This window comes from Streptomyces sp. NPDC096079 (genome assembly GCF_040303145.1).
GTDB lineage: Bacteria > Actinomycetota > Actinomycetes > Streptomycetales > Streptomycetaceae > Streptomyces.
In genome coordinates, this window is record NZ_JBEOST010000009.1 from 230,687 (window position 1) to 288,357 (window position 57,671).

Here is a 57,671-nt window from a genome sequence, read left to right on the forward strand (position 1 = left end):
ATCACCGGCGAGGAGAACATGCTCCTCATGGCGGACCTGCACCACCTGTCCAAGAGCGAGGGGCGGCGCGTCGCCGCCGAATTCCTGGAGCGCTTCGACCTGGTGGAGGCCGCGAAGAAGCCCGCCTCGACCTACTCCGGCGGCATGAAACGCCGCCTCGACCTCGCGATGACGCTGGTCGGCAGCCCGCGGATCATCTTTCTCGACGAGCCTACGACCGGGCTCGACCCGCGCTCCCGCCACAACATGTGGGGCATCATCCGCGGTCTCGTCTCCGACGGCGTGACCGTCTTCCTCACCACCCAGTACCTGGAGGAGGCCGACGAACTCGCCGACCGCATCGCGGTGCTGAACGACGGGAAGATCGTCGCCGAGGGCACTGCCGAGGAACTGAAGCGGCTTGTTCCGGGCGGGCACGTCCGGCTCCGCTTCACCGATCCGGCCACGTTCCAGTCCGCGGCCGACGCCCTGTGCGAGGTCACCCGGGACGACGAGGCGCTGTCGCTTTCCATCCCCAGCGACGGCAGTCAGCGCGAGCTGCGCTCCATTCTCGACTGGCTCGACGCCGCCGGCATCGAGGCGGACGAACTGACCGTCCACACCCCCGACCTCGACGACGTGTTCTTCGCCCTGACCGGTCCGGCCAGCGCCCCCAACCAGCCCAAGGAGACCCTCCGATGAGCTCCTTCTCTCTCGCCGTTCGCGACTCGAACACGATGCTGCGCCGCAACCTGCTGCACGCGTGGCGCTACCCGTCAGGGACCCTGAACCTGCTGCTCACGCCGATCATGATGCTGCTGCTCTTCGTGTACATCTTCGGCGACGTGATGAGCGCGGGCATCGGTGGCGGCGGCGCCGACCGCTCCGCATACATCGCCTACATCGTCCCGGGCCTGCTGCTGATGACCGTAGGCAGCACCGTGATCGGGGCCGCGGTGTACGTCTCCATGGACATGACCGAGGGCCTCATCGCCCGCTTCCGCACGATGGCCGTCTACCGCTCTTCGGTACTCGTCGGTCACGTCGTCGGCAGCGTGCTGCAATCCGTCATGAGCGTGGTCCTCGTCGGCGCCGTCGGCGTGGCCATCGGCTTCCGCTCCACGGACGCGACGGTCGTGGAGTGGCTGGCGGCATTCGGGCTCGTCGTGCTCTTCGCTCTGGCGCTGACCTGGATCGCGGTCGGCATGGGTCTGGCCAGCCCGAACCCGGAGGCGGCCAGCAACATGGCCATGCCGCTGATCCTCCTGCCCCTCATCTCCAGCGCCTTCATCCCGGCCGCCACGATGCCCGGTTGGTTCCAGCCGATCGCCGAGTACCAGCCCTTCACCCCCGCCATCGAAACCCTCCGCGGCCTCCTCCTCGGCACCGAGATCGGCAACAACGGCTGGATCGCGATCGCCTGGTGCGTCGGCCTGAGCGCGCTCGGCTACCGTTGGTCGACGGCGCAGTTCAACCGCGACCCGAAGTAGACGCGACGACCGCGCCGGCCGCTTCCCGCCATGCGAACCAGGGTGCCCTGCAGTCCCCTCAGGCGATCCGTGCCGCGTGGTGACCTGCGTCGAAGCGGCCCCGGAGGGCTTCTGTGGAATGCAGCCCCGCGGAGCAGTTCGACTCCCGAGTCGTCAAGAACGTGTACGGATCCCAGAGCGCGGCGTCAAGGCTACGTGAAGACGTCTCGGCAACGGCCTGATCTCCCCTGAGCCTGAGCGGAGATCAGACTGAAAGGGAAGAGCAGATGGCTGTCCTGACCACCGGGAACGGTGCCGCTCCGAGTGCCGAGGAGCCTCCTGATACCGGGGCCCGGCATCAGCTGACCGCCGTCACGGGGCTTGCCGCGCTGTCGTTGGACGCGATGGCGTCGGTGGCGTACGGCCCCGAGGCGATCGTCCTGGTCCTGGCGGCGGCCGGTGGGTACGGGCTCGGGTTCACACTGCCGGTCACGCTGGCCATCGCCGGGCTGCTCGGGGTGCTCGTCGCCTCGTACCGGCAGGTCATCGCGGCCTTTCCGGACGGCGGCGGCTCCTACGCCGTCGCGAAGGCTCACCTCGGCCGCCGCACCAGCCTGGTGGCGGCGGGCTCGCTCGTCCTTGACTACGTGCTCAATGTGGCGGTGGCTGTCACCGCGGGCGTCGCCGCCCTCACGTCGGCCTTCCCGGGCCTCTACGGCGACCGGCTGTGGATCTGTCTCGGCGTCCTCGCCCTGATCACGGCAGTGAACCTGCGCGGCATCGTCGACTCGGCCCGCGCTTTCATCGTCCCCACCGCCGTGTTCGTCGGCGCGATCCTGGTCCTGATCGTCGTCGGGCTGTTCCGCGACGCGCCGGTTTCCACCGAGGCCTCCGCCGGGCATGCCTCGGTCCTGGCGGACAACGCCACCACCGTCGGCGCGCTGCTCCTGCTGAAGGCCTTCGCCTCCGGCTGCTCGGCGCTGACCGGCGTCGAGGCCATCGCCAACGCCGTGCCGTCCTTCCGCGCCCCGGCGGCCCGCCGGGCCATGCGCGCGGAGGTCGCCCTCGGGGCTCTCCTCGGTGTGATGCTGATCGGCCTGTCGGTGCTGATCTCCCGCTTCGGACTGCAGCCGGTCGAGGGCGTCACCGTCCTCGCTCAGCTCGCCGACGCCTCGCTCGGCCACAACGCGGCCTTCTACGTCGTCCAGTTCGCCACCATGGTGCTCCTGGCCCTGTCGGCGAACACCTCGTTCGGCGGTCTGCCCGTCCTGCTGAAGCTGCTGGCCCGCGACAACTACGTGCCGCACGTGTTCGGTCTCAAGGCCGACCGGCAGGTGCACCGGCATGGTGTCGTCTGGCTCGCGGCCGTCTCCGCCGTGCTGCTGGTGTTCTCCGGCGGCGACACCAACACCCTCGTGCCGCTCTTCGCGATCGGCGTGTTCGTCGGCTTCACGATCGCCCAGACCGGGATGGTGCTGCACTGGAAGGCCACGAGGCAGTGGGACAAGGTCCTGCTGAACGGCCTGGGCGCGCTGCTCACGGGTGTGTCCGCGGTCGTCGTCACCGCCGCCAAGTTCCACGACGGCGCCTGGCTGATAGTCATCGCCCTGCCGCTGCTGGTCGCCCTCTTCGAGGCCGTCCACCGCGCCTACGGGAGGATCGGCGACCGCCTCGGCGTCGGCCGCGTCCCCGAGCCCCCGCACCGTGAGCACTCGCTGGTCCTAGTGCCGGTGTCGTCGCTGACCCGGCTCACCAGCGAGGCCCTGACCGCCGCCGTCTCGCTCGGCGACGAAGTCCGCGCGGTCACCGTCGCCCACCCGGACCCGGAGGACCGGGCGGCGACAGAGGCCCTGGAACGCGACTGGGCCCTGTGGAACCCGGGCGTGCCGCTCGTACGGCTGCCATCTGAGCGACGCTCCCTCGGCCGCCCGATCACCGCCTACGTACGGGAGCTCGCCGCCGCCTGCCCGGACACCCGGGTCACCGTGCTCATCCCGGAAGCGGAGCCGGAGCGGCTGTTGCAGCGGCTCCTGCAGAACCAGCGGGGCGCGGTCGTCGCCCACGCGGTCCGCCGGGACACGGACGCGGCGATCTGCCGGCTCCGGTTCCGCCTGGGGAAGTGAACCGCGTCAGCCGACGTGGACGCGCGGGCGCCGGTCCCGGTCGGACTCGGCCTCGCGCAGGATCTCGCGAGTGACCGGGGCGATCTCGCCCTGGCCGAAGAGGAAGAAGCGGAGGAAGTTGGCGAAGGGGTTGCCCTCGGTCCACTCGAAGTAGATGTGCGGGCGGACGCCGGTGAGGTCGCGGGAGTGGAGCAGGAGGGCGGCGAGGGCGTTGGGGACGGAGGAGGACTCGACGGTGAGGACCCGGAAGCGGTCGTGCAGGACCTCGCCTCGAACTGTCAGTCCGGCCTCGAACTCGGACGGGTCGGTGATGGTCACTTCGACGAAGACGAAGTCCTCGGTACCGGGCAGGTCGTTGTCGGCGCGGATCTGGTCCTTCTTGGCCCGGTACTCCTCGGCGTCGCGGTTGTCGGGCTCGTTCGCGATGAAGCGGGGGGTGCGGCGGGAGATGTCCTGGATGAAGCGCTCGGCCATCTCGTCGAGCTCGATGTGGGTGACGCGCAGCTCGAAGGCGCGGCCGAGGCGGGAGAGCAGCGAGATGAGGATGATGCCGGCGATGAAACAGGCACCGATCTTCACGCCGTCGGGGCGCTCGATGACGTTGACGACGGTGGTGTAGAGGAAGACCACGGAGATCACGCCGAAGCCGATCGTCCAGCCCTTCTGTCCGGCCTTGCGGGCCGCGATGGTCACGGCGATGGCCGCCGACGAGATCAGGACGAGGACACCCGTGGCGTACGCGCCGCCCTGGGCGTCCACGTCGGCGTCGAAGATCCAGGTCACGAGGAACGCCACGAGGGTGAAGACGATGACCATCGGGCGCACGGCGCGGGCCCAGTGCGGGGCCATGCCGTACTTCGGCAGGTAGCGGGGCATCAGGTTGAGCAGACCGGCCATGGCCGAGGCACCGGCGAACCACAGGATGAGGATCGTCGAGACGTCATAGATCGTGCCGAAGGTGTTGCCCAGGTACTCGTGGGCGAGGTAGGCGAGCGCGCGGCCGTTGGCGCTGCCGCCGGGCTCGAACTCCTTCTCCGGGATGAGGACCGTGGTGATGAAGCTCGTGCAGATCAGGAAGACGCTCATGATCAGAGCGGCGGTGGTGAGCAGCTTCTTGGTGCCCCGGATCCGCCCGGTCGGCTTCGCCTCGGTTTCGCCGGCCTCTCCCTGCACGTGCGGCATGACCGCCACACCGGTCTCGAAGCCGGACAGGCCGAGCGCGAGCTTCGGGAAGACGATCAGCGCGACACCGATCATGACGAAGATGTTGCCGTGCTCCTGGGTCAGGGCGGCGGTCCAGTCGGTGACGACATGGCCCTCGGTGGCGACGTGCCACAGGCCGTTGACCACGACGACGGCGTTCAGCGCGAGGTAGACGCCGACGAGGGCGACGGCGACGCCGATGGCCTCCAGGAAGCCCTTGAGGAAGACCGCGCCGAGCAGCGCGATGAGGATCATGGTGATCAGCACCTGCTTGTCGTGCAGCGCCGATTCCAGGTGCGGGTTCTCCACCAGGTGGGTGGAGGCGTCGGCGGCCGACAGGGTGATGGTGATGAGGAAGTCGGTCGCGGCGAAGCCGAGCAGGGTCAGGACGAAGAGCTTGCCCTTCCAGAAGGACAGCAGGCGCGCCAGCATCGCGATCGAGCCCTCGCCGTGCGGGCTCTCCTCGGCCACCCGCCGGTAGACGGGCAGTGCGCCGGCCAGGGTCACGATGACCAGCACGATCGTCGCGATGGGGGAGAGCAGCCCGGCCGCGAGGGCGGCGATGCCCGGCTGGTAGCCGAGGGTCGAGAAGTAGTCGACGCCCGTCAGGCACATCACCCGCCACCAGGGCTGTCCCTTGTGTCCCGCGTCCGCGGCGGGTTCTTTGGGGCGGGAGGGTTTGCCCCTCCCCATGTCGGAGAGGCCCTCCAGCATCCACGCTCGCAATCGAGTGGAGCGAGCGTTGTTCGTGGTGGCCATCGGATGTCCCCGGGTGTTCGTAGGCGATCGGTTTCGGCCGTCGCGTGGACGGCCGGGCAAGCCTAAGCAGAACACCTGTCGCAGACTCTGGGTCGCGCGTCAGGAACGCGTCAAGATGGCCCGATCGGGCGTCGGATCCGTCACACCAGGGGCAGCCTTGAGTCGTACACGGAGGAGGCCGTAGATGCGGACGTCACTCCGGGGCGCGGTCGCGATGACGGCCGCGGTCCTCGCACCGTTTCTGATGGCGGTGGCGCTGCTGCCGCTGCGTACGAGTCTCACGCACACCAATCTGGCGCTGCTGTTCGTGGTCGTGGTCGTGGCCGTGTCGGCCCTGGGGAAGCCGCTCGCCGGGGCGCTGGCTGCCCTGTCGGCTGCCGCCTGGTTCGACTTCTTCCACACCGAGCCCTACCAGAGCTTCCACATCCACGACCGCGCCGACGCCGAGACGGCGGTTCTGCTGCTGCTCGTCGGCCTGGCGGTGTCCCAGCTTGCGGCGCGTGCCCGCGTGCTGCGGAGGGTCGCGGTCTCGGACGCGGAGCATCTGGAGCGGCTGCACGCCACGTCGAGGCTGGTCCGGTCGGGCGACTGCTCGGCCGACGAGCTCGTCGAGCGGATCAGGGAGGACCTCGTCGAGGTCCTGGACCTGCGCGGCTGCCGCTTCGTGCACGGTTCGACGCCCGCCGGCGGTCCGCTGCCCAGGCTCGAACCCGACGGCTCGCTGCGGGTCGAAGGCTGGATCTGGGACCTGGACCGGCAGGGGTGGCCGGACGGGGAGACCGAGCTGTGGGCCGTCGCCCACGGGCACTGCCAAGGGGTCTTCATGATGACGCCGGTGCCCGGCGTCGGACCGGCGTCCCCGGAGGCCCGGCTGGTCGCGGTCGACCTGGCGGGGCTGGCCGCACTCGCGCTCGACGGCCGGAAGGACCTAGTCCAGCCCTGACACCTTGAGGACCGACCGCGCCGTCTCGCAGTGGATGTACAGGGAGAGCCGGGCCAGATCGCCGGTCTCGCGGCTCAGCGTGCCGCGCTGCAGGGAGGCTTGCGCGCCGGCCTCGAGCCGGAGCCAGATCGCCGGATTGGCGGACAGCACCCGCAGTTCGAGCTCGGCTCGGCCGTCCTCCGCATCCGTCAGGATCACCCGATGCGAGGTGCCTCCGGCCGGCCAGGCGACCGCCGAGAGCCGGTCGATGCGGACCGTCCTGGTCGTCCACAGACCCTTGACGATCAGCAGGTCCGGTGCGGCGCTGACCCGCGCGGGCAGGAGGACCACCAGCAGCACCGACGCGAGAGCGATAAAGCCTGCGGTGCGGAGCACGGTCAGGCCGTGTGTACCGGCTTCGACGATCAGCGACACCGCCAGCAGCCCGACGGCGCATCCGATGGCGGCCCGGGCCTCTCCCGGCCATCCCGCGTTGGAGAGGACGTCACCGGGGACGTCCTCTCCGTGGCGGGGATATCGACGGGGAGGCTTCATGGCGCTGACGCTAGACCCGTCGCCCGGCCCACTCACCGCGCCCCTACGCCGTGTTTACGCCGCCGCCCGCAGAATTGACGGAGCGCTGACGGCCGCGGGCCCGGTCGTGTGGTGGACATACTCGCGGACGAGGCGGAAGCCGGCGGTCCAGGCCAGGAGGCGACTTGCGCGATGTGCGCGGGAGCAGCTCCAGGTGGCGGTTCTGCCCCGGGCGGTGATGTCGTACGTCAGGCCCTGGGCGCAGGCGAGGGCGAGGTGTTGTCGTTGCGCGGAGGGGGCGGTGGCGCAGGCCACGTCCTCGTACCGGCTCCCGGTGAAGCGTGTGCAGGCCAGCGCCAGCACACGGCCCTTGCGGAAGGCGGCCCAGCCCTGCCCGGACGCGGCGAGGCCCTCGGGACCGCCCCACGTGGCGTGGATCCAGCTCATGGAGGGGCCGAGCGCCGCGAGCGCCGGGCCGTCCTCGGGAGTGATCCGCCGTACCTTCACCGTGCGCGGCACGCGCGGCGGAGCCCCGACGCCCTGGTGCACGTACAGCATGCGGTCCCAGGGGTGCAGCCGGTCGAACGCGGCGGCGAGGACCGGAAGGAAGCGGTCGGAGGCCTCGACACAGCGACCCTCCAGCGGGGCGAGGTCGGCCGGGGTGAGGGCGGTGGGGTCGCCGGCGAGAAGGGCGTGGTCGCCGCAGGTGACGGCGATGACGCGGGGGTGTTCCGGGCGGTCGGTCCACCAGGTGCCGTGGCCGGTGGCGAGGACGTGCTCGGCGAGGGTGGCGGTGCCCGGTCCGCCGACGGGGAACACGCGGGCGCAGGCCGGTGGCTGGTGGGCGGGGTGGGGGATCACGGGAGAACCTCCGTTACGGACAAGGGGCGGCCCGCCATGGGACGGGCCGCCCCGGTCGGGGTCAGCTTCCGCAGGCCTTGCGGCCGTGGTCGGCCTTCTTCTTCCGGCGGTCCTTCTTCTTGCGGGCGCGCTTGGAAATGCCTCGGGCTCCCTTCAGGCGGTGTGGCCGACGAGGACGTCGGCGAGCTTGTTGAGGCGCTTGATCGTGCGTTCCTCGGTGGCGGCGGGCGCGGGGGCGACCCGCTGGTCGCGGTCGTAGTAGGCGCCGTTGACGATCTCGACGGCCGGATCGCAGAGCCGTACGACGTGGGCGGCGCCCTCGGCGGGGGAGACGCCCTCGTGCGCGTACAGGGGCAGAAGGCTGGTGGTGCAGATGCCGGGGTGGACCGAGACGGCGGTGACGCGCGGGTCGGCGGCGAAGACGGTCAGGGCGAGCTGCGACTGAGCATAGGCGGCGAGCCGGGAGTAGCGGCGGGCGCGGTTGGGGTCGGACCACTGGATGGAGCCGGTCCGGTGCAGGGAGGAGGACACGTTGACGACGCGGCCGCCCGGCTCGGAGGTCAGGGCCGGCTCCAGGAGGTTGGTCAGGAGGTAGTGGGCGAGGAAGTTGACCTGGAAGGCGATCTCGTTGCCGTCGACGGTGACGGTGTGCCGCTCGGGCGCCGCCATGCCGGCGTTGTTGACCAGGACGTCCAGGTGCGGGTGCTCGGCGAGGACCCGGTCGGCGAGCTGCTCGACCTCCTCCAGGCGGGTGAAGTCGGCGCCGAAGGGGCACAGCCGCTCGGCGGAGACGTCGGACAGTGTGACGAGCCGGTCGACCGCGGCGTGCGCCTCCTCGGTGGTCCGGCCGTGGACGAGGACGGTGGCGCCGCGTTCGGCCAGCTGCCGCGCGGTCTGGTGGCCGATGCCGGAGGTGGCGCCGCTGACGAGCACGGTGCGTCCGGACAGGGAGGAGGAAGGCATGGTTCGTCCAGGGGTAGTCGATGAGGTACGAGAAGAGGGCGCCGCGACCGCTTACGACGGTCACGGCGCCCCGTATGGCGTGGCTTGGGCGGGCGTCAGCGCAGGGCGGACGCGCCCGCCCGGCAGCGGGGCGTGCGACTCGGCGACGCCAGATGAGGCGGCCGGTCGAGAAGGAGCCACGCGCTGTTCACGCTTCTCATCCCATACCTGGCCGCGTCCCCGAGCAAGGCCGAAGCCCTTTCCCTGATGCTGTCCTGACGGGGATTCACCCGAGGCCCGGAATCACCGACACGAGAAGGTCGATGGCCTTGATGCCGACGAACGGCAGGACCAGGCCGCCCAGCCCGTACAGCAGCAGATTCCGGCGCAGCAACTCGTGCGCGGACGCCGGCGTGTAGCGGACGCCGCGCAGGGCGAGCGGGATGAGCGCCACGATGATCAGGGCGTTGAAGATGATGGCTGAGGTGATCGCCGACGTAGGGCTGTGCAGGCCCATGATGTTGAGCGCCTCGAGGCCTGGGTAGGCGCCTGCGAACATCGCGGGGATGATCGCGAAGTACTTCGCCACGTCGTTCGTGATCGAGAAGGTAGTCAACGCGCCTCGGGTGATGAGGAGTTGCTTGCCGATCTGGACGATCTCGATGAGCTTGGTCGGGTTGGAGTCGAGGTCGACCATGTTGCCGGCCTCCTTCGCGGCCGACGTACCGGTGTTCATCGCCACGCCGACATCGGCCTGGGCGAGGGCGGGGGCGTCGTTGGTGCCGTCGCCGGTCATCGCGACCAGCTTCCCGCCTTCCTGCTCCTTCTTGATGAGGGCGAGCTTGTCCTCGGGGGTGGCCTCGGCGAGGAAGTCGTCCACGCCCGCCTCGTGGGCGATGGCGCGCGCCGTCAGCGGGTTGTCGCCGGTGATCATGACCGTGCGGATGCCCATGCGGCGCAGCTCCGCGAACCGCTCCTTGATGCCGTCCTTCACCACGTCCTTGAGGTGGACGATGCCGAGCACGCGGGGGCCGTCCCAGTCGTTGACGGCGACCAGGAGCGGGGTGCCTCCGGCTGCCGAGATCTGGTCGCTCCACGCCCGCGCCTCGCCGGGCACCTTCCCGCCGTACATCTCCACCCAGGCGATGACCTGTGCCGTCGCCCCCTTGCGGATGTGGCAGACGCCGCCGTTGTCCCAGCGCAGGTCGATGCCGCTCATCCGGGTCTGCGCGCTGAACTCGACGAACCGGGCGTTCGCCAACTCGCCCTCGGCCGGGGCCCGCAGCCCGTAGCGCTCCTTCGCCAGGACCACCACGGAGCGGCCTTCGGGGGTCTCGTCGGCGAGCGAGGAGAGCTGCGCGGCGTTCGCGAGCATGGCCTCCTCGACGCCGGGCAGCGGGACGAAGTCCGCGGCCTCCCGGTTGCCCAGGGTGATGGTCCCCGTCTTGTCGAGGAGGAGGGTGTTGATGTCACCGGCGGCCTCGACCGCCCGGCCCGACATGGCGAGGACGTTGCGCTGGACGAGCCGGTCCATGCCGGCGATGCCGATCGCCGAGAGGAGCGCGCCGATCGTCGTCGGGATCAGCGTCACGAGCAGGGCGACGAGGACGGTGGTGGAGGGAGCGGCGCCCGCGTACGCGGCCATGGGCTGGATCGCGACGACGACCAGGACGAAGACGACGGTGAGCGCGGCGAGCAGGATGTTCAGCGCGATCTCGTTCGGTGTCTTCTGCCGGGAGGCGCCCTCGACCAGGGCGATCATCCGGTCCATGAAGGAATGGCCGGGACGCGAGGTGACCCGTACGACGATCCGGTCCGACAGCACCGTCGTACCTCCCGTCACTCCTGTCCGGTCGCCGCCTGCCTCGCGGATGACCGGGGCCGATTCGCCGGTGACGGCGGACTCGTCGACTGCCGCGACCCCGTCGACCACATCGCCGTCGGCCGGGACCAGCTCGCCCGCCTCGACGAGCACGAAGTCGAACATCCTCAGATCCGTGGCGGCCACGGCCTCCGTCGCCGCCCGGTCGAGATTCGTCCCGTACCGCCAGTGCGTCAGCCTCAGCGCCACCGTGTCCGTACGCGCCTTCCGCAGCGACTCGGCCTGTGCCCGGCCTCGTCCTTCGGCGACGGCCTCGGCCAGGTTGGCGAAGACGACCGTCAGCCACAGCCAGATGCTGATCACCCAGGTGAACACGGACGGGTTGACGACCGCCGACAGGGTGGTGAGGACCGATCCGACCCCGACGACGAACAGCACCGGGTTGCGGACCAGGTGCCGTGGATGAAGTTTCCGGAGGGCTTCGGGGAACGAGCTGAGCATCTGGGCGGGGTCGAGCAGCCCACCCTCCACAGTGCGTCTGCGCCGTGGAGGACGGGCGGTGGGCGGGAAGGAAGGCGCCTGCTGGACTGGAGCGGCGGGATTCATGGGGTCAGGACCTTCATGAAGGAGCCGCCGCCCGGGACGGCGGGCGGCGGCTGGACCGGAAGGACGCACCAGGAGTTCCGGGTGCGCCGGACGGACGATCGGACGGAGGAAGGGAAGGGGAGGGTCGGCACCCTGCCGATCCCGAGGATGTACGGCGATCGGCAGGGCGCCGGCTCGGCTCGGCGCATGCGGATGGGATGCATGCGCCGAGCGGCCTCGTCGAGGATGGTCGAGCCACTGACGTCCTCGGCGGTGAGCGGCGGTTGATGAATCTAGTCGCCGACTTGGTTCGTCCTGAGGGTCGTTGACGCGCCTCTGACGAGTCGGGCCCCTGCTCTGACGGTTTCTTTGCACGAGCGTCGCCGGCTGTCAGGACGGTGTCAGGACCCATGGGCGGCACGTCAGGGCTGCGTCAACAGCGATCGATCTCGGCTGCCGTCTGGTCAAGACTGTTCGGTACGGGGGGACGGACGAACGTCACCTTGGCGGGCGCGATCATCAGCGCCGGTACGAGGGCAACAGTCAGGGGGCGGGGGTCCCGACTGCAGCCCAACGCCATGCGACGGCCGTCCGGCCAGGGGCCCCGCCCGGCCCGTGACCCTGAGGGGGGTTGCGGCCGGGCAGGCCGCGGGCCGGGGTGTCCCAGGAGTTCTCACACGCGCTCCTGGAACGGCACCCCGGCCCGTTCTCCGCCGCTCCGTGAACGTTCTGTATGCCTGCGGGCAGACGCCCGTACGGATCGCGTCAAGAGCCCGTCGCCATCGCCGTCCGGCGCGCCAGAGAGCCGTCAAAGTGGCTGCGCAGGAACCGGCGGGAGGCGTTTCCTCCGAGAGTGCGCGCGACACGCCCACAACTCCCGGGAAACATAGGGCAGGCGAAGGGGAAGTACGGAACATGAGCGTCGAGAACATCGTCGGCCTGATCGTCGCGGCCGCCCTGGTCGGCTACCTGGTGGCCGCCTTCATCAAACCCGAGAAGTTTTGAACGCCCACCACCCCGCCGAGCCGGCCCGTGGCCGCCCCGGCCGGCTCAAGGTCTACCTCGGCGCCGCCCGCGGCGCGGGCAAGACCTGTCGGATGCTCGACGAGGGACGCCGCAGGGCGGCACGGGGTACGGACGTGGTCGCCGGGCTCGTGGACTGCCACGGACGGCCCTACACCCGGACGCTGCTCGAAGGGCTCGAACGGCTCCCGCCCCGGGGCCGGGAGCTCGACCTGGACGCGGTGCTGCGCCGTCGCCCCGAGGTGGTCCTCGTCGACGACCTCGCCCACACCAACGCCCCCGGCTGCCGCAACGAACAGCGCTGGCAGGACGTGGCCGAACTCCTCGCCGCCGGTGTGGACGTCGTCACCACACTGGACATCCAGCACCTGGAATCGCTCAGCGACGTCGTCGAGCGGATCACGGAACTGCCCGGCGGCGACACCGTCCCCGACAAGGTCGTGCGCGGCGCGGACCAGATCGAGCTCGTCGACATGGCGCCCGAGGCGCTGCGCCGCCGGATGGCCCACGGGGACATACTCCCGCCCGGCGAGATCGACGCCGCCCTCGCCCGCTACTACCGCATCGGCAATCTCACCGCTCTGCGTGAACTCGCCCTGCTGTGGCTGGCCGACCGCGTGGACGACGCCTTGCGCGCCTACCGGTCGGAACACCGTATCGGCGGCGTCTGGGAGACGCGCGAGCGGGTCGTCGTGGCGCTCACCGGCGGGCCCGAGGGGGAGACCCTGATCCGCCGGGCCGCGCGCATCTCCGCCCGCGCCGCCCACGGCGAACTCCTCGCCGTCTACGTGGCACGCAGCGATGCACTCGCGGCGGGCGCCTCGGCCGCCGCCCTCGGCCGCCAACGCAGGCTCGTCGAAGACCTGGGCGGCAGCTACCACACGGTCGTCGGCGAGGACGTGCCCACGGCCCTGACCGACTTCGCCCGAGCCGAGAACGCCACCCAGCTTGTCGTCGGCACCAGCCGGCGCGGGCGGCTGGAACGCTTCCTCACGGGGCGGGGCATCGGAGAGACGATCGTCGCGCTCTCCGGTGACATCGACGTCCACATGGTCACGCATGAGAGGGCCGGGCGGGGCCGCCTGCTGCCCTCTCGGCGCCGCACCCTGTCGGCCTCCAGACTCGTCGCAGGACCCGTCGCCGGCCTGGTCCTGCCTGTCCTTCTGACCCTGATGCTCGACCGCGCCCGCGGCACGCTCAACCTCACCAGCGAGGCGCTGCTCTTCCTCCTCACCGTGGTCGGCGTCGCGTGCATCGGCGGTGTCGCCTCCGCGCTCGTCGCCGCGCTCACCGCCTCCCTGCTGCTCAACTACTGGTTCATACCGCCCGTCGGGCAGTTCAGCTTCCAGGACCCCGACAACGTCCTGGCCCTCGTCGTCTTCGCCGTCGTCGCGGGGATCGTCGCCGCGGCCGTCGACCGGTCCCTACGGCTCTCCCGCAGGGCAGCGCGCGCCACCGCCGAGGCCGAGACCCTGTCCTCTCTCGCGGGCTCCATCGTCCGCGGTGAGGAGGCCATCTCCGCCCTGCTCGGCCGGGCGAAGGAGGCCTTCGGAATGGCGTCGGCCGAGCTCATGGACTCGGCCGAACTCGCCGCCGCCCGGGACGCGGGACCGGACGACGGCCTGGACACCACCGGGGTCGCCGTCGACGTCGACCTGCACCTCGTCCTGCGCGGCCGGCCCCTGTCCTCCTCCGACCGCCGCGTCCTCGCGGCCTTCGCGGCACACGTCTCCGCCGCCGCCGAGCGCGACCGGCTCGCCGAGGCCGCCGCCGAGGTGGAACCCGTACGCGCCGCGGACCGCATGCGCACCGCGCTCCTCGCCGCCGTCAGCCACGACCTGCGCACGCCGCTCGCCAGCGGCTGGGCCGCCGTCGCCTCGCTGCGCAGCCCCGACGTCGATTTCACCGAGGAGGAACGGCGCGAGCTCCTCGAAACCGCCGACACCTCCATGGCCCGGCTCGGCCACCTCATCGACAACCTCCTCGACATGAGCCGGCTCCAGGCGGGCGCCCTCTCCCTGTCACTGCGTCCCACAGCCCTGGAGGAGGTCATCCCCTCGGCCCTAGGCACCCTGCCGCCCGGCCCCCGGTCGCCGACGGTCGGCAGCTTGGAGGACACCCCCGAAGTCCTCACCGACCCGCCGCTTCTCGAACGGGTCGTCGCCAACCTGGTCGCCAACGCCACCCGCTTCGCCCCGCCCGAGCACCCGGTCCTGATCACCGCCAGCACCTTGGCCGGCCGGGTCGAACTGAGGATCGTCGACCGCGGCCCCGGGCTTCCCGCGGACGCACATGAACGGGCCTTCGAGCCCTTCCAGCGCCTGGGCGATACCGACAACACCACGGGCGTCGGCCTCGGCCTCGCACTCTCCCGAGGCCTCACCGAGGCCATGGGCGGGACACTGACCCCCGAGGACACCCCGGGCGGCGGACTGACCATGGTCCTCAGCCTGCCCTGCGCGACGCTGGAGACCAGCGACACCGAAGGAGCCACGAACGCGGCCTGGTGAGCGACCCGGACAGGGTGTCTCCGTCATGCCGAGTCATGCGTTCAGGCGGGTGCGGATGAGCGTGTCGAGGCGCAGCCACGCCGGGGACTCGGCGTTGACCGTTCCCTGGATGAGGGCGGGGATCTCGGAGTGCGATTCCAGCCCGGGCAGCGCGTCGGGCCCGTAGCGCGCTCGGGTCTCCTCGGCGATCCGGCGGGCGAGGTCCTCGATGCGGGGGTCGTCGGCGTCGAGGTCGTGGGCGCGGTCGTAGTCGAGGAAGAGCTGCCGCCGCGCGGGGTCGGACAGGATCTCGTCCTGGTCCGCGAAGAGTGTCGTCGCCTGGTCCGGGTGGGTGGCGAACACGAGGATCCACAGGTCGCGTTGGAGCTCCACCCAGCGGGGCGTGAATCCCCAGCGGGCCAGCCGCTCCAGAAAGGCGGCGACCTCGGTGGGCAGCGATGACAGTTCCCCGGCGGCGAGCCGGCGCAAGCGTCCTTGTGTCGCCCGCAGGCGACGGATGCGGGCGGTGAGCTCGTCGTCGATCTCGCGCAGTGCCTGCTGGAGGTCGTCGTCGCTCGCCGTTCTCAGGTCCCGGATACGGGTCAGGGGGACCCCGGCCTCCGCGAGGGTGCGGATCTTGATCAGCGCGATGGCGTCAGCAGCGCCGTACCGGCGGTAACCAGACGCGTCGCGGTCGGGCTCGGGGAGCAGCCCCTTGTCGTGATAGACGCGGATGGTCTTGGTCGACACTCCGACGTACCTGGCCAGCTGCCCGATGGTGATCACCGGGTCATCGTCCCATTTGACCTTTCCCCTGGGGCAGGGGTGCACCCTGGCGTCATGGTGAACACGAACATCGATCGGGAAACCCTGCGTGCGCTGGCCGACGAGGGGAACGAGACGGCGCTGGACCGGCTGGCCGACCTCGCCGACGCTGCCGGCGACCTGGAGGAGCTGAGCGAGCTGCTTGACGAGGGGTCCATGAGGGCCGGGCTCCTGCTCACGCGACGCGCCGTGACGACCGGCGACCTGCGCGAGCTGCAAAGGATCTCCGACGCCGGATACGACGCCGCCGGGAACGAGCTGAACCGACTGCTGAAGGGACCGGTGGGCGAGGAAGTCGACTGATCCGGGACGGAGCCGCGTACGGGATGTGTAAAGACGGCCGCAGTACACGTTAGGAGGACGTCAACGGCGGCGGTGTGGTGGCTGAAATGCGCTTTCCTCAAACAGGTCCGACGGACCGCTCGTCTCATCCACTCACATCCAGGAGCTCACGATGGCCGACATGGCCTTCGTCGTCACCACGATCGCGATCTTCGCGCTGGTGGCCTTCGTCGCCAAGGGGGTGGCGAAGCTGTGACTGTCGAGAACATCGTCGGTCTGGCGGTCGCCGCTGGCCTGCTGGCATATCTCGTCCTCGCCCTCGTCAAGCCGGAGAGGTTCTGAGTACGGATATGAGTCCCGTTCTGGCTGGAGTCCTCCAGCTCCTCGCCCTGGTCGTCGCGCTCGGTCTCTCGTACCGGCCGCTCGGCGACTACATGGCCAAGGTGTACTCCTCGGAGAAGCACTACAAGCCCGAGAAGTGGATCTACAAGGCGATCGGTGCGAACCCGAACGTCGAGATGCGCTGGCCCGCGTACCTGCGCGGAGTGCTCGCCTTCTCCGCGGTGAGTGTCCTCTTCCTCTACCTGCTCCAACGGGTGCAGGGCTCCCTGCCCGGCTCGCTGGGCTTCGTCTCCATCGATCCGGACCAGGCGTTCAACACGGCGGCTTCGTTCGTGGCGAACACGAACTGGCAGTCGTACTACGGCGAGCAGGCCATGGGCCACGTCGTGCAGACCGGCGGCCTGGCGGTGCAGAACTTCGTCTCGGCGGCGGTGGGGATCGCCGTGGCGGTGGCGCTCGTCCGTGGCTTCGCCCGCTCCCGTACCGGCGAACTCGGCAACTTCTGGGCCGACCTGGTGCGCGGCACCGTCCGCATCCTCCTGCCGATCTCGGTGATCGGCGCTCTCGTCCTGGTCGCCTGCGGCGCGATCCAGAACTTCTCCGGCATCCACGAGGTCGGCCAGTTCACGGGCGGCACGCAGCAGTGGAACGGCGGGGCGGTGGCCTCGCAGGAGGTCATCAAGGAGCTGGGCACCAACGGCGGCGGCTACTTCAACGCCAACTCCGCCCACCCCTTCGAGAACCCCAACGGGCTCTCCAACCTCTTCGAGATCTACCTGATCCTCGTCATCCCCTTCGCGCTGACCCGCACCTTCGGACGCATGGTCGGCTCGATCAGGCAGGGCTACGCGATCCTGGCGACGATGGCCACGATCTGGCTCGGCTTCACCGCGCTGATGATGTGGACCGAGTTCGCGCACCACGGCCCGGCCTTCGACATCGCCGGTGGTGCGATGGAGGGCAAGGAGACCCGCTTCGGCATCGGCGGCTCGTCGATCTTCGCGGTCGCCACCACGCTGACCTCGACCGGCGCGGTGAACTCCTTCCACTCCTCGTACACCGGTTTCGGCGGCGGCATCACGATGCTCGGCATGCAGCTCGGCGAGATTGCGCCCGGTGGTGTCGGCTCCGGCCTCTACGGCATGCTGATCATGGCGATCATCGCCGTGTTCATCGCCGGCCTGATGGTCGGCCGCACGCCGGAGTACCTGGGCAAGAAGATCGGCACGCGGGAGATCAAGTTCGCCGCGCTCTACATCCTCGTCACGCCCGCGCTGGTGCTGTGCTTCACCGCCCTGGCGATGGCGCTGCCGACGCCGGCGAACTCGATGACGAACTCGGGCGCGCACGGCTTCTCCGAGATCCTCTACGCCTACACCTCGGGTGCGAACAACAACGGTTCCGCCTTCGCGGGGCTGAACGCGGACACGCAGTGGTTCAACACCACGATCGGTATCGCGATGCTGCTCGGCCGGTTCCTGCCGATGGTCTTCGTCCTCGCGCTCGCCGGCTCGCTCGCCGAGCAGACACCCGTCCCCGAGACCGCCGGCACGCTCCGTACCGAGAAGCCGCTGTTCACCGGCCTCCTGGTCGGCACGATCATGATCATCACCGGTCTCACCTACTTCCCGGCCCTGGCCCTTGGCCCGCTCGCCGAAGGGCTCGCGGCATGAACAACGATGTGAAGAAGCAAGAGGGCGCTGTGAATCAGCCGTCTACCGCCGCGCCGGCCAAGGTGCCGCACGACGACCTGTCCTCGGGACACCAGGCCCCCGGCCGTGTCGGCGGCGGGCTGTTCGACCCGAAGCAGCTGGTCACGTCCCTCCCGGACGCGATCAGGAAGCTCGACCCGCGGGTCATGGTCAAGTCGCCGGTCATGTTCGTGGTCCTCGTCGGCTCGGTGGTCACCACCGTCCTCGCGGTCAGGAACCCGGGGGACTGGTTCGGCTGGGCGATCACCGCCTGGCTGTGGCTGACCACGGTCTTCGCCAACCTGGCGGAGGCGGTCGCGGAGGGCCGGGGCAAGGCGCAGGCGGACACCCTGCGCAAGGCCAAGACCGACACCGTCGCCCGCCGCCTCGCCGAGGACGGCAAGGGTGAGGAGCGGGTCCCCGGCACCGAGCTGAGGATCGGTGACCTGGTGGTCTGCGAGGCCGGCGACGTCATCCCCGGCGACGGTGACGTCGTCGAGGGCGTCGCGAGTGTCGACGAGTCCGCGATCACCGGCGAGTCAGCCCCCGTGATCCGCGAGTCCGGCGGCGACCGGTGCGCGGTCACGGGCGGCACGAAGGTCCTCTCGGACCGGGTCGTCATCAAGATCACGACGAAGCCCGGCGAGACGTTCATCGACCGGATGATCAACCTGGTCGAGGGCGCGGCCCGGCAGAAGACCCCGAACGAGATCGCCCTCAACATCCTCCTGGCGTCCCTCACCATCGTCTTCCTGCTCGCCGTCGTCACCCTGAAGCCCTTCGCGATCTACGCGGGCGCCGACAAGCAGACCTCGATGATCGTCCTCACGGCGCTCCTGGTCTGCCTGATCCCCACCACGATCGGCGCCCTGCTCTCCGCGATCGGCATTGCCGGCATGGACCGGCTCGTGCAGCGCAACGTCCTGGCGATGTCGGGGCGTGCGGTCGAGGCCGCCGGCGACGTCTCCACCCTGCTCCTGGACAAGACGGGCACGATCACGCTCGGCAACCGCCAGGCCTCCGAGTTCGTCCCGGTCAAGGGCACGACCGAGGCGGAACTGGCTGACGCGGCACAGCTGTCCTCGCTCGCCGACGAGACACCCGAGGGCCGTTCCATCGTGGTCCTGGCCAAGGAGAAGTACGGGCTTCGCGAGCGTCACCAGGGCGAGCTCGCGCACGCCACGTGGATCGAGTTCACCGCCCAGACCCGCATGTCGGGCGTGGACGTGGACGGGCGCAAGGTCCGCAAGGGAGCGACCGGTTCGGTCGTGGCATGGGTGAAGGAACGCGGTGGCGAGGTCGCCAAGGATGCCCAGGACGTCACCGACGCCATTTCCCAGGCTGGTGGCACGCCGCTCCTTGTGGCTCTGGAGGACGACAAGGGCGCGCGTGTCCTGGGCGTCATCCACCTGAAGGACGTCGTCAAGGAGGGCATGCGGGAGCGGTTCGACGAGCTGCGCCGCATGGGCATCAAGACGATCATGATCACGGGTGACAACCCGCTGACCGCGAAGGCCATCGCGGAGGAGGCGGGTGTCGACGACTTCCTCGCCGAGGCGACGCCCGAGGACAAGATGGCCCTCATCAAGCGGGAGCAGGCCGGCGGGAAGCTGGTCGCGATGACCGGCGACGGCACCAACGACGCCCCCGCCCTGGCGCAGGCCGACGTCGGCGTCGCGATGAACACGGGCACGTCGGCCGCGAAGGAGGCCGGCAACATGGTCGACCTCGACTCCAACCCGACCAAGCTCATCGAGATCGTCGAGATCGGCAAGCAACTCCTCATCACCCGAGGCGCGTTGACGACCTTCTCCATCGCCAACGACGTCGCCAAGTACTTCGCGATCATCCCGGCCATGTTCGCCGTGGCGTACCCGTCGCTGGACAAGCTCAACATCATGGGACTGGCCTCGCCCGAGTCCGCGATCCTGTCCGCCGTCATCTTCAACGCGCTGATCATCATCGCGCTCGTGCCGCTCGCCCTCAAGGGCGTCCGCTACCGGCCGTCGAGCGCCGACTCGATGCTCCGCCGCAACCTCGGTCTCTACGGACTCGGCGGACTGATCGCCCCGTTCATCGGCATCAAGATCATCGACCTGCTCCTCACCCTCATCCCCGGAATCGGCTGACGGATATGAACAACTCCGTAGGAAACACCGGACGCGTGCTCTGGGCCGGACTCCGGGCCCTCCTCGTCCTGACCGTGATCACCGGCGTCCTCTACCCGCTCGCCGTCACCGGGATCGCCCAGCTCGCCTTCCCCGGCAAGGCCAACGGCTCCGAGATCGAGGACGCGAGCGGCAAGGTCGTCGGCTCCGAACTCATCGGCCAGACCTACAACCTGCCGAAGAAGAACGCGGACGACGCGGAGGAGGCGGTGGTCCCGGACCTGAAGTGGTTCCAGCCGCGCCCCTCCAACGGCCTGGGCAGCAACAGCGTCAACACCCAGTACTCGATCATCCTGTCCGGCGCGACCAACCGGTCCGGTGACAACGAGGATCTGATCAAGTGGGTGACGGACGCCAAGGCGGCCGTCGTCAAGGACAACTCCACCGCCGACTACAAGGTGAAGCCGTCCGACGTGCCGGCCGACGCCGTCACGTCCTCCGGCTCCGGCCTGGACCCGCACATCTCCCCGGAGTACGCGAAGCTCCAGGTGCACCGCGTCGCGGAGAAGAACGGCCTCGACGTCAAGCAGGTCGAGAAGCTCGTCGCCGATCACACCGACGACCGGATCCTCGGCTTCATCGGCGAACCCCGCGTCAACGTCCTCCAGCTCAACATCGCGCTGAAGGAACTCGTGGCGGCCAAGGGCTGATGGCCTTACGCCCGACGCATGGGAGCCGGCAGTCCGGGAACGCCCCGGCTGCCGGCTCCCGACGCGCATCCGACGCCACGCTCACGACGAAAGGCAGTACGCCGATGACCCGGGTCCTGGTCGTCGAGGACGACGCGCAGCTCTCGCGCGCCCTGGCGATCAACCTCAAGGCACGCAGGTACGACGTGGACGCGGCCTACGACGCCGCCACCGCGCTCCGATTCGCCGCCACCGAGCAACCGGACGTGATCCTCCTGGATCTCGGGCTGCCCGACATGGACGGCATCGACCTCATCAGGGCGCTGCGCGGCTGGAACCGCGCACCGGTGCTCGTGCTCTCCGCCCGCAGCGGCTCCGAGGACAAGATCCGTGCGCTGGACGCGGGCGCGGACGACTACATGACCAAACCGTTCAGCATGGACGAACTCCTCGCCCGGCTGAGGGCGGCCACCCGCCGCATCGAGGAGTCGCCCGCGCAGGCGCGGCCCAGTGCCGGAGTGGCGTCCGCCGTGGTCACGACGGACGAGTTCACGGTCGATCTCGTGGGAAAGAAGGTCCGGCGCGGGGGCCGCGACGTCCGGCTCACGCCGACCGAGTGGCACCTGCTGGAGATCCTCATCTGCAACCCCGGCGTCCTCGTCAGTCAGCAGCGCCTCCTCAAGGAGGTGTGGGGACCGAGCTACAGCACCAAGACCAACTACCTGAGGGTCTACATGGCGCAGCTGCGCCGGAAACTGGAAGCGGACCCGTCACACCCCCGCTATCTGATCACCGAGCCCGGCATGGGATACCGCTTCGAGGCGTGACGCCCCGCCCGCACACGTATAAGCACTGACCGACCTCGACGAGAAACGACACCATGGGACGCGGAAAGCTTCGTATCTACCTCGGCGCGGCGCCGGGCGTCGGCAAGACGTACTCGATGCTCTCGGAGGCACACCGGAGGGTGGAGCGCGGCACCGACTGTGTCGTGGCCTTCGTCGAGCACCACAGCCGGCCGCGGACAGAGGTGATGCTGCACGGCCTCGAGATGATGCCGCGTGCGGAGATCGAGTACCGGGACACGGTCTTCACCGAGATGGACGTCGACGGGGTCCTCGCCCGCCGCCCCGCCGTCGTCCTCGTGGACGAGCTGGCCCACACCAACATCCCCGGCTCACGGAACGCCAAGCGATGGCAGGACGTCGAGGAACTCCTCGCCGCCGGCATCGACGTCATCTCCACGGTCAACATCCAGCACCTGGAGTCACTCGGGGACGTCGTCGAGTCGATCACCGGCGTACGGCAGCGGGAGACCGTCCCGGACGAGGTGGTACGCCGCGCCGACCAGATAGAACTGGTCGACATGTCGCCGCAGGCGCTGCGCCGCCGCATGGCCCACGGCAACGTCTACAAGCCGGACAAGGTCGACGCGGCCCTCTCCAACTACTTCCGCCCCGGCAACCTCACCGCCCTGCGCGAGCTGGCGCTGCTGTGGACCGCCGACCGGGTCGACGAATACCTCCAGGAGTACCGCACCGAGCACCGCGTCTCGAAGATCTGGGGCTCCCGGGAACGGATCGTGGTGGGCCTCACCGGCGGCCCCGAGGGGCGCACCCTCATCCGCCGCGCCGTCCGGCTGGCCGAGAAGGGCGCCGGCGGAGAGGTACTCGCCGTCTACATCTCCCGCAGTGACGGACTCACCGCCGCCTCCCCGAAGGAACTGGCGGTCCAGCGGACCCTGGTCGAGGACCTGGGCGGCACGTTCCACCACGTCGTCGGCGACGACATCCCGGCCGGGCTCCTCGACTTCTCCCGAGGGGTCAACGCCACCCAGATCGTCCTCGGTGTGAGCCGCCGCAGGTCCTGGCAGTACGCCTTCAGCCCCGGCGTCAGCGCCACCGTCGCCCGCGAGTCGGGGCCCGACCTCGACGTCCACATCGTCACCCACGACGAGGCGGCGAAGGGCCGCAACCTGCCCGTCGCGCGCCGCGCGAAACTGGGCCGGTCCCGCACCATCTGGGGCTGGCTCGTCGGCCTCGCCGGACCCGTGCTGCTCAGTCTGCTGCTCGGGGTCATCCCTGAGATCGGGCTCGCCAACGACGTCCTGCTCTTCCTCGCCCTCACCGTGGCCGCCGCACTCCTCGGCGGCCTGCGCCCGGCACTGGCCTCGGCGGCCGCCGGATCGCTGCTGCTCAACTACTACTTCACTCCGCCGATCCACGAACTGACGATCGCCGACCCGGAGAACATGGTCGCCCTGCTCGTCTTCGTGGGCGTGGCCATCTCCGTCGCCTCCGTGGTCGACCTGGCCGCCCGCCGCACCCACCAGGCGGCCCGGCTGCGGGCGGAGGCGGAGACGCTCTCCTTCCTCGCGGGCAGTGTGCTGCGCGGCGAGACGGGTCTGGACGCGCTCCTCGAACGGCTCCGGGAGACCTTCGCCATGGAGTCGGTCGCCCTGCTCGAACGCCACGACGACACCGACCCCTGGTCGTGCGTCGCCTTCGTCGGCACCCGTCCCGTCGGCCGCCCCGAGGACGCGGACGTCGACATGCCCGTCGGCGACCACCTGGCGCTCGCCCTGACCGGACGCGTCCTGCCGGGCGAGGACCGGCGCGTGCTCGGGGCGTTCGCCGCCCAGGCCGCTGTCGTCCTCGACCGGCAGCGTCTCGTCGACGAGGCGGAGGAGGCCCGCAGGATCGCCGAGGGCAACAAGATCCGCACCTCCCTCCTTGCAGCCGTCAGCCACGACTTGCGGACGCCGCTCGCCGGCATCAAGGCGTCCGTCTCCTCGCTGCGGGCGGAGGACGTCGAGTGGTCCGAGGAGGACCGTGCCGACCTGCTCGCGAACGTCGAGGAGGGCGCCGACCGGCTCGACCACCTCGTTGGCAACCTCCTGGACGTCTCGCGCCTGGAGACCGGCACCGTCACCGCCGTACTCCGGCAGACCGACCTCGACGAGGTCGTGCCGATGGCACTCGTAGGCGTGCCCGACGACAGCGTCGAACTCGACATCCCCGAGACACTGCCGATGGTCGTCGTCGACCGGGGCCTGCTGGAGCGGGCCGTCGCCAACATCGTCGAGAACGCCGTGAAGTACAGCCCCGCCGGCATGCCGGTCCTCGTCGCCGCCAGCGCGATCGCCGACCGCGTCGAGCTCCGTGTCGTCGACCGCGGCCCAGGCGTCCCCGAGGAGGCCAAGGACCGCATCTTCGGCGCCTTCCAGCGCCACGGCGACGCCCCTCGCGGCGCGGGCGTCGGCCTCGGCCTCGCGGTCGCCCGCGGATTCGTCGAGGCCATGGGCGGCACGGTCACGGCGGAGGACACCCCGGGCGGCGGCCTGACCATGACCATCAGCCTCCGCATGGACGCGGACGCCCCGCCGTTTCGCCCGGAGGGGCGCGCGGAGACGACCTGACCAGCCCGGATCGGGTCGTCCGCCGGGCCATGCCGGCTCTCGGTACGGCCCGGCCATCGCTGCCGCCGGCTGTTCAGGCGACCCGAGTGGCGGTGTCCCGCGGAAGTGCGGCGGGTGACGCGGAGCTCTCCCCAGGGCGACCGCCCAAGACCTCCGCGACCGCGGGAGCGGTGAGCGTCGGGTCGACGGTCAGCAGGGTCGTACCCAAGGGCTCGATCAGCGACCGCAGTGCCGTTTCGGACAGCCGGATCCACGGCTGCTCGGGGCCGAGCGTCGAGGCCAGTCGGCCCGGGTCGGTGAAACCGACCGCGGTGCGCGTGCCCAGCGGGGTGCGGAACATACGTACGGCCACCTGCGCCGACCCTGCCCGGACCGGGACGTACAGCGGGGCGGCGGCGTTCATCCGTTCCTCGGGCTCGGGGTCTTCCTCGTACCGGAACAAGCACATGGGGCCCTCCTGGGGATGCGATGACGGCGGCTCGCGCCCCGTGGATGCGGGGAGGCGGTCCCGGAGCGGAACATCGAAGCTATCCCCGTGCCCACCTCCCTCTGGCCAGGCCTTGACACGGTCTTGACGACGACCGGCCGAGTTCATACGGGCCGCTGACTCCTCTCCGTCCCACAGACTGTTCGGCCTTCCTCGCGGTACGTATCCGGGACCCGGACCGCCGCCGGGCGAGCCCGACGGAGGCCCGGCGGGTCGGCTTCGGTCGAGTCCGTCAGGGTCGCGTTATCGCTGCCGGGTTCCCCGTCAAGGGGTCGTCAGCGTGGTCGCCGGGTACCGGGCCGACGGACATACCTTCACCGGAGTGCGCGCGGCCGGCCGGCCGGCGCAAGGTCGTCTTCTCCGAGAGGCACTGACGTGACCGACATCGAGCGCTCCGAGGACCCCGAGCCTTCCGAACGGGGCCCGGCCGGACCACTGCACGTCCCCGTCCGGTCGGGACCCGCGGGCTGCCGTGCCCGCTTCTTCCGTACGCCCCTCGGTGGACGGACGGCCGTCGGCTTCACCTCGCAAGCCCGCCTGGCCGCCGTTCTCGGTCCGGACCACCCCTCCGTCCGGCTCTCCGAGGGGGCCCTGCGCTCCCTCGCCGAGCCCCTCGGTGTCACCGCGCTCACCGTGGATCCGCGCTACTGCGCCCCTGCTCCGGCCGCCCCGAAGACCCGCGAGGGGGAGGGCTCCTGGCGGGACTGGGACCCGCAGCACGTCGGTGCCCTCCGAGTGGTGGGCGCTGCCGCCGCTGTCTCGTTGCTCCACCTCTTGATCGGCTGAGGAGGCGTCATGTCCACACTCGTAACGACCCCTGTCCCGTCACCCCAGGTCCCCGCACCGGACCGGCCGGACACCGACGACGACCTGTCGATCTGGCCGCAGTCCGCCCGCCCCGAGCGGGACGGTGACCTCCGTGTCGGCGGGGTGTCGCTGGCCGAGACCGCGGAGCGCTTCGGCACGCCTGTCTACGTCCTGGACGAAGAGGAGGTCAGGCAGCGGTGCCGTACGTACCGCACCGCGTTTCCCGACGCCGACGTCGTCTACGCCGCCAAGGCGTTCCTGTGCCGGGCCATGGCCCACTGGGTACGGGAGGAGGGACTGGGCCTGGACGTCTGCTCCGCGGGCGAGCTCGCCCTCGCCGTGACCACGGGCTTCCCACCGGAGAGGATCGTGCTGCACGGCAACGCGAAGAGCCCCCAGGATCTGGAGAGCGCGGTGCGCCTCGGTGTCGGGCGGATCGTCGTCGACAGCACCTCGGAGATAGCGCGCCTCGCCGCGATCGTTCCGCACGGGTCCCGCCAGGCCGTCATGCTGCGGGTCGTGCCGGGCGTGGCCGCCGGCGGGCACGTGAAGGTGCGGACCGGGACGGAGGACCAGAAGTTCGGTCTGTCCGTCACCGACGGCTCCGCCCTGCACGCCGTCGCCCGGGTCCTGGGCCAGCCGCGGCTCGAACTCGTCGGACTGCACTGCCACATCGGGTCGCAGATCACCAGTGTCAAGCCCTACGCGGCCGCGGTGCGGCGCATGGTCGGCCTCATGGCGCGGATCAAGGAGCAGCACGGGTTGGCATTCCGGCAGCTGAACATCGGCGGCGGGCACGGCATCGCCTACCGCCCCGGCGAGGACAGTCTGAGCGTGCCGGTGCTCGCGGGGCGCGTCCGGGCCGAGCTGGAGGAGGGCTGCGCCCGGGCGGGCCTGACCGTGCCCCGGCTCACCATCGAGCCCGGACGGGCGGTCGTCGGCCCCGCCGGGATCTGCCTCTACCGGGTCCTCGCGGTCAAGCGCACCGGGTCACGCACCTTCGTCGCCGTCGACGGCGGCATGAGCGACAACCCGCGTCCCGCGCTGTACGGAGTGCGGTACGCACCCCGGCTGATCGGACGGCGCTCGACGGCCGCGCCCCGCCTGGTCACGGTCGTCGGACGGCACTGCGAGGCCGGGGACGTGCTGGCCGAAGACGTGGCTCTGCCCGGCGACGTCCACCCCGGGGACCTCCTCGCCGTGCCCGTGGCCGGGGCGTACCACCTGTCCATGGCGTCCGGCTACAACCTGGTGGGACGCCCGCCCGTCGTCGCCGTGGCGGACGGCCTCGCCCGCACGCTCGTGCGCCGCGAGTCCCAGGACGACATGAGCCGCCGCGACATCGGCCTCTGACGCTCGCGTACGAGTGGTAGCGCGGTGTTCCACCGAGGCCTCTTGGGTGGAACACCGCTCGGGCGGCGGTACGCCCGTCTCGTCATACCTGACTCGTCACGCCTGTGAGGTGCCGGGCTCGACGGCCGGGTCGGCCGCGGTCTCCTGAACTGTCGCGCTCGGGCTCGTGTCGAAGGAGCGGGCGGCCCGGTCGAAGTAGCGGAGCAGCTCCACCGGGAAGGGCATCACGAGCGTGGAGTTCTTCTCCGCGGCCACCTCGACGACGGTCTGCAGAAGCCGCAGCTGCATCGCCTCCGGGGTGTCGGACATGATCCGCGAGGCGTTGGCGAGCTGCTGCGCCGCCTGGAACTCGCCGTCCGCGGTGATCACCCGGGCCCGCCGTTCGCGCTCGGCCTCGGCCTGCCGGGACATCGAGCGCTTCAGCGACTCCGGCAGCTGTACGTCCTTGATCTCGACCCGGTCGATGTGGACGCCCCAGCCGGCCGCCGGGCTGTCGATCATCAACGCGAGCCCCTCGTGCAGCCGTTCCCGGTCGGACAGAAGGTCGTCCAGATCGCTCTTGCCGATGATCGACCGCAGGGACGACTGCGCCACCTGGCCGACCGCGAAGGCGTAGTCCTGTACTTCGATCGTCGCGCGAGCGGGATCGGTCACGCGGTAGTAGACGACCGCGTCGACCTTCACAGAGACGTTGTCCCGGGTGATGCCCTCCTGCGTCGGGATCGGCAGGGTCGCGACCTGGACGTTCACCTTGCGCATGCGGTCAGCGACGGGGATCAGGAAGGTGATGCCGGGCTGTCGATGGCCGGGCAGCGCCTTTCCGAAGCGGAAGACGACCCCCCGCTTGACCTCATTGATCACACGCATCCCGCTGCGCAACAGCAGCAGGAAGACCACCACGACGACGACTGCGACAACCGCGCTCTCCATGCGAACGCCTCCTTCGTGAAACCGGTACGGCACTGATCAGGACGGCCGAGCGAGACCCGTGGATGCGCTTCTCGCGTCAGGAACACGTCAAATAGTTGCCGTCCCCGCACCGGTGCCGGAGCGGGAAGGGGGGCCTGGCGCGCATGATGGAGGGAGAGCCCGTGGGCGTGGCTTATCGGTAGGAGCCCCCGATGGCGCGAGGACGATTGCGGATCTACCTCGGGGCCGCCCCAGGGGTGGGAAAGACGTACGCCATGCTCGAGGAAGGTCAGCGGCTGCGTGCCGGGGGCGCGGACGTCGTCGCCGGATTCGTCGAACCGCACGGGCGACGGCCGACCGCCGCACTGGCCGAGGGGCTGGAGACCATCCCCCGACGCACCATGATCCACCGCGGGGCGGCCTTCACGGAGATGGATCTGGACGCGATGCTCGCCCGCCGCCCGCGGGTCGCCCTGGTCGACGAACTGGCCCACACGAACGTACCGGGCTCACGCAACACCAAACGGTGGCAGGACGTCGAGGAACTGCTGGACGCGGGGACGGACGTCGTCACCACCCTCAACGTCCAGCACCTGGAATCCCTGGGCGACGTGGTCCGCCAGATCACCGGCGTCCCGCAGCGCGAGACCCTGCCCGACGAGGTCGCGCGCCGCGCGGACCAGATCGAGCTGATCGACCTCCCCCCGGAACTCCTGCGCCGCCGCATGCTGCACGGAGAGATCTATCCCACCGACCGCATCGAGGCCGCCCTCACCCACTACTTCCGGGTCGGCAACCTCACCGCCCTGCGGGAACTCGCTCTGCTGTGGCTCGCCGACCGCGTGGAGGAAGGACTGCAGCGCTACCGTGCCGAGCACGGCATCACCGCCCCCTGGGAGACCCGCGAGCGCATCATGGTCGCCCTGTCCGGCGGGCCGGAGGGCGAGACCCTGATCCGCCGCGCGGCCCGGGTCACCGCCCGTACGCCGGGCAGCGAGCTTCTGGCACTGCACGTCGTGCCGAGCGACGGACTGGTCCATGCCGATCCGGCCGCCCTGGCCGCCCTGCGTGCCCTGGTGGAGTCGCTGGGCGCCGGCTACCACCAGACGACCGGCGACGACCTCCCCGAGACCCTGCTGCGGTTCGCGGAGGCCGAGAACGTCACCCAGATCGTGCTGGGCGCCAGCCGGCGCGGACGGCTCTCCACCTTCCTGTACGGAAGCGTGGGGCACAGGACGATCCGGCGCTCGGGCCCGATCGACGTGCTCGTCGTGACCCACGAGGAGGCCTCCGGGTCGTCCTCGCCCCTGCGGCTGCCGCACCCGACGCGCGCCACCGGACCACGGCGCTTCTGGGTCGCGATGCTGCTGGCCGCGATCGCGCTGCCGGCGCTCACGTCGTTGCTGGTCGCCCTGGGCGAGCACGTCGACCTCGCCTTCGTCCTCGTGCTGTATCTCCTGACCGTCGTCGTGGTCGCCCTCGTCGGCGGGCTGATACCCGCCCTGGTCTCCGCGCTGGCCGCGGGGCTGCTCGCCGACTACTACTTCACCGCGCCCCCGCACTCGCTGGACGTGCAGCACACCTCGGACGTCCTCGCGCTGCTGGTCTTCGTCGTCACGGCCGTCGTGGTCGGCTCCGCCTCCGGAACGGCCGCGCACCGCACGTACGAGGCGGTTCGCGCGAGATCCGAGGCACGCGCACTGAGCAGACTGGCCACCGCCCTCATGCGCGGCCAGGACCTGCCCGCTCTTCTCGAACAGGTCAGGGAGGACTTCGGCCTGGACGCGGTCAGTCTGCTGAAGGAGGACACCGAGCACCCGGCCGCGCCGCGCTGGTCCGTCGTCGCCGCCGCCGGGGAGAACCCGCCGGAACGTCCGTACGACGCCGATGTCGAAGCGCCCGTCGACAGTCCCGCCCCGGACGGACTGACGCTGGCGGCGCGCGGTCGCACCCTGAGTGACGACGACCAGCTCGTACTCCGCGCGTGCGCCGCGCAGTTGGTCATGGCGTACGCGCACGGCCGGCTCGCCGCCACGGCGGCCGAGACCGGACTTCGCGCCGAGGCCGAACACACCCGGGCCTCCCTGCTTCTTGCCGCGAGCCGTGATCTGCGGGCCCCGTTGCGTACCGCGGAGGAGGCGCTGCGGCGTCTTTCCGCTCGTCCCGCCCCGCCGAACGCCCGTCCGTCGGCCGAGGAGGACGGCCGGTTGCTCGAAACGGCCCGGTCATCGGTGCGTCGTGCCGTCCAGCTTGTCACGGACCTCGACGACCTCAGCCGCCTGCGTGCCGAGTCCCTCGACCTCTATCTGCGCCCGGTCGACCTCGACGAGGTGCTGACCGCGGTCCTGGACACCCTCGGCCCCGGCAGCGAGAGGATTCGTTGCACCCTGCCGGAACACATGCCGGACGCCCTCGCCGACGCGGCGGTTCTCACCCGCGTACTCTCAGCGCTGACAGCGGAAGCCCTGCGCCGCACCCCGCCCGAAGAGCCCGCGCACCTGACGGCCGAGGTGCGGCCCGGTCGGCTGGCGATCCGCGTGGGGGACGGGATCGTCGGCGGGGCCGGCAGCGCGGCGCCGGGGACGACCGCGGCCCTCCCCATGGACAGCGTGATCCTCCGCCTGTCCCGCGACCTGACCGAGGCCATGGGCGGCACCCTGGATTCCGTGATGCCCGGGCCCGGATTCGCGATGCTGCTCACGCTTCCGACCGCGGCTCCCCACAAGGCTCGGCCGCCGGCGTAGCTGCTCGGCGGGGCGGAACGCCGTGACGCCTCCGGGGAAGTACCCGTGGACGCGCGGCACGGCCGATGCCATGAGTGTGCCGCCCGCAGGGGGTCACGGCGGCGCGTCACCCGTGTTCGACGTATCCGCCCTACCCTCCGCACCGGATCCGCGTCGGCGAGACGGTTTCGCCGTGTCGCCTTGCCTCAGGATGAGCCATACCCCGAGGGCCACCGAGCCGACCAGGACTGTCCCGCCGACTCCTGTGGCAAGGGCCGGGGTCGCGTTGTCCCAGTCGTCGGCCTTCTCCTCGTAGGTGTAACGCACCACGTTCGACCCCGCGCGCATCACGCAGGTGTCACCGGGGCCCATCCTGCGGTCCATGCAGGAGATGGTGGTGCCGTCGCGCAGGTCGGTCACGCCTCTCCAGAGCGTGACCGACCCGAACAGGATCAGCAGGAGTGTCAGCCCGCAGCCCATGTCGCGAAGGGAGTTGTCCATGGGGGAAGCCTGGACATCGACGGGCAGCGCCGGCGCCCAGCCGGTGGAATCCTGCCGTCGCCCTGACGCCACGCGCGCTGCTGGGGCCGTTGGCAAGGACGGTACCTAGTGGGCCACCTGACCCACGAGACCGGCGAGAAGGTCGGGCTCCTCCTCGATCACGAGGTGTCCGGCGCCCTTGACGACACCGAGCTCGACTCCCAGCCGTCGGTGTACCGCGCCTTCGAGCCGGCGCGGCGGCAGGAAGACATCGTGCTCGCCCGTGACCACCAGGCGGGGGACGGGCCGGTCGGGCACGGCGGCCAGTCCCGGGGCGCCGCTGGACCGGGCGTGACGGGCGACGAGCGTCATCCAGTCCACGAGTTCGGGCCGCGGCGTGCCGCCGTCGGCGTACATGGTGCGCAGGAGCCGGGCGCTGTGTCGGGGCCGGGGTGCGGCGAGCCAGGCGGCGGAGGCGTACAGCACACCGGGCGTCAGCCGGAGCCGGGACAGACCGCCGGGGGAGACGAGCACCTGTCCGTCGACGCGGGGAGATGCGCTGGACAGAGCGATCGCCGCGCCGAAGGAGTGGCCCAGCACGATCACGGGACCCGGTCCCGACGCGCACCTCTCGACGACCTCGGAGAGCCAGGTCCCGTACCAGTCGAGTCGTCCTCCCGCCAGTCCGCGCGCGCCTGAGCTCAGCCCCGGCTGCCCCGGAACGTCGGCGAGCACGGTCCGGTACCGAGGGACGAGGGCTGTCGCCAGCGGCAGGACGGTGGCCGCGTTGAAGTTCGTACCGGGTACGACCACCACAGTCGGCCCGCCGCCGGCGACGACCACATGGGTGTCGGCACCGTTGGCCTCGAACACCACCCGCTCATGGGGAACTTGCCAGGATGTCAGACGTTCGGCACACCAGCGCCGAACGGCGTCCCGGCCGACCGCACTTCGGTAGATCGACATCACGCGGCGAGTATCACACGCGCCGAACCCGTGGAGGGAACCTGAGGTGCCGCCCCTGTCAGAGAGGCGTCAATTCCGCGGGAGTCAGGCGAACCGGGCGCTCCCCGCTCCTAGATTCCTCCTTGGCCACCGACGGAGCGGCGACGCGATGACCGTCACACCCAGCGAGAGAATCTTCGTATGAGCGGCGCGACCCACACGGGGGCCGGCGGCACCAGTGGACTTCCTAGGCTGTCGATCTTCGGCGGTCGCCATGAACTGGCGGTGCGGGGGCTGACCCTCCGACGCGACTCCTTCACGATCCGGTACACGATCACGCCGCCCCTGCCGGACAGCGAGGCGTCCTCGGTCCTGCTGGTGTTCGAGGCGAAGGACGACCTCGGCCAGGAACACGTCGACTGGGGCGGCGCCTATGGCCCCGGTGAGGACGGCACGTACACCGACGGAAGCGTGACGGGGCAGCCGGCCCTCGCCGCCGGGGTGCGCGCCCTGCGCGCACGGATCACGTTTCTGCGTGACGGTGAGGAGTTCCCGTACGACGTGACCCTGCCTGTCCCGCTTCCTTGACGGGCGCAGGGCGGAACGAGTTGCCTGACAGGCTCCCGACGGGACGAGGCACCGCCATGGCTCGTCCCGTCGGAGGTCCGGCCGACGGAACGGCCGGACCGATGGCCGCGGGCATTCAGGTTGCCCTGCGACGGAAACCACCGTGTCCTCAACCCGGCCCTGCTGGCCGCGACGGCCTGCGGCCTCACCGCCCTCGTCCTCGGCCTGCAGCTGCTCACCGCCTCCGCCGAGCAGCTCAAGATCGCCCGACGGGACGCGTTCGACTCGCTCGTCGCCCTCTCCCGCGCCCTCGCCTACGACGTCAACGCCGACGAGAGCCGCTACCTCCTCGACCCGTCCCGGCGCTCCGCCTACGAGCAGGGCTTCCTCGCCAAGTCGCAGCAACTGTACGGAATCCAGGGCGCGGACCTCTCCTCCTACGACGCGAAACTCGCCGACACCTGGGCGCGTTACCGGGCCGATCACGAGGACCGGGTCTTCACCGGAGAGTTCCGCCGGGAGCTGGACAACATCACCTTCGCGGGCGAGCGGGAAGCGGCCGAGCGGACGGTCGAGGCCTACGCCGTCTATCAGCGCGACGACCGCACGATCCGTTCCCTGGTCGCCCGGGGCAAGGAGCGGGAGGCGGTCGCCTTCGGCATCAGCTGGGACCGAGGCAAGTCCAACGCCCACTTCGGCGCCTGGATGAAGGCACTGGACGACGTGACCACCATCAACCAGACCGCGTTCGACAACGCCGTACGGGACGGACGGGCCTCTGACACCGGCCTGTTGTCCTGGGTGGTGGGAGCCCTGCTGGCCGCGGGCCTCCTCACCGTGCTCGGCCTGCGTCCCCGCCTCGCCGAGTTCCGTTGACCGGACACCCGACCGCAACTCTGCGCGAGGGGCCGAAACCTGATCCATACGAAACCCTGACGCCGAACTCCAGTACGACAGGGAACCTGGCGCGCCGCGATCGGCAATCTTGGTTCCTGTGACGTCAACCATCCATCTACGCCTGCCACTTGGGCAGCGCTCCCAGCACATGGTGATCTGTGGCGACGACGGTCTCGCAAACCGTCTCGCCATCGAACTCGACGCCGTATGCGGCGAGACGGTGACCGTGGTCCTGCCCTCGCGGCGCGACGCGTACGGGGCGGAGATCGCCGGCCTGCACCGTGACCCCCGATCGCCGGTCGAGTTGCTGGTGGCGGCGAGACCGGACGAGCAGACCCTGCGTGCCGCCGGTGTCGAACGGGCCGCCGCCCTCGCGCTGACGTACGGCGACGACCAGGTCAACATGACCGCCGCCCTCCTCGCCCGCAGCATCAATCCGGCCATACGCCTGGTCATCCGCATGTACAACCGCGAGCGCGGGCGCCATCTGGAACGGCTCCTCGACCGGGCCGCCGAGGTCGGGGGACAGGCGGACGACGCGTCCCTGGACGCCTCCACCACCGTCCTGTCCGACACCGACACCGCCGTTCCGGAGCTGGTCTCCGCCGCCGCCGTCGGACAGGGCCACACACTCCAGGTCGAGGGCAAGGTCTTCCGAGGAGTCGTACGCCCCGCCGGGGCCCCTGGCAGGCCGACCGATCTGGCCACCCTTGCCGTGCTGTCCGGGGCTCACCAGGACGACCCGGCGAGCGAGGACAGCGCGGAGACACCCGGCGAGAACGGTACGCAGCTGCTGCCGGACACCCGCACCGCGTACCACCGCCAGTTCACCCACGGCCGGCTCATGCTCGAAGAGGTCACCCACCACCACGCCCCGGAATCGCCGAGGGCCTCCCGTGCCTACCGGGACCTGCTGTTCGGGCATCTGACCCACCTGCCGTGGAAGGTCTTCGTCTCCAAGGAGGTCACCGCCGTCTTCGGAGCGCTGGCCGCGATCGTGCTCCTGCTCGCCGTGGTGACGGCCCTCGTCGTGGACGTCCCGCTGTGGAAGGCCGTGTACCTGCCGCTGCTCGACATCTTCACCATGGGGGACCCGGCGACCGACGAGGAGCCGGCCCGCCGGATCCTCCAGCTCGTCGCCGGCTTCGTCGGACTCGCGGTCCTCCCGCTGGTCGTGGCCGCCACCATGCACGCCACCGAGGCCTTCCGCACCGCTTCCGCGAACCACCCGCCGTCCGAGGAGCTGAGCGACCACATCGTGCTGGTCGGACTCGGCAAGATCGGCACACGGGTCCTGGCCCGGCTCGGCACCACCGATCACAAGATCGTGGCCGTCGAGCGGGACCCCCATGCCCGGGGGGTCGCCCTCGCCCGGGAGCTCGGGATACCCCTCCTCCTGGAGGACGCCGCCGCGCCCGGTGTCCTCGACCAGGCCCGCATCGGCCGGAGCAAGTCCCTGCTCGTCCTCACCCGGGAGGACAGCGAGAACCTGGACATCGTCATGGCCGCCCGCGAGGCCAACCCGGGCATCCGGGTGGTGATGCGGCTGTACGACGACGACTTCGCCGCCACCGTCTCCCGGACCATGCGGGCCTCGTACCCCGGTGCCCTGACCCGCAGCCGGAGCGTCTCCGCGCTGGCCGCCGCGTCCTTCGCCGCGGCGATGATGGGGCGGCACGTGCTGGGGGTGATGCCCGTCGAGCGCGGCTCGCTGCTGTTCACCGTGGTCGACGTGGCCGGCCACCCGGAGCTGGAGGGGCGCTCGATCCACGACGCGTTCCGCGCGAACGAGTGGCGCGTCCTGGCCGTCGGAGCTGCGGGGGCCCGGTTCTCCTCGTCCTCGTTGGACACGCTGGCAGGGCTGCGGCTCGACCGGCAGGGCCTCGACTGGCGCCCGCCGCACGGGCGGGTCCTGCGCGCGGGGGACCGGGTGGTCCTCGCGACGACCCGGCGGGGCCTTGACTTCCTGATGACCGGGGTACAGCCGCACCCGCCGGGGCGCAGACCCTGAACAGAGCGGGCAGGGGTCGGCGCGGCCGAGGAACGGAAGTACCGCGGCTGCGGACGGTCTCCGACCCGGTGGAGCGCCATGAGTGGCGCGCTGTGAAGCGTCGTCGCGTGCGGTCCAGCTGGACACGAAGCCCCACAGGACTTCCGCATCCTGACGCGTCGCGGGCGCGAGTCCTCAGGTCTTGACAGCTTTCTGATGCCCCGGCGACCCCGCCGCCGAGCCTCGGCGCTCACGCGGGGCCCGAACGCTCCTGCCCGCAGCCGTATTCATTGCGTAAGGCTCTGGCCGACAGGCGTCAGGAGAGCGTGAATTCTTCGTTCCGGAACGCTCGGAGCGCTCATGGACGTCGAAGATCGTCCCTCATGAGAGTTGAGGTTCGGTGACGGCACAGGTCATGGCGTGGACAATGGAAGGCCGCCTGGAGGGCACGGCCCATTGGTACTCGGCCAACGGCACTCCACACCCGCAGCACATCGTCAGCGTCGCCGACACCATCAGCGTCGCCGCAGCGCACCGTCTGATGGCCGAGGGCACCGCCCTTCTTTGGACCGGCGACTATCCGTCCGCGCGCCGACTCCTGGCAGCCGTCGGCCGTCGCGCCGAACGCGCAGGCTCGCCCCGAGGTCCGGGCCCGACCGAGGCCTTCCGCCTTCACCGCCGCGAACAGGCCCGTCACGCACGACTGCTGGGCATGCTGCTCATCCCGTACGACGACGACTGGACGGTCCCCCTGCGTCGGGCGCCCCGGGTCCGGGAGGCGTGCCTCCACGCGCACGGACCGAGCGCGGGGGCCGGCGTGGGCTCGCTGCGCGAACTGCTGGGTGTGATCGGCGCACACGAGTGGCGTACGAAGGGCGTGGAGATCCCCGCGCTCGGGGGCGACCGTATCCACCCGCACTACGGCGTCTTCTCACCCGTGCGAGGCGAGTACGTCGACTTGGTGGCCGAAGCGGAACTTCCTGCGGGATACACGGCTTTCGACATCGGCACCGGAACCGGTGTGCTCTCCGCCGTCCTCGCCCGCCGGGGCATGCGCCACGTCGTCGCCACGGACCAGGACGTGCGCGCCGTGCACTGCGCCCGCGACAATGCCGCCCGCCTCGGACTGGCACACCGGATCGCCGTACGGCACGCCGACCTCTTCCCGGCGGGCCGAGCGGACCTGATCGTCTGCAACCCGCCTTGGCTCCCGGCGCACCCCCGCACGCCCCTCGACCAGGCGGTGTACGACCCCGACGGCCGGATGCTGCACCGCTTCCTGACCGGACTGCCGCACCATCTGGAGCCGGGCGGCGAAGGCTGGCTGATCCTGTCGGACCTGGCCGAACGGCTCGGACTGCGAGGCCGTACCGAAGTCGAGGACGCGATCGCCGCAGCGGGGCTGCGCGTCCTGTCCCGCACCGTCACGAAGCCGCGCCATCCACGCGCGACGGACCCGTCAGACCCGCTGCACCGAGCCCGTTCGGCCGAGACCACCTCACTGTGGCGCCTCGCCATTGCCTGAGCGCACTGCCCGAAGCCCGTGCTCACCGCCGGGCCGCACCGGGTCCCTCACCGCGGCGCGCGGCGAGCCGGCGCGGCGGCGGAACCCGTCGTGCTCCCGGTCACGACCCGGACGCGGCGCGTCGAAGTCGGCGCCCGTGACGAACACGACCGATCCACCGCCCGGTGCCTGGTACCACCTCGTCGCTGCGCTGCATCAGAGAGCCGTCAACGTCGTTGCGTTCGACGACGAAACGCCGGGAACGGTGTGATCACAATGAGGACGCCGCCGCCCGGCTCCGGGCCGACGGCGCGCACGTGGCGAAGAGCGCACCGAGGTGAGGAGGCGGCTTGGACACGGGGGCAGCGGTCGTGCTGGCAGGGATCCTTGCGTTCGGCGGCCTGCTCGCCGTGCTCGCGGGCGTCTACGGCCTGCGCCAGGCGCGCCGCGTGAGGGAAACGGGCGTCCGTGTTCCGGCGCTGGTGAAGAGACGCCCGGAGCAGCCCGGCGAGGGTCCGGTTCTTCTGCTCCAGTTCGTGACGGAGGACGACAGGGTGATGGAAGTCGTCTGCCCGGTCCCTCCGACCCGGCGGCAACCGCTCCACGACGGGGACAACATCCTCATCAGCTACGATCCGGCCGACCCGCGCGACGTCGCCGTCCAAGGCCGCGAACGCTTGGGCCTCGAACGGGCCTTTGCCATCGGAGGCGCGACGGTCGTGCTGCTCGCGACGAGTCTCCTCGTCGTCGCGCTCGCTGTCCGCTGACGTTCTCGTGACGAGCCGTCAAGACGGCGCGAAAATTCCCTTCGAAATCGGCCTGGGAGTCCCCCCGGCACCGAAGATCGGCTCCCAGAAGGAGTTGATTGCCGATGACGACACAGGCGATACGACGGACCGTGCAGGGTGCGCACAAGACCGGGGGGTCTTGTGTCATTCGATGACGAATGGGCACAGCTCAAGGCCGGGGCCTTAGAGAAGCAGACGGCCATGCGTCTGAACCAACTGGGCGGCGGAGGCGGCGGAGGGGCCGGGGGTTCGAACCCTGATGCCGTACTCACGGTGGAGCAGTCGGACCTCGCGGCCATAGGCAACGCCGCCTTCAAACTGCACCAGCGGCTGGCCACCGACGGTACTCATGCCAAGGCCAGCACCGAGGGGGCGGGCACCGCGATGAAGCAGGACTTCGCGCTGGGACCGGCCCTGAGCACCGTGGCAGAGAAATGGGGCAAGCAGCTGGGCACGCTGCTCGACGCCTGCGGACATATCTCCAACCACCTTGAGTACTCCAAGAAGACCCACGCGGAGGACGAGTACGTGATCGCCACGCGGTTCAAGTTCGAGCAACTCGACCAGGGGTTCGAGGAGAGGGCGCAGCACTGATGGATCTCGACGCCCTCAGGTTCGGGGTTTTCTCGCAGCTCGGCACGGCGGCCGGCGACTGGGAGGCCATGGCGAAGAAGCTGTGGGACCTGGAGTCGGACGCCCGCGGCGACCTCGGTGGCAAGGCCGCGAAGGCCAACTGGGAGGGAGTGAATGCCACCGTCACCAAGGAGTTCATCGGCAAGACGGCCAAGGAGTTCGCCGACGCCGCCACCCAAGCCACAAGCATCGCCAACATCCTCAAGGACACGCACGGTGAACTCGACGGCTACAAGACACAGTTGAACGAGGCGATCGACCAGGGCCTGTCCCGGAACCTGACGGTGGCGGAGACCGGGAACGGCGGGTTCACGGTCACCATGAACATTCACCCGGACCGGGCCGCCAAGGGCCACGAGGTGCCGGAGCACACCGAGGCCGACGTCACCGCTCTGCGTGATCAGGTGCAGAAGATCCTGGAGCAGGCGACGGAGAGCGACAGCACCGCCGCGCAGGCGCTGACCATGCTGGTCGGCCAGACCCCGTACGGCTTCTCCGACGCCGCCTACTACAACCGCGACCGTGCCGCGCAGGCCATGAAGGATGCCGAGCGGATCGCGGACCTGCTCAAGAAGAAGGGGGACGACCTCACCCCCGAGGAGTTCGACCGGCTCAACAAGGACCTCGCCGCCTACAAGGACGACCGGCTCTTCCAGGAGAGGCTGGCCACTACACTCGGCCCGCGCGGCGTCCTCGAGTTCTGGGCCGACCTGTCCGACCCCTCGGACGGCGGCGGTCTGCAGCGGGCGCGCCTGAAGGACCTCGGCGACTTCCAGCAGAACCTGTCCTTCGTCCTGGCCGGCGCGACCCAGTCCGACAGCCCCGCCATGCGCACCTGGGAGAACGACATGGTGAAGCTCGGCGAGGAACGCGTCCAGACCCGCGGCACCCAGGTGTACGGCTACCAGCTGATGAGCAACCTGATGCGGACCGGCGACTGGGACAACCGCTTCCTCAACGACTACGGCAACGCGCTCGTCGCCACCGAGAAGAAGATGAAGCTCCCCTCGCACTACTGGAACTCCGGGGTGCCGGCGATGCCGAAGATGAACTTCACCGGTGAGGACTTCGGCCGTGACCCGATGACCGGCTTCATGACGGCACTGGCCGCCAGCCCCAACGCCGCCACCGAGTTCTTCAACAGGACCGAGCCGGAGGACAACGCCAAGTACGTCCTCGGCGACCGGGACACCTTCGACGACACGCCGCTGGACAGCAAGGACGGCAACGCGGCCAGGAACGCCACCGGCGCGGCGCTGGCGGCCGCCGCCACCGGCATGAACCCGAACGACCCGACGGCGCCCCAGGTCGACCTGACCCCCGAGCACCGCAAGGTCCTGGACCGCTCGCTGGAGTCCCTGTCGGCACGCGGCGACGACTTCCCGGCGGAGATGCGCGACGACATGGCGAAGGTCCTCTCCCGTCACAGCGACGTGGTGCACCAGTCGGCGAGCTCCCTGTCGGACAACTCTCAGGACCCGCGCCAGCTGGACCGGGCACAGCTGCTGGAGGTCACCAAGCAGGTCTCGCGGGACCAAGACGCGTACGGAATGATCAACGAAGCCATGAACCAGGAGATCCTCAAGGACATCCACAGCGACCACCCCACCGATGCGAAGGAGACCCTGCAGCGTGGCGGAGCGACGATCGGCTTCCTGGAAGAGGCCCGCTACCAGGCGTTGAAGACCGACAAGGAAGACCCGTCCTGGCAAGCCAAGTGGCTGTACCACGGCTTCGGCGGCGCGGCGAACTTCATCCCGGTCGTCGGCGACGCGGCCCAGCGTGGGGTCGATGCCCTGGCCTATCAGTGGCAGCTCGACGAGCAGGCGCGGATCGAGAAGGGCATCCAGGAGCAGAACGGCAGCACCTTCCAGTTCCGCGAGAACCAGCTGCGCGCCCTCTCCGAGGAGTGGGCGAAGGCCAATCCGGGCCATGGCAACAACGCCTACACATTGGAGAACGAGATCAATCTCGCCGCACTGAACGGCAACAACCGCGCTCATGGCCTGGCAGGTGACCAGTGAGGCGCGGCGCGATCGTGACGCTCGTCGTGGCCGCCGCTCTGACGGCCGCCGGCTGCACGGAGAAGGAGCAGCAGTACGCCACGCCGAGCAAGCTCTGCGGGGTCCCCGTCGACCCGGCGGTACTGCGGCCGGTACTCCTGCCGGGCCAGAAGCTGACCGCGAGCCCAGCATCTTCATACGGGGAGACTCACGTCTGTCGCGTGGCCGTGGACGACAAGCCTGTCCTCACACTGGAGAGCCGCCCGGCACCCGCAGACGAGAACTATCGGGCGACATGGGATTGGAAGATGCCCCGGGCCACAACAGTGAACGTCGGAGGTGAGGGCCGGGCGATCGACGTCTACGTCGCCGCTGCGCAGAAGTGTGCCCTCAAGGGCGAGCCGCGAGTGTTCCTTGCGAGTGCCGAGCGCTTCCACCCCGAGAAGGACGACGCTTCCGCCCGCAAGGCGGCCCTCGTCCGGTTCATGACCGCCTACTTCCCTGCCGCCCAAAAGGCTTCCGGCTGCGCGACCTGACCACAACGTTTGGTCCAGGGACGCAGGGTGGCGCCGGCGCAATCGCCGTGGACGGGCTCACTCTGCTCTTCGTTTCGATGAGCAGCATGCGGCAGGCGCGTCCGCAGGTGTCCGAGAGCCTTGCGTGGGGTGCGTTTGTGCCCCTCCGGCGGCTCGACGCGGGCCGTAGCGGCCACGGTACGCACCAAGGCGGTCGTTTCAGGCCGGCCTCGATCAGGTGCTTATCGCCTTCGGTGATAGACGGCTCCAAGGTCGGATGACTGACGAAGGCGTCGACGACCGTGGGCCTCCGGCTCTTCGATGACGACCGTTGTGTTGAATGGCTTCGTGCCGAAGAAGGAGTCCTCCTCCGCGTCGGCGTCCGCCTGTGCGAGGTTCAGATGCGCCTCCCGGATCTGCTCCTCCTCAGTGAGGGGTGGCTGATCTGAGGTGTCCGAGGGGGGCCAGGCCCCTGTCTGCGGAGGTTCTGTGGAGTCAGGGATCGCCGCCAGGGTCACGGCGATGTGCAGCAGGTTGACGTATCCCACCCCGGATACTTCCAGCGGCCGGGCGAACTTCCGTCCCTCCATGACGGCGAGCATGACTTCCAGTACGCGGGCCAGATAGGTGTCGTCGATGACCTGGCCAGGCGCTGCTGCTCGGCACGGAGCAACTCGACCAGGATCCGCGCCTCGCGGCGGGCAAGCTCGTCGAGCGGGTGGATCCTTCGGGCGCGAGCGTGGCGGATCCGTATCTCGGCAGGGCCGGGAAACGGTTGGTGGGACGCGCCAGGTAGAGGGCGTCCGTGAGCGTCGTCTTCCCGGCGCTGTTGGCTCCGATCAGCACACTGAAACGACCGGAGGCCTCGGGCGGGCGGCAGACAGCGAGCCGACTTCGAGAGCGGTCGAGCGACGACCGGCTGATGGCCGAAGGGGCCGTGTTTCGTGAACCGGAGCGATGCCGGTGCCCGACATTTGGTGGTGCGTGGGCGCACGTTGTCAGTGTCTGCAGAGAGGTCTCCCGTATGCCTGATGGCTCATCAGGAAAGTCAGCATCCGGTCAGCATGAGCTGCCGGGCGTTCCCGGAGGGCTGCCTGAACAGACGTCGGTGACGAAGCGAAGGCCCAGGTGAGGGTACGTATCACCCGGCCAGGGCGATGTTCCTCACAAACATCGTTCGGCGCGTGCGGGTGTAGAGTCGCGACCGCCCTTGACCTGCACGAAGTAGGCAGGGAGCCGTCTCGGAGGAGTCCCAAGTGCTGCGTACTCTGTTCAAGTCCAAGATCCACCGTGCCACCGTGACCCAGGCCGACCTGCACTACGTCGGTTCCGTCACCGTCGACGCCGAGCTGATGGAGGCGGCCGACCTGCTGCCCGGTGAGCTGGTCCACATCGTCGACATCGACAACGGGGCCCGCCTGGAGACCTATGTCATCGAGGGTGAGCGCGGTTCCGGTGTCATCGGGATCAACGGCGCCGCCGCCCATCTCGTGCACCCCGGCGACCTGGTGATCCTCATCAGCTACGCGCAGGTCGAGGACGCGGAGGCGCGGAGCTTCGTGCCGCGCGTCGTGCACGTCGACGGCGACAACCGCATCGTGGAGCTGGGGAGCGACGCCTCCGCGCCCGTCCCCGGGAGCGACACGGTGCGGGGCCCCCACGCGGTTCCCGCCGCCCGGAGCTGAGAGAGCGATCGCCCGGAGCTGGACCGACCGCCCGGAGCTGAGGGGCCGACCGTCCGGAGTGCGGGCCCGGCGGGCGGGGGAGGGGCGGTGGGGCCACCCTGGGAGGGGAGACCCCCGTGAGCCCTCGACCGAGAGGTCCGTGATGACGCACCCTCCCGAACCGCTGCCCCCGTCGCCGATCCCGCCGCCGGTGCCCTCGCCGCCGCCCGTGCCCCCGCCGAACCCGGTGCCCGAGCCCCCGAATCCGGCTCCGTCCCCGCCGCCGCAGCCGGGTGGACCCGTACCGCCGCCCGAACCCACGCCCGAACCGGGCCCGGCCTGAGGGGGCCCTCGGTCAACGCGAAGGTGACAGAAGGGCCTTGAGGTCGCGCCCGGCCCTTGTCACGGAGCGTGCGCCACCCCTAACTTGGACGGCTGCTGCTGTGTTCAAGGGGGGCCCATGGCCGTACGCGGACGTCACCGCCGCCACCAGCCGAGCCGGATCAACCGTGCCTCGCTCACCGTCACGGCGGGAGGCGCCGGAATGGCGCTGCCGCTGATCGGCTCGGGCGCGGCCCAGGCCGCCTCGCTCGACGTCTGGGAGAAGGTCGCGTCCTGCGAGTCCTCCTCCCACTGGCACGTCAACACGGGCAACGGCTACTTCGGCGGTCTCCAGTTCACCCAGTCCACCTGGGAGCGGTACGGCGGCACGCACTACGCGCCGCGCGCCGACCTCGCCTCCAAGGACCAGCAGATCGCGATCGCGGAGCGCGTCCTGAAGGGCCAGGGGCCCGGCGCCTGGCCGTCCTGCGGCCCCCGCGCGGGCCTCGCCCGGGGCGGCGAGTCGCCCGACGCCAAGCCCGACGCCAAGCCCGACGCCGAGCCCGGCGGGAACGACGTCCGCACCGCGTCCCTGCCGGGGCAGCGGGCCTTATCCGCGCCGCCGGCCCGGGGCGCGAGCCCGACGACCGTGCCCACCGTGCGCGAGATGTACACGGTGACGCCCGGGGACTCCCTGTCGGAGATCGCCCGGGAGGAGCACGTCAAGGGCGGCTGGCAGCGCCTGTACGAGGCCAACCGGACGGTCGTCGGGGACGACCCGGACCTCATCCACCCGGGCCAGCGCCTGACCCTGCGCATCACGGCGCCCCGGAAGGCGGAGAAGGCCCAGGGCAAGGCCGTGGAGAAGGCCGTCCCCGCCGCGAAGGCCGCCCGCGCGGTCGAGGCCGCGGCGCCCAGGACCCCCGTGGCGGGCCCCGCCACCCGGCCCGCCACGAAGGCGGCACCGCCGAAGCCCTCCGCCCGGCCGACGCCGAGGCAGCAGTCCGTCAAGCCGGCCCCGAAGCCCACCACCACCCGGCACACGACGAAGCCCGCCGCCAAGCCGGCCCCGAAGCCCGCCGCGCCCCGGCACACGACGAAGCCCGCCGCCAAGCCGAAGCCCAGGCCCGCCGCCGAGCCGTCCGAGGACCGCTACTCCGCACCCGTCTCCGCGGACATCGGCACCCGCTACGGCACCCGCGGCTCCTCCTGGTCCAGCGGCTACCACACCGGGGTCGACTTCCCCGTGCCCACCGGCACCTCGGTCAAGGCCGTCGCCGGCGGCCGGGTCGTGTCCGCAGGGTGGGGCGGCGCCTACGGCTACCAGATCGTCCTGCGCCACGACGACGGCCGCTACAGCCAGTACGCGCACCTGTCCGCCCTCACCGTCCGCGAGGGCCAGCGGGTGCACGCCGGTCAGCGCATCGCGCGGTCAGGGTCGACCGGCAACAGCTCGGGACCGCACCTCCACTTCGAGGTTCGGACGGGTCCCGGGTACGGCTCCGACATCGACCCCCTGGCCTACCTCAGGGCGCGGGGAGTCTCCGTCTGACGCCACCGTCGGGCCCGATGACACCGACGACGACTCCGGCGGGGCCGTCATGCGGTCGAGGGTGAGCTGGACGAGGCCGCCCGCGGCGACCGCGCCGCAGATCAGCGCGGCCACGCCGCCGGCCGCGCCGTAGCGGAAGCCCTCGCCGAAGAGCGTCACGCCCACCGCCGCCGCGACCACCGGGTTCACGACCGTGACGGTGGCCAGCGGGGCGGCGAGTCCCGCACCCCGGTACGAGGCCTGGGACAGCAGCAGACCGGTCACCGCGAACGCGGAGAGCACGAGCAGCCCCGTCCACTCGGCGAGCGGCGCCCCGGGCTCCCAGTCCTCGGCGACCGACTTCGTCAGGACCGAGGCCATCCCGAAGGACACGCCCGCCGCGGCAGCGAGCACGACGCTGCGGAGCACGGACCGGCCCACCACGTGCGCCGCCGTGAACAGGGCGGCGATCGTCCCGAAGGCGGCGCCCGCGAGCAGCCACCGCTCCCCGTCGGTGAGCGAGCCCTCGGTGCCGGTGGTCAGGCTCAGCAGCCCCGCGAGGCCCACGGTGGCCATGAGCGCGCCGCGCCAGGCCCGCCGCCCGGCCCCGCGGCCGACGAACAGGGCCGCCATGGGCAGCGCGAAGACGATGGTGAGCGCCCCCAGCGGCTGGACCAGGCTGAGCGGCCCGTACGCCAGGGCGGCCACGTGCAGGGCCGCGCCGACGCCGTTCAGGAGGACGGACACCCACCAGGCCGGGCTGCGCAGCGGCGCGTAGCGCGGACCCCCGGCGGAGGCCGCGACCCGCTCCTGCACGATCGCCGCGGCCGCGTAGGCGACCGCGGAGGCCAGGGCCAGGACGACGGACAGCATGAGTGGACTCATACCTTCCACGATCTCTCTTCCCGGCCGTCCGCGTCGTCGTACCAGGGGACGTCTTCACGGATACCGCCGACGCAGTACGCGGCCCCCGCGTACGCCCCGGGATGTACACCCGTGCAGGTCGGAACGGGTGCAAAGCAGGCTTTCCGATCACCGGGGAGCCCTTCTCGATGCGGTGCGGAAGACGTCGGAGAAGTTACGGTGGGGGCCGATCACAGGACTCCGGGGCGGGGGCGTGCGCATGGGAACCGGCGCGAGCGACGACAGCGGATCGCCGGGCGGCTTCTTCGCCCTGCGGGCCGGCGCGCCGCCGACCGGCGGCGCGCACCGCCCCCTGTCCCTGCTGTACGCGGGGGAGGACGGGCCCCTCACCGCGCGCGTGGACCGCGTCACCGCGCGCCTCGGCGCCTCCGAGCGACGCGTGGGGGCGTCCGTCGCCCACCTCGGGCTCGCCGCCCGGCTCTGGTCCACGGCCCTCGGCCCGGCGGCGATCCACGGCCGTTTTCCGGACCTGGACCCCGCCGCCTTGTGCTGGGACGGTGCGCTGACCTCGCCCGACGACCTGTGGTGGACGGGCTCCGCGACCCGCCCCGGGACCGTGGACGAGCTGCGCGCGGCCGTCCAGGAGGCGCATCTCGTCCCGCTGCACGCGGCGCTGCGCCGTGACGGCGCCATCTCCCCGCGGCTCCTCTGGGGCAACGCGGGCTCGGCCCTCGCCGGCGCCCTGCGCGAGCTGGTCCGCTGGGCCCGCGCGCAGGGGCGCCCGGACGCCGCCGAGCGGGCCGGCGTCCTCGTCGCGGGCCTCCTGGAGCATCCGGACCTCGCCGGGACGGTTCGCGGTCCCCGGCTGCGGCGCACCAGCTGCTGTCTCTACTACCGCTGCCCGGGCGGCGGGCTGTGCGGCGACTGTGTCTTCGACCACGCACCCCGAACGGGTTTGGAGGCGCGGCCCCCCGCTCCGTAAAGTTGGGTCTTTGGAAGCCCGCGAGCGGCGACGTACGAGCGAACGAGGAACCCGAAGGCCATGACGGTGACCGAAGAATTCCAGGACTACGGGCCGGGCATCGACCCCGAGCGCCTGGCCGTCTGCCTGAGCGTCCTCGACGAGCTCGACGAGATCGACGTCGACCATCCGGACGCGATCACCGTGCGGCGCGCCACCGCCGGGATCTACCGGACCGTGAAGCAGCGCCGCCGCCAGGAGCGCCGGGCCGCGAAGACCGCCAACGACAAGGCGGTCACCGAGGCCACGGCCACCGGCTCCGCGCAGCGCATCGACGACGAGACCGAGGGCCTGCTGCCCACCTCCGTCACCGAGCAGGGGCGGATCGCGGGGATACTCCAGCGTCCGCGTTCCTGCTACGTCTGCAAGACGCGGTTCGTCGAGGTCGACTACTTCTACCACCAGCTCTGCCAGCCGTGCGCGGCGCTGAACCGGGCCAAGCGCGACGCGAGCGCCGACCTCACCGGCAAGCGCGCGCTGCTCACCGGCGGGCGCGCCAAGATCGGCATGTACATCGCGCTGCGGCTGCTGCGCGACGGCGCCCACACCACCATCACGACCCGCTTCCCCAAGGACGCCATCCGCCGGTTCAAGGCGATGGAGGACTCCGCGGACTGGATGCACCGCCTGGAGGTCGTCGGCATCGACCTGCGCGACCCCGCCCAGGCCGTGGCCCTCGCGGACCAGATGATCGAGGCCGGTCCGCTGGACATCCTCATCAACAACGCGACGCAGACCGTGCGCCGCCTGCCCTCCGCCTACGCGGCCCTGGTCGACGGCGAGAGCGCCCCGCTGCCGGCCGGTGAGCTCCCCGCCCACCACGTCATCGGCGCGTTCAACTCGGGCGCGGTCGGCGAGCTCGTCGGCTCGTCCGAGCTTCCCGCCGGCGTGCGCGACCTGGAGGCCCAGCAGGTCGCCGACCTCGCGCTCGTCGCGGGCAACGCCACCATCGCCAAGCACCTGGACGGCACCGCCATCGACGCCGGCGGCCTGGTGCCGGACGTCGTCGAGAGCAACACGTGGGTGCAGAGCATCGAGCAGATCTCCCCGGTGGAGCTCCTGGAGACCCAGCTCTGCAACTACACGGCTCCGTTCATCCTCATCAGCAAGCTGCGGGCGTCGATGGCCGAGGCCGCGAAGAAGGCCGCGAGCGGCCGTGCCTACGTGGTGAACGTGTCGGCGATGGAGGGCGTCTTCAGCCGTGGCTACAAGGGCGCCGGCCACCCGAACACCAATGCCGCCAAGGCGGCGATGAACATGGTGACGCGGACCAGCGGCGAGGAGATGTTCAAGACGGACGGCATCCTCATGACCTCCGTCGACACCGGGTGGATCACCGACGAGCGGCCGCACTTCGACAAGCTGCGCCTCGCGGAGGCCGGGTTCCACGCCCCGCTCGACCTCGTCGACGGCGCGGCGCGGGTGTACGACCCGGTCGTGCGCGGCGAGGCGGGCGAGGACCTCTACGGCTGCTTCCTGAAGGACTACGCCCCCGCGAACTGGTAGGCCTCCGCCTCCGCGCTACAGCGGTTCCCGCGGTCCTGACAAGAGCGCCCCCTCGGCCTGATGGGGGCGCTCTTTCGGCTTCATTCACTCGATCGCATCACACTTTGGAGCGCGGTAGAGCGCGGACGTGCTCATTTGGTTAATCTGAGGCACACGGTCGGCCACCGAGGAGACACAACTTCCTCACGGCCTTCCCGGGACAGGCCTGCCACCAAGGCCGCGGTCCCGCCGAAAAACGGCGCCACCGCGACCGATCCGGCACCTCTCCCACCTTGACGCGACACAAAGGAGTGCGCGGTGACACCCGAACTGACCAAGCAGGAACCGCGACCGGTCGAACGCAACGAGCGGCCCCGCCGCGACGGCGAACTGGGCAGCCTCGACGTGTGGGCCCACGCGGCCCCGATCCGGCTCGCGGGTTACGAGGAGGACCTCGCCGAGCCCCACATCCTGCCGGGCATCGACTGATCCCCTCCGTTCCACCCCGGGTGCCCCCGGCCGTTCGCGGCCCGGGGGCACCGGCGCGTTCAGCGTGAGGTGTCCGAGGGTTCCCGCAGGCGGATCGGCGGCAGGTACTCCCGCACCAGCGTCCGGTGCCACCAGGCCCCGGTGGTCCGCAGCTCGTGCCAGCTCGTGTACCGGTAGCGGTAGAGCCGGGCGCGGACGAGGGCCGGCGGCGCGTCCGGGAACGGGTTGTGGGCGAGGAGCCGCAGGGTGTCCCGGTCGCCTTCGAGCAGCCGCTCCACGAAGGGGCCGAACCAGTCGCGGGCGTAGCCGGGGGAGAGCGCGGCGAACCACATCAGCCAGTCGAGCCGCAGATGGTACGGGGCGAACTGGCGGGGCAGCCGGCGCGGGTCGCCGGGCTTGCCCCGGAAGCCGTACTCCCGCCAGACCGTGCCCGGGTGCGGCACCTCTTCCTCGGTGCCCTCGACGACGATCTCGTCCCTGACCCGGCCGACCGTGCCGAACGCGCCATAGCTGTTGACCAGGTGGTACGGGTCGTACGAGCGGTTCATCGCCTGGCGCCGGGAGAGCAGGTTGCGGGCCGGGCGGTAGCTCCGTACCAGGACGAGGGCGGTCACCGCGACCACGAGGACGACGTACCAGAGCGGGGGATCCGGCTGGGGGTGCTCCCCGACGACGGGGGAGGCGTCCACGACGGAGAGCGCGAGGACGACGGTGAGCCAGTTCAGCCAGGCGAAGTTGCCGGAGAGCACCAGCCACAGCTGGGTCGCCACCATGAGCAGGGCGGCCACGGTCGCCACGGGCTGCGGGGTGAAGAGCAGGAACGGCACGAGCAGCTGGACGACGTGGTTGGCCGCGACCTCCACCCGGTGCAGCGGGCGCGGCAGGTGGTGGAAGAACCAGCTCAGCGGACCGGGCATCGGCTGGGTCTCGTGGTGGTGGTAGAGGCAGGTCAGGTTCCGCCAGCAGGGATCGCCGCGGATCTTGATCAGCCCGGCGCCGAACTCGACCCGGAAGAGCAGCCAGCGCAGCAGGAACAGGACGAGGACGGGCGGTCCGGTGTCGTCGTTCCCGAGGAACACGGCGAGCAGTCCGGTCTCCAGGAGCAGCGACTCCCAGCCGAAGGCGTACCAGGTCTGGCCCACGTTCACGATCGACAGGTACAGCCCCCACAGCACCAGCCAGAACAGCATCGAGACGGGCAGCGGCACCGCGTCCCCGGCGCCCGCCACGAGCGCGAGCGCGAGGGCGGCGCCGGACCAGGCGACGGTCGCGAAGAGGCGGTCGGAGTAGTGCCAGTGGAAGAGCGAGGGGGTGTGGCGGGGGCGGGTCGCGCGCACGTACTCGGGGACGGGGAGCATGCCGCGCTCTCCGATCAGCGCCCGGAACTGGAGGGCCGCCGATAGGAACGCCACGCAGTACAGCCCGGCGAGGCCCCGCTGGAAGACGATCCGGCTCAGCCACTGGTCGGGTGCCGTGAACCACTCCATCACCACCAGTATCGGCGAGGGATCACGTCCTGACGAGGCGCGCCAGGGTCCGGCCGAGGCGGCGGGCGTACGCGTGCTGGAGCGGGGGGATCAGGGGCCCGGCGAGGCGGGTGTACCAGGTGCCGGGGCGGCTGAAGGCGGTGACCGTGAAGCGGACTGTGCCGTCGGGCGCGAGCTCGACGACGAAGGACTCCTCGCCGCACTCGGCGTGACCGGTCAGGGTGCCGTAGGCGAAGCCGATGCGCTCCTCCTCGTACGCCGTCCAGATCACCTCGCACGGGACGCCGATGCGGAGGGGGCCCGCGCCCAGCGCCACCTCCAGGTGGACGCCGGGCCGGGCGCGCTCGGCGTCGGAGCGGACGAGCGCCCCGGTGGCCCGGTGCATCCGCCAGCTGGTGACGGCCGCACCGGCGGCCTCGAAGGCGGCCCTGCCGTGGCCGACGACCGCGCTGTGCCGCAGGTGGTGGTAGCCGGCGGGGAGCGCGTCCGGGGTGCGGGTGGCGCCGACCTCGCGGTAGGTGAGCCCCGGACGGGGCCGGGCGGGGCGGGCGAGACCATGCGTGAGGCGGGTCATGCGGGAAGCTCCGTTCGCGGGCGGATCGGAAGGGACGGGTTCGTGCGGTCGGCCTGGAGGCGGCGCCGGGCGAGGAGGGCGCAGACGGCGAAGCCGAGGGCGTTGCCCAGGCCGTGGGTGGCGGCCGTCCAGGTCAGCGAGAGGTGCGGAAGCCCGGTGGCCTCGCCGAGCGCCCAGCTGAGCGCGAGCAGCATGGTGGCGACCAGGACGAGGGCCGAGACGGCGAGGAGGCCCCGGGTGAGCCGGTCGGCGGCGAGCTCGCGGCGCTCCCTGAGGGTCAGCACGGCGACGGCCGCCATGCCCACGGTGAGGACGACGGCCCCCGCGAGCTCGGCCCAGTCGTCGACGAAGTAGCCGAGCAGGACGAGCAGGGTGCCGGCGGGGACGCTGAGCGCGGCGAGCCGGGCGGCGGGACCGTCCGAGGCGCGGCTGACGAGCCCGGCCACCAGGGCGGCGGCGAAGCCGGCGAAGTGGAAGTGCGGCACGGTCAGCGCGAGGAGGTCCAGGTCGAAGCCGAGGAGCGGGTACGCGGCCCGTTCGGCGACCAGGGCGAGGCCGGCGACGGACGGCGCCACCAGGGCGGAGAGCACGGCGATCTCGCTCGGCCGGAGCGAGCGGGTCAGGATCAGCCGGGCCGGGGCCTGGAGCGCGAGCGCCAGGGTGGTGAGGGCGTAGACGCCGGCGAGCGCGGTGGCTGCGGGGGAGCGGGGGAGCCAGAGGGCGAGGGCGCCGGGTACGGCGAGCGCCGGCCAGGCGCGCCGGAGCGCGTCCCACCCCGGGGGCCGGGGGCCGTCGAGCAGAGCGAGGCCCGTCGGTACGACCCAGCACATGCCGATCATCACGATCGGGCTCACCAGGACCGACAGCGCGGTCATACGCCACCACCCCCTACTTGAACGTGTTCAACCGGCGAGTCGAGAGTAGGTCCTTTCTTGAACGCGTTCAAGTCCCTCTCCCGTCGACCCGGTCGGCCGCTCTCCGCTTGCGCGCCCTCACGCACTGCGACAGACATGAAGGACTGGCCGCAACCGGGCGCCGGGCCCGGAGGAGAGAGAAGTCGGGAGAACCAGGTGCGCTCATCCCTCCGCCGGACGCGGCGAACCGGCCTCCCCGCCGCGGGGCTCGTCTCGGCCCTGCTGCTCACCGGCTGCTCCACCGCCTGGGAAGGCGCCGGAGGCGAACCGGCCGCCGCCCCCGTCCAGGACGTCCTCCTCCAGCCGCTCGGCGCCCAGGGCCCCGACCCCTTCACCGCCTCCACCGTCCGCAACACCGCACCCCCCGCCGCCTCGGCCGGGGGACAGGACGAGGGGACCACCCGAGCCCGCGAGGTCACCGGCTCCACCCCCGGCCTCTACGGCGGCACGCGCGCGGTCGGCAGCTGCGACGTCGAACGCCAGGTCGCCCTCCTCGCCGCGGACCGGACCAAGGCGCGCGCCTTCGCCGAGGCCGCCGGCATCCCCGAGGCCAACGTCGCCGACTGGCTGCGCGGGCTCACCCCCGTCGCCCTGCGCGCCGACACCCGCGTCACCGACCACGGCTACCGCGAGGGCCGCGCCGCCGCCTACCAGGCCGTCCTGCAGACCGGCACCTCGGTCCTCGTCGACCAGTACGGCTCCCCGCGCGTGCGCTGCGCCTGCGGCAACCCGCTCCGCAGCCCCGCCACCGACCCGGGCGGCGTCCACCAGGGCGAACCGTGGGACGGCTTCGACCCCGACCGTGTGATCGTCGTCCGGCCCACCGCCTCCGTCGTCGCCAGCCTGATCATCGTGAACACCACCGACAGCACCTGGATCGAGCGGCGGACCGGCAGCGACGGCGACGAGGACCAGGCCCCCGCCGTGGCACCCGCCTGCGACCCGGACACCTGCGCCCTCACCGGTTCCGGCACGCCCGACCCGGACGCCCCGGGCCACGACGCGTCCCCGGCGCCCGCGACCCCGGACCCCGCCCGGCCCACGACCCCGCGCCCCGAGACCCCCGACCCGTCCGGGACCGGCGGCACCGGCACCGACCCGGCGCAGCCCGTGCCCGATCCGTACACGGAGCCGTACCCCGACCCGTACACCGAGCCCTTCCCCGACCCCTTCGCGGATCCCTCCGACCCGTCCGCCCCCGACGGGCAGGTGCCGCCCGAGGAGCTCTTCCCGGCCGGTGCCGTGCCCGACCGGCCGGAGACCTTCCAGGGGTGAAAGGGATCTTCGTGGTGCGCACGGCCGGGGCTGCGCCTAGCGTGGCCCCATGACTGCGGGCAACGGGGGCGGGGAGGTGAGCGCACGGCCGCGCCGTGCGCCGGAGGAGCCGGGAGCCGCCGCGACGGGGATCCTGGCCGACTACGGCTCCGCCTTCCGCATGGGCGGCTTCGACTGGGACCTCCTGGCGGGGACCATGGCCATGGACGCCGCCGCCCTCGACGTCTTCGACATGGACCCCGCGGAGTACGACGGCAGGCCCGAGAGCCTCGGCTCCCGGGTGCTCCCGGACGAAGGCCGCCAGCTCGACACCCTGGTCGCCCAGGCGCTCAAGGACGGCAGCGAGCAGTACGGCGCGTACTTCCGCATCCGCCGCCGGGACGGCAGCCACCAGTGGACCCACACCCAGGGCATGGTCCACCGCGACGACACCGGCCGGCCCGTCCGCATCATCGGCATCCTGCGCGACGCCACCCATGAACTCACCGAGTCCGCCGCCCGCCTCGGCCTCGACGAAGGACGAAGACAGCGCGCCGGCGTCGTCGAGGGCACCACGGCGGCACTCGCCTACGCCCGCACCGTGCAGGACGTCATCGACCTGCTCAACGACTCGCACGCGCTCGAACACTTCGGAGCCGCGAGCCTCGTCATGGGCCTCCTCGACTCCGGCCGGATCCATCTGGTCGCCGAGGGTCCCGAGGGTGCCTTCGTGCCGGGCACCCGCTTCACCCGGGTGGACGAGCCGTACCCGATGAGCGAGGTCATCCGCACCCTGCGCCCCCGGTTCATCGACTCGCCCCGCGACTTCGCCGCCTCCTACCCCGTGCTCTGGCCGCACATCAGCGGCCTCGGCATCACCGCGGCCGCCTACCTCCCGCTCATCGCCCAGGCCCGGCCCATCGGCGCCCTCGGCCTCCTCTACAGCGACAAGACCGGCTTCAGCGAGGACGAACGGACCCTGCTCGTCGCCCTCGGCAGCAGCATCGCCCAGAGCCTCCAGCGGGCCATGCTCTACGAGCAGGAGCACGACCTCGCCGAAGGGCTCCAGCAGGCGATGCTGCCCCGCCGGATCCCCGAGGTGCCCGGCGCGCAGACGGCCGTCCGCTACCGCTCCGCCCGACTCGGCCGGGACATCGGCGGCGACTGGTACGACGTCATCGCCCTGCCCGGCGGCCGGGTCGGCGCCGTCATCGGCGACGTGCAGGGCCACGACACCCACGCGGCGGCCGTCATGGGACAGCTGCGGATCGTGCTGCGCGCCTACGCCGCCGAGGGGCATCCGCCCGCCACGGTCATGGCCCGGGCCTCGGTCTTCCTCCACGAACTCGACACCGAACGCTTCGCCACCTGCACCTACGCGGAGGTCGACCTGGCCACCGGGGTCGTCCAGGTGGTGCGCGCAGGCCATGTCGACCCGCTGATCAGGGAGGTCCACGGCGGCTGCCGCAGGCTCCCGGTCGAGGGCGGCCTCCCCCTCGGGCTCTCCGCCGAGTTCGGCCGCCTCGACTACCCCGTCACCACCCTGGAGCTCGACCCCGGCCAGACGCTGATGCTCTACACCGACGGTCTCGTGGAGAAGCCGGGCGCCGACCTCGACGAGGGCCTTCAGTGGCTCTCCTCCCTCGTCCGGAGGGGGCCCGCCGACCTCCAGCAGCTCGCCGACCACCTGTGCGACGTGGTCGCCGACCGGGGCGGCGAGGACGACGTCGCGATCCTTCTGCTGCGCCGCCACGGCACGTACCACCCGCAGGGCACCGGCCGCTTCCAGCAGCACGTGGCGCAGAACGACCCCGAGGCGCTGAGCTCGGCCCGGCACATGATCCGGGCCGCCGTCCGGGCCTGGGGCGCGGGGGAGCGCGCGGACGAGATCGAGCTGGTCGCGGACGAGCTGATGACCAACGCCCTGATGCACACCGACGGCGGGGCGATCGTGACCCTGCGGATCCTGACCGGGCCCCCGCGGCGGCTGCGGGTCGAGGTGGAGGACCGGTCCAGCGCCCTGCCCCGGCGCCGCGAGGCCGGCGAGGCCGGCGTCTCCGGGCGGGGGCTGCTCCTGGTGGAGCAGCTGTCGGACGCGTGGGGCGTGGAATCCCGGGGCGGCGGCAAATGCGTGTGGTGCGAGTTCACCGTGGAGGGCTGAACTTGTTAACTGAGCGTGAACTGATCGTACTTGACCGTAACTGAATGTACGCGATTGACTTCGCTCACCCGGCTCTCGACGCGGGACGCGCGCAGGACACTGCCGTACACCGCAGGACAAGAGGACACGTGAGCAGCGAGCTACTGGCACCCCTGGACCTGGCCTTCTGGCACCTCGAATCCACCGAGCACCCCCTCCACCTCGGGGCCCTCGCCCACTTCGGCCCCCCGCCCACGACCACCCCGCAGCAGCCCGTCGACGTCCTCGCCCTGCTCGCCCGGCGCGCCGCCGCCGTCCCCCGGCTCCGGATGCGCGTCCGCGACGTCCTCTTCCCCGTCGGCGGCGCCGCCTGGAGCGCCGACCCCGACTTCGACGTGCGCCGGCACGTCCGCGAGATCGCCCTCCCCGGCACCGACTTCCCCGCCGAGACCGCCCGGCTCGCCGCCGAACTCATGGAGCGCCCCGTCGCCCGCGGCCTGCCGCCCTGGGAGATGTACCTGCTCAGCGGGGCCCCCGACGGCTCCTTCGCCGTCCTCGTCAAACTCCACCACGCCCTCGCCGACGGCATGCGGGCCGTCGCCATCGGCGCCGGGATCTTCGACGAGATCGCCGCCGGCCGCCGCCCCGCGGGCCGCGCCCGGCCGGTCCCCCCGCGCTCCTGGCTCCCCGGACCCGGCCGCCTCCTCGGCATCGCCCGGGACCGCCTCGGCGACCTCGGCCGGGCCGTCGAGGTCGGCGCCTCGGTCGTCGGCTCCTCCGTCGCCCGCGCCGGCCACCTCGACCCGCGCCCCGCCGGCCCGCTCGCCGCCGACTCCAGCGGCACCCGCCGGATCGCCACCGCCACCGTGCCCCTCGACCGCGTCCACCGGATCCGCCGCACCACCGGCGGCACCGCCAACGACGTCCTCCTCGCGCTCGTCGCGGGAGCCCTGCGCCGCTGGTTCGACGGGCGCGCCCTGCCCCTGCCCGGCATCGACCCCCGGGCCCTCGTCCCGGTCTCCCGGCGCCGCCCCGGCGCCCCCGCCGGCCCCGGGAACAGCCTCTCCGGCTACCTCCTCGACCTGCCCGTCACCGAACCCGACCCGAGGGCCCGGCTCGCCGCCGTCCGGACCGCGATGGACCGCAACAAGGCCGCGGGACCCTTCCGGGGGGCGGGCGCCGTCGCCCTCCTCGCCGACCAGCTGCCCCCGCTCGCCCACCGCTTCGGCGCGCCGCTCGCCGCCGGAGCCGCCCGGCTCCTCTTCGACCTCCTCGTCACCCAGGTGCCGCTGCCCCGCTCCGCGCTCTCCCTCGGCGGCGCCCCGCTCCGCGCCCTCTTCCCGATGGCCCCGCTCGCCCGCGGCCAGTCCCTCGCCGTCGCCATGTCCCCGTACGGCGGCCGGGTCCACATCGGCCTCGTCGCCGACGGCGAGGCCGTCCCCGACCTCGACGCCCTCGCCGCCGCGCTCACCGCCGAACTCGACCTGCTCGACCCGCCGGACGCTACGCCGCGCACCTAGGGCCTGTCTTTCGGATCATGCCGGGCTCGCGGGGCCTGGCACGCGCGCTCGCCGCGTTGTCGTCGGTCGACAACTCCCCCAGCTACCGCTGGGAGGTGCCCCCACCGCGTTGCCTCTCTCCTCCGCCTTGCGATCGCACGCACCAGGCCCCGCTCCCTGATCCGGCCTGATCCGAAAGACAGGCCCTAGTGCCGGGGCGCACCTTCGCCAGCGAGACCAGGTACGCCTCCACCGTCCGGTCGACACACGCGTCGCGGCCGTAGCCGGTGTGGCCGGGGGCGTCGAAGGTGAGCAGCATGCCGCCGGGGAACTGGCGCGCCAGGCTCACCGCCTCCGCGTACGGCGTCGCCGGATCGCCCGTGGTGCCCACGACGAGCACCGGCGGGACGCCCGCCGCGGCCACCCGGTGCGGCCGCTGGGCCCCGGCCGGCCAGTCCTCGCACACCAGCTCGGCCGTCACCCCGGAGGTGCCGTAGAGGCCCGCGGCCCGGTGGGCGGGGGCCAGCGCGTCCCAGTAGGCCCGCGCGTCGCGCGGGTGGGGGACGTCGAGACAGTTGACCGCGATCATGGCCGCCTCGCTGTTGTCCTCGGGCACGCCGCTCGCGGGCGCCGCGGAGGCGTCGGGGTCGGCGCCGGGAGACTTCTGGTCGGAGTCGGAGTCGGAGCCGGTGGCCTCCTGCTCGGAGTCGGAGTCGGAGCCGATGGCCTCCTGCTCGGAGTCGGAGTCGGAGCCGGTGGCCTCCTGCTCGGAGTCGGAGTCGGGGCCGGTGGCCTCCTGCTCGGAGTCCGCGTCCGCGCCGGCCCCGGTGGTCCCCTGCTCGGAGTCCGCCTCGGGAGCCTGCTGGTCGGCGTCCGTCCCGGTGTCGTCCGGGGACTCCTCCTCGCCCGCCGCCAGGGCCGCCAGCCTCGTGCCGTCCCCCGCGTCCGCCGCGCGCAGTGCCCCGGACAGGCCCTCCCACTGCGCCTCCGGCGTGTACATGGACAGGCTCAGCGCCTCGACGAGGCCCGCCGCGTCGAGCCCCTCCTCGGAACCGTCGACCGGCAGCGGCTCGCGCCGCGTCCGCTCGACGAGCCGGTCGATCAGCGCCCGTATCTCCCCGGGCGACGCGCCGGGGCAGCCGTCCCCGACCACGTCGGCGCAGGAGTCGGCGTACTCCTCGACCGCGTCCCGGAAACCGGTCGACTGGCCGAGCACGCGCTGCCGCCAGTCGAGGGACGGGTCGACGGCCCCGTCCAGCACCATCGCCCGTACGCGGCGGGGGAACTGCTCGGCGTACGAGGTGCCCAGGCTCGTGCCGTACGACCAGCCGACGTACGTCAGCGCGCGCTCGCCGAGCGCCGCCCTCAGCACGTCCAGGTCCCGGGCCGCGTCGACGGTACCGACGTGCGGCAGCAGCGGACCGCTGGCCTTCCGGCACGCGGCGGCCTGCGCCCGGGCGGCCACGAGGGCCGCCTCGCGTTCGGCCCCCGTGCGCGGGTAGGGCGGCGCCGCGTCCGGGACGGCGGAGTCGTCCCCCGCGCGGCAGGTCAGGGCGGGCTCGCTCCCGCCGACACCGCGCGGGTCGAAGGACACGACGTCGAACCGCTCCCTGACCCCCGGGCCGAGCTCGTCGGCGACGCCGTCCTCGACGAGCTTCGCTCCGGGCTCGCCCGGACCGCCGGGGTTGAGGACCAGCGAGCCGAGGCGCTTGCCGGGGACGGCGGTCGCCGCCTTTGCCACGGGCAGCACGAAGGTCCTGC

48 protein-coding genes (2 of these 48 running past the window's edge) are annotated in these 57,671 nt (G+C 71.4%); 32 read left to right on the plus strand and 16 right to left on the minus strand.

All coding sequences use genetic code 11. The annotated features are described in order from the left end of the window. The 3 genes from ABTY59_RS20340 to ABTY59_RS20350 form a co-directional block, all read left to right on the plus strand. A protein-coding gene (locus ABTY59_RS20340; RefSeq protein ID WP_352020380.1) for an ATP-binding cassette domain-containing protein crosses the window boundary here: on the plus strand, window positions 1–681 show its 3' portion. Its footprint begins 273 nt before the window's first position; the window shows 681 of its 954 coding nt (coding positions 274–954); its start codon lies off the left edge, out of view; the stop codon is at window positions 679–681. Next, the gene (locus tag ABTY59_RS20345; protein ID WP_352020381.1) at window positions 678–1,469 is read left to right on the plus strand and encodes an ABC transporter permease; all 792 of its coding nucleotides are present in this window, start codon (window positions 678–680) and stop codon (window positions 1,467–1,469) included. Before ABTY59_RS20340 ends, ABTY59_RS20345 begins: the two co-directional genes overlap by 4 nt. 266 nt (window positions 1,470–1,735) lie before the next feature. Further along, window positions 1,736–3,571, plus strand: a complete 1,836-nt coding sequence (locus ABTY59_RS20350) for an APC family permease (RefSeq protein ID WP_352020382.1) — start codon at window positions 1,736–1,738, stop codon at window positions 3,569–3,571. A gap of 6 nt (window positions 3,572–3,577) precedes the next feature. Here ABTY59_RS20350 and ABTY59_RS20355 read toward each other — a convergent pair whose 3' ends face one another. Further along, entirely contained in the window at window positions 3,578–5,533 is a 1,956-nt protein-coding gene (locus ABTY59_RS20355) for an APC family permease (protein WP_352020383.1), read from the minus strand. Window positions 5,534–5,717: 184 nt separating this feature from the next. Here ABTY59_RS20355 and ABTY59_RS20360 point away from each other — a divergent pair, with 184 nt between their 5' ends. Continuing rightward, a complete protein-coding gene (locus ABTY59_RS20360; RefSeq protein WP_352020384.1) occupies window positions 5,718–6,476 on the plus strand; it encodes a DUF4118 domain-containing protein in 759 nt (252 codons plus the stop codon). Here the strand turns inward: ABTY59_RS20360 and ABTY59_RS20365 are convergent. From ABTY59_RS20365 to kdpB (ABTY59_RS20380), 4 genes are all read right to left on the minus strand, one after another. Further along, window positions 6,462–7,010, minus strand: coding sequence for a hypothetical protein (locus ABTY59_RS20365; protein ID WP_352020385.1), 549 nt, complete (start codon window positions 7,008–7,010; stop codon window positions 6,462–6,464). The genes ABTY59_RS20360 and ABTY59_RS20365 overlap by 15 nt on opposite strands. A 54-nt stretch (window positions 7,011–7,064) precedes the next feature. After that, complete coding sequence (locus ABTY59_RS20370; protein WP_352020386.1) at window positions 7,065–7,850, minus strand: GNAT family N-acetyltransferase; 786 nt, start codon at window positions 7,848–7,850, stop codon at window positions 7,065–7,067. Window positions 7,851–8,003: 153 nt separating this feature from the next. Next, window positions 8,004–8,813, minus strand: coding sequence for an SDR family NAD(P)-dependent oxidoreductase (locus ABTY59_RS20375; protein ID WP_352020387.1), 810 nt, complete (start codon window positions 8,811–8,813; stop codon window positions 8,004–8,006). Between the two features lie 265 nt (window positions 8,814–9,078). Beyond that, entirely contained in the window at window positions 9,079–11,220 is a 2,142-nt protein-coding gene (gene kdpB, locus ABTY59_RS20380) for a potassium-transporting ATPase subunit KdpB (protein WP_502995392.1), read from the minus strand. An 894-nt stretch (window positions 11,221–12,114) separates the two neighbouring features. Here kdpB (ABTY59_RS20380) and kdpF (ABTY59_RS20385) point away from each other — a divergent pair. Continuing rightward, window positions 12,115–12,204, plus strand: coding sequence for a K(+)-transporting ATPase subunit F (kdpF, locus tag ABTY59_RS20385; RefSeq protein WP_352020389.1), 90 nt, complete (start codon window positions 12,115–12,117; stop codon window positions 12,202–12,204). Next, window positions 12,201–14,732, plus strand: coding sequence for a sensor histidine kinase (locus ABTY59_RS20390; RefSeq protein WP_352020390.1), 2,532 nt, complete (start codon window positions 12,201–12,203; stop codon window positions 14,730–14,732). The genes kdpF (ABTY59_RS20385) and ABTY59_RS20390 overlap by 4 nt, the downstream gene beginning before the upstream one ends. 33 nt (window positions 14,733–14,765) lie before the next feature. On the opposite strand, the gene ABTY59_RS20395 is transcribed toward ABTY59_RS20390, so the two are convergent. Beyond that, entirely contained in the window at window positions 14,766–15,497 is a 732-nt protein-coding gene (locus ABTY59_RS20395) for a MerR family transcriptional regulator (RefSeq protein ID WP_352020391.1), read from the minus strand. Between the two features lie 54 nt (window positions 15,498–15,551). Here ABTY59_RS20395 and ABTY59_RS20400 point away from each other — a divergent pair, with 54 nt between their 5' ends. The 7 genes from ABTY59_RS20400 (at window position 15,552) to ABTY59_RS20430 (ending at window position 24,066) form a co-directional block, all read left to right on the plus strand. Further along, entirely contained in the window at window positions 15,552–15,839 is a 288-nt protein-coding gene (locus ABTY59_RS20400; protein ID WP_352020392.1) for a hypothetical protein, read from the plus strand. A gap of 231 nt (window positions 15,840–16,070) precedes the next feature. Then, window positions 16,071–16,160 carry a K(+)-transporting ATPase subunit F gene (kdpF, locus tag ABTY59_RS20405; RefSeq protein WP_352020393.1) on the plus strand — a complete coding sequence of 30 codons (90 nt, stop codon included), beginning with the start codon at window positions 16,071–16,073 and terminating at the stop codon, window positions 16,158–16,160. 8 nt (window positions 16,161–16,168) lie between these two features. Next, entirely contained in the window at window positions 16,169–17,833 is a 1,665-nt protein-coding gene (kdpA, locus tag ABTY59_RS20410; RefSeq protein ID WP_352020394.1) for a potassium-transporting ATPase subunit KdpA, read from the plus strand. Next, the gene (gene kdpB, locus ABTY59_RS20415) at window positions 17,830–19,980 is read left to right on the plus strand and encodes a potassium-transporting ATPase subunit KdpB (protein WP_352020395.1); all 2,151 of its coding nucleotides are present in this window, start codon (window positions 17,830–17,832) and stop codon (window positions 19,978–19,980) included. The genes kdpA and kdpB (ABTY59_RS20415) overlap by 4 nt, the downstream gene beginning before the upstream one ends. A 5-nt stretch (window positions 19,981–19,985) precedes the next feature. Then, window positions 19,986–20,669 (plus strand): potassium-transporting ATPase subunit C, encoded by a 684-nt coding sequence (locus ABTY59_RS20420; RefSeq protein ID WP_352020396.1) that lies wholly within the window; start codon window positions 19,986–19,988, stop codon window positions 20,667–20,669. 104 nt (window positions 20,670–20,773) lie between these two features. After that, the gene (locus ABTY59_RS20425) at window positions 20,774–21,475 is read left to right on the plus strand and encodes a response regulator (RefSeq protein ID WP_352020397.1); all 702 of its coding nucleotides are present in this window, start codon (window positions 20,774–20,776) and stop codon (window positions 21,473–21,475) included. Window positions 21,476–21,528: 53 nt separating this feature from the next. Next, window positions 21,529–24,066 carry a DUF4118 domain-containing protein gene (locus tag ABTY59_RS20430; RefSeq protein WP_352020398.1) on the plus strand — a complete coding sequence of 846 codons (2,538 nt, stop codon included), beginning with the start codon at window positions 21,529–21,531 and terminating at the stop codon, window positions 24,064–24,066. A gap of 73 nt (window positions 24,067–24,139) precedes the next feature. Here the strand turns inward: ABTY59_RS20430 and ABTY59_RS20435 are convergent, their stop codons facing one another. Next, a complete protein-coding gene (locus ABTY59_RS20435) occupies window positions 24,140–24,514 on the minus strand; it encodes an SAV_915 family protein (protein ID WP_352020399.1) in 375 nt (124 codons plus the stop codon). Window positions 24,515–24,928: 414 nt separating this feature from the next. On the opposite strand from ABTY59_RS20435, the gene ABTY59_RS20440 reads away from it, so the two are divergent. Both ABTY59_RS20440 and lysA read left to right on the plus strand, forming a co-directional pair. Further along, entirely contained in the window at window positions 24,929–25,339 is a 411-nt protein-coding gene (locus ABTY59_RS20440; RefSeq protein WP_352020400.1) for an SAV_915 family protein, read from the plus strand. A gap of 9 nt (window positions 25,340–25,348) precedes the next feature. Beyond that, entirely contained in the window at window positions 25,349–26,713 is a 1,365-nt protein-coding gene (gene lysA, locus ABTY59_RS20445; protein ID WP_352020401.1) for a diaminopimelate decarboxylase, read from the plus strand. Between the two features lie 96 nt (window positions 26,714–26,809). On the opposite strand, the gene ABTY59_RS20450 is transcribed toward lysA, so the two are convergent. Next, a complete protein-coding gene (locus tag ABTY59_RS20450; RefSeq protein WP_352020402.1) occupies window positions 26,810–27,643 on the minus strand; it encodes a slipin family protein in 834 nt (277 codons plus the stop codon). Window positions 27,644–27,897: 254 nt separating this feature from the next. Between ABTY59_RS20450 and ABTY59_RS20455 the strand changes: the two genes are divergently transcribed. Next, window positions 27,898–30,366 carry a sensor histidine kinase gene (locus ABTY59_RS20455; protein WP_502995393.1) on the plus strand — a complete coding sequence of 823 codons (2,469 nt, stop codon included), beginning with the start codon at window positions 27,898–27,900 and terminating at the stop codon, window positions 30,364–30,366. 93 nt (window positions 30,367–30,459) lie between these two features. Here the strand turns inward: ABTY59_RS20455 and ABTY59_RS20460 are convergent, their stop codons facing one another. Continuing rightward, window positions 30,460–30,846 carry a hypothetical protein gene (locus ABTY59_RS20460; RefSeq protein WP_352020404.1) on the minus strand — a complete coding sequence of 129 codons (387 nt, stop codon included), beginning with the start codon at window positions 30,844–30,846 and terminating at the stop codon, window positions 30,460–30,462. 105 nt (window positions 30,847–30,951) lie between these two features. Further along, on the minus strand, window positions 30,952–31,698 hold the full coding sequence (locus ABTY59_RS20465) for an alpha/beta fold hydrolase (RefSeq protein ID WP_352020405.1): 747 nt from the start codon (window positions 31,696–31,698) through the stop codon (window positions 30,952–30,954). Between the two features lie 273 nt (window positions 31,699–31,971). On the opposite strand from ABTY59_RS20465, the gene ABTY59_RS20470 reads away from it, so the two are divergent. From ABTY59_RS20470 to ABTY59_RS20505, 8 genes are all read left to right on the plus strand, one after another. Further along, the gene (locus tag ABTY59_RS20470; RefSeq protein WP_352020406.1) at window positions 31,972–32,358 is read left to right on the plus strand and encodes a hypothetical protein; all 387 of its coding nucleotides are present in this window, start codon (window positions 31,972–31,974) and stop codon (window positions 32,356–32,358) included. Between the two features lie 120 nt (window positions 32,359–32,478). Further along, window positions 32,479–33,213 carry a hypothetical protein gene (locus ABTY59_RS20475; RefSeq protein WP_352020407.1) on the plus strand — a complete coding sequence of 245 codons (735 nt, stop codon included), beginning with the start codon at window positions 32,479–32,481 and terminating at the stop codon, window positions 33,211–33,213. 169 nt (window positions 33,214–33,382) lie between these two features. Then, on the plus strand, window positions 33,383–35,245 hold the full coding sequence (locus ABTY59_RS20480; RefSeq protein WP_352020408.1) for an NAD-binding protein: 1,863 nt from the start codon (window positions 33,383–33,385) through the stop codon (window positions 35,243–35,245). Between the two features lie 394 nt (window positions 35,246–35,639). Then, the gene (locus tag ABTY59_RS20485) at window positions 35,640–36,749 is read left to right on the plus strand and encodes a methyltransferase (RefSeq protein ID WP_352020409.1); all 1,110 of its coding nucleotides are present in this window, start codon (window positions 35,640–35,642) and stop codon (window positions 36,747–36,749) included. Between the two features lie 329 nt (window positions 36,750–37,078). Continuing rightward, window positions 37,079–37,495, plus strand: coding sequence for a DUF3592 domain-containing protein (locus ABTY59_RS20490; RefSeq protein ID WP_352020410.1), 417 nt, complete (start codon window positions 37,079–37,081; stop codon window positions 37,493–37,495). A gap of 222 nt (window positions 37,496–37,717) precedes the next feature. Then, window positions 37,718–38,110 carry a hypothetical protein gene (locus ABTY59_RS20495; RefSeq protein ID WP_352020411.1) on the plus strand — a complete coding sequence of 131 codons (393 nt, stop codon included), beginning with the start codon at window positions 37,718–37,720 and terminating at the stop codon, window positions 38,108–38,110. Beyond that, complete coding sequence (locus ABTY59_RS20500) at window positions 38,110–40,173, plus strand: hypothetical protein (protein WP_352020412.1); 2,064 nt, start codon at window positions 38,110–38,112, stop codon at window positions 40,171–40,173. Before ABTY59_RS20495 ends, ABTY59_RS20500 begins: the two co-directional genes overlap by 1 nt. Before the next feature lie 14 nt (window positions 40,174–40,187). Continuing rightward, window positions 40,188–40,688: a hypothetical protein gene (locus ABTY59_RS20505; RefSeq protein ID WP_352020413.1), complete on the plus strand. Its 501-nt coding sequence runs from the start codon at window positions 40,188–40,190 to the stop codon at window positions 40,686–40,688. 221 nt (window positions 40,689–40,909) lie between these two features. Here ABTY59_RS20505 and ABTY59_RS20510 read toward each other — a convergent pair whose 3' ends face one another. Further along, on the minus strand, window positions 40,910–41,269 hold the full coding sequence (locus ABTY59_RS20510) for a hypothetical protein (RefSeq protein WP_352020414.1): 360 nt from the start codon (window positions 41,267–41,269) through the stop codon (window positions 40,910–40,912). A 654-nt stretch (window positions 41,270–41,923) separates the two neighbouring features. Here ABTY59_RS20510 and panD point away from each other — a divergent pair. Together panD and ABTY59_RS20520 are read left to right on the plus strand one after the other, a co-directional pair. Next, a complete protein-coding gene (panD, locus tag ABTY59_RS20515) occupies window positions 41,924–42,352 on the plus strand; it encodes an aspartate 1-decarboxylase (protein WP_352020415.1) in 429 nt (142 codons plus the stop codon). A 439-nt stretch (window positions 42,353–42,791) separates the two neighbouring features. Continuing rightward, complete coding sequence (locus ABTY59_RS20520; protein WP_352020416.1) at window positions 42,792–44,204, plus strand: transglycosylase family protein; 1,413 nt, start codon at window positions 42,792–42,794, stop codon at window positions 44,202–44,204. Here ABTY59_RS20520 and ABTY59_RS20525 read toward each other — a convergent pair. Next, entirely contained in the window at window positions 44,085–45,068 is a 984-nt protein-coding gene (locus ABTY59_RS20525; RefSeq protein WP_352020417.1) for a DMT family transporter, read from the minus strand. The two genes, ABTY59_RS20520 and ABTY59_RS20525, sit on opposite strands and share 120 nt — an antisense overlap. Window positions 45,069–45,306: 238 nt before the next feature. Between ABTY59_RS20525 and ABTY59_RS20530 the strand changes: the two genes are divergently transcribed. The 3 genes from ABTY59_RS20530 (at window position 45,307) to ABTY59_RS20540 (ending at window position 48,042) form a co-directional block, all read left to right on the plus strand. After that, window positions 45,307–46,029 carry a (2Fe-2S)-binding protein gene (locus ABTY59_RS20530; protein WP_352020486.1) on the plus strand — a complete coding sequence of 241 codons (723 nt, stop codon included), beginning with the start codon at window positions 45,307–45,309 and terminating at the stop codon, window positions 46,027–46,029. A gap of 60 nt (window positions 46,030–46,089) precedes the next feature. Then, window positions 46,090–47,574, plus strand: a complete 1,485-nt coding sequence (locus ABTY59_RS20535; protein ID WP_352020418.1) for an SDR family NAD(P)-dependent oxidoreductase — start codon at window positions 46,090–46,092, stop codon at window positions 47,572–47,574. 297 nt (window positions 47,575–47,871) lie between these two features. Next, entirely contained in the window at window positions 47,872–48,042 is a 171-nt protein-coding gene (locus tag ABTY59_RS20540) for a hypothetical protein (protein WP_352020419.1), read from the plus strand. Between the two features lie 59 nt (window positions 48,043–48,101). On the opposite strand, the gene ABTY59_RS20545 is transcribed toward ABTY59_RS20540, so the two are convergent. Genes ABTY59_RS20545 through ABTY59_RS20555 form a run of 3 tightly spaced genes read right to left on the minus strand, consistent with a single transcriptional unit; the run spans window position 48,102 to window position 50,978 of the window. Continuing rightward, window positions 48,102–49,529: a lipase maturation factor family protein gene (locus ABTY59_RS20545; RefSeq protein ID WP_352020420.1), complete on the minus strand. Its 1,428-nt coding sequence runs from the start codon at window positions 49,527–49,529 to the stop codon at window positions 48,102–48,104. Between the two features lie 22 nt (window positions 49,530–49,551). Continuing rightward, a complete protein-coding gene (locus ABTY59_RS20550) occupies window positions 49,552–50,103 on the minus strand; it encodes a DUF1990 domain-containing protein (protein ID WP_352020421.1) in 552 nt (183 codons plus the stop codon). Then, complete coding sequence (locus ABTY59_RS20555; RefSeq protein ID WP_502995394.1) at window positions 50,100–50,978, minus strand: YndJ family protein; 879 nt, start codon at window positions 50,976–50,978, stop codon at window positions 50,100–50,102. Before ABTY59_RS20555 ends, ABTY59_RS20550 begins: the two co-directional genes overlap by 4 nt. A gap of 195 nt (window positions 50,979–51,173) precedes the next feature. On the opposite strand from ABTY59_RS20555, the gene ABTY59_RS20560 reads away from it, so the two are divergent. The 3 genes from ABTY59_RS20560 (at window position 51,174) to ABTY59_RS20570 (ending at window position 55,931) form a co-directional block, all read left to right on the plus strand. After that, window positions 51,174–52,292: a DUF6777 domain-containing protein gene (locus ABTY59_RS20560; RefSeq protein WP_352020422.1), complete on the plus strand. Its 1,119-nt coding sequence runs from the start codon at window positions 51,174–51,176 to the stop codon at window positions 52,290–52,292. A gap of 49 nt (window positions 52,293–52,341) precedes the next feature. Next, window positions 52,342–54,432, plus strand: a complete 2,091-nt coding sequence (locus tag ABTY59_RS20565) for a SpoIIE family protein phosphatase (RefSeq protein ID WP_352020423.1) — start codon at window positions 52,342–52,344, stop codon at window positions 54,430–54,432. Window positions 54,433–54,560: 128 nt separating this feature from the next. Continuing rightward, a complete protein-coding gene (locus tag ABTY59_RS20570) occupies window positions 54,561–55,931 on the plus strand; it encodes a wax ester/triacylglycerol synthase family O-acyltransferase (protein WP_352020424.1) in 1,371 nt (456 codons plus the stop codon). A gap of 82 nt (window positions 55,932–56,013) precedes the next feature. Here the strand turns inward: ABTY59_RS20570 and ABTY59_RS20575 are convergent, their stop codons facing one another. Then, window positions 56,014–57,671: the 3' portion of an alpha/beta hydrolase gene (locus ABTY59_RS20575; RefSeq protein ID WP_352020425.1), read on the minus strand. 247 nt of this gene lie beyond the right edge of the window; only the last 1,658 of its 1,905 coding nucleotides appear in the window; the start codon falls outside the window, past its right edge — the gene reads right to left on this strand; its stop codon occupies window positions 56,014–56,016.

Bases quoted from the DNA above. Each gene is read 5' to 3' on its own strand.
- ABTY59_RS20460 (WP_352020404.1), bottom strand. From the start codon at position 30,846: ATGGACAACTCCCTTCGCGACATGGGCTGCGGGCTGACACTCCTGCTG.
- ABTY59_RS20345 (WP_352020381.1), top strand. From the start codon at position 678: ATGAGCTCCTTCTCTCTCGCCGTTCGCGACTCGAACACGATGCTGCGC.
- ABTY59_RS20520 (WP_352020416.1), top strand. From the start codon at position 42,792: ATGGCCGTACGCGGACGTCACCGCCGCCACCAGCCGAGCCGGATCAAC.
- ABTY59_RS20435 (WP_352020399.1), bottom strand. From the start codon at position 24,514: ATGTGCTTGTTCCGGTACGAGGAAGACCCCGAGCCCGAGGAACGGATG.
- kdpB (WP_502995392.1), bottom strand. From the start codon at position 11,220: ATGAATCCCGCCGCTCCAGTCCAGCAGGCGCCTTCCTTCCCGCCCACC.
- ABTY59_RS20470 (WP_352020406.1), top strand. From the start codon at position 31,972: ATGAGCGGCGCGACCCACACGGGGGCCGGCGGCACCAGTGGACTTCCT.
- kdpF (WP_352020389.1), top strand. From the start codon at position 12,115: ATGAGCGTCGAGAACATCGTCGGCCTGATCGTCGCGGCCGCCCTGGTC.
- ABTY59_RS20455 (WP_502995393.1), top strand. From the start codon at position 27,898: ATGCTCGAGGAAGGTCAGCGGCTGCGTGCCGGGGGCGCGGACGTCGTC.
- ABTY59_RS20365 (WP_352020385.1), bottom strand. From the start codon at position 7,010: ATGAAGCCTCCCCGTCGATATCCCCGCCACGGAGAGGACGTCCCCGGT.
- ABTY59_RS20350 (WP_352020382.1), top strand. From the start codon at position 1,736: ATGGCTGTCCTGACCACCGGGAACGGTGCCGCTCCGAGTGCCGAGGAG.
- ABTY59_RS20425 (WP_352020397.1), top strand. From the start codon at position 20,774: ATGACCCGGGTCCTGGTCGTCGAGGACGACGCGCAGCTCTCGCGCGCC.
- kdpB (WP_352020395.1), top strand. From the start codon at position 17,830: ATGAACAACGATGTGAAGAAGCAAGAGGGCGCTGTGAATCAGCCGTCT.
- ABTY59_RS20525 (WP_352020417.1), bottom strand. From the start codon at position 45,068: ATGAGTCCACTCATGCTGTCCGTCGTCCTGGCCCTGGCCTCCGCGGTC.
- ABTY59_RS20375 (WP_352020387.1), bottom strand. From the start codon at position 8,813: ATGCCTTCCTCCTCCCTGTCCGGACGCACCGTGCTCGTCAGCGGCGCC.
- ABTY59_RS20555 (WP_502995394.1), bottom strand. From the start codon at position 50,978: ATGACCGCGCTGTCGGTCCTGGTGAGCCCGATCGTGATGATCGGCATG.
- ABTY59_RS20510 (WP_352020414.1), bottom strand. From the start codon at position 41,269: ATGCTCGCCGTCATGGAGGGACGGAAGTTCGCCCGGCCGCTGGAAGTA.
- ABTY59_RS20495 (WP_352020411.1), top strand. From the start codon at position 37,718: ATGCGTCTGAACCAACTGGGCGGCGGAGGCGGCGGAGGGGCCGGGGGT.
- ABTY59_RS20500 (WP_352020412.1), top strand. From the start codon at position 38,110: ATGGATCTCGACGCCCTCAGGTTCGGGGTTTTCTCGCAGCTCGGCACG.
- ABTY59_RS20355 (WP_352020383.1), bottom strand. From the start codon at position 5,533: ATGGCCACCACGAACAACGCTCGCTCCACTCGATTGCGAGCGTGGATG.
- ABTY59_RS20485 (WP_352020409.1), top strand. From the start codon at position 35,640: ATGGCGTGGACAATGGAAGGCCGCCTGGAGGGCACGGCCCATTGGTAC.
- ABTY59_RS20530 (WP_352020486.1), top strand. From the start codon at position 45,307: ATGGGAACCGGCGCGAGCGACGACAGCGGATCGCCGGGCGGCTTCTTC.
- ABTY59_RS20565 (WP_352020423.1), top strand. From the start codon at position 52,342: ATGACTGCGGGCAACGGGGGCGGGGAGGTGAGCGCACGGCCGCGCCGT.
- ABTY59_RS20550 (WP_352020421.1), bottom strand. From the start codon at position 50,103: ATGACCCGCCTCACGCATGGTCTCGCCCGCCCCGCCCGGCCCCGTCCG.
- lysA (WP_352020401.1), top strand. From the start codon at position 25,349: ATGTCCACACTCGTAACGACCCCTGTCCCGTCACCCCAGGTCCCCGCA.
- ABTY59_RS20450 (WP_352020402.1), bottom strand. From the start codon at position 27,643: ATGGAGAGCGCGGTTGTCGCAGTCGTCGTCGTGGTGGTCTTCCTGCTG.
- ABTY59_RS20480 (WP_352020408.1), top strand. From the start codon at position 33,383: ATGGTGATCTGTGGCGACGACGGTCTCGCAAACCGTCTCGCCATCGAA.
- ABTY59_RS20535 (WP_352020418.1), top strand. From the start codon at position 46,090: ATGACGGTGACCGAAGAATTCCAGGACTACGGGCCGGGCATCGACCCC.
- ABTY59_RS20400 (WP_352020392.1), top strand. From the start codon at position 15,552: ATGGTGAACACGAACATCGATCGGGAAACCCTGCGTGCGCTGGCCGAC.
- ABTY59_RS20430 (WP_352020398.1), top strand. From the start codon at position 21,529: ATGGGACGCGGAAAGCTTCGTATCTACCTCGGCGCGGCGCCGGGCGTC.
- ABTY59_RS20420 (WP_352020396.1), top strand. From the start codon at position 19,986: ATGAACAACTCCGTAGGAAACACCGGACGCGTGCTCTGGGCCGGACTC.
- ABTY59_RS20545 (WP_352020420.1), bottom strand. From the start codon at position 49,529: ATGGAGTGGTTCACGGCACCCGACCAGTGGCTGAGCCGGATCGTCTTC.
- ABTY59_RS20360 (WP_352020384.1), top strand. From the start codon at position 5,718: ATGCGGACGTCACTCCGGGGCGCGGTCGCGATGACGGCCGCGGTCCTC.
- kdpA (WP_352020394.1), top strand. From the start codon at position 16,169: ATGAGTCCCGTTCTGGCTGGAGTCCTCCAGCTCCTCGCCCTGGTCGTC.